The organism is Pseudomonas nitroreducens (assembly GCF_014204515.1).
Lineage (GTDB): Bacteria > Pseudomonadota > Gammaproteobacteria > Pseudomonadales > Pseudomonadaceae > Pseudomonas > Pseudomonas nitritireducens_A.
This window is the reverse complement of record NZ_JACHLI010000039.1, coordinates 1-56,278: the sequence shown is the minus strand read 5'-3', so window position 1 is coordinate 56,278 and position 56,278 is coordinate 1. Positions and strand designations below refer to the sequence as shown.

The following is a 56,278-nucleotide window of genomic DNA, read 5'->3' as shown; positions in this document are numbered from 1 at the left end:
TCGAGGACCGCGACGCGTGCATCCGCATTCCGGAATCTGACGGCAAGAACCTGCGCATCGAACACCGCCTGGCCGGCGCCGACGCCAACCCGTACCTGGTGCTGGCGGCGATCCTCACCGGCATGGAGCACGGCCTGGAAGCCCGCCAGGAACCGATCCCGCCGCTGAACGAAGACCGCGACAGCGGCATCGACTTCCCCCGCGACATGCTCGGCGCCGTCGCCGAGATGGAAGACCACCCGGTGGTGAAGGAAGGCCTGGGCAGCGAGTTCGTCTTCGTCTACTGCGAGAACAAGCGCCACGACCACCTGGACTTCATGAACGAAGTCAGCGCGCGGGAGTACCGCTGGTTCCTCTGAGGCTTCACGGCGGACCTGAAATCTTCGCGGACAGAGTCCGCTCCTACGCATGAGGCGAGCGCCGGTGTCTCCGGGGGCATAGGAGCGGACTCCGTCCGCGATTGTCTGCCCGCCCAAGCCATCGGCACCGGCTTGCGCGTGTTCATCGATGGGGTACTCCGCCAGGCGCCGCCAGATTCTCTGAACCCGCTTCGCTTGCCCGCGGTCAATTCCTTGCACGAGGCAATCTCACAAGGAGCCACCGCATGGACCTCATCCGCATCATCATCGCCATCATCCTGCCGCCGCTGGGCGTGTTCCTCCAGGTCGGTTTCGGCGGCGCGTTCTGGCTCAACATCCTGCTGACGCTGCTCGGCTACATCCCCGGCATCGTCCACGCCGTGTACATCATCGCCAAGCGCTAACCCGCGCGGCTGCCCTCCCAGAAATGCTCCGCCAGCATCCGTAGTTCCGCCGACAGTTCCGCCATCCGCGCAGCGCTGCGCTGACAGGTGCCGACCTGCGCCGCGTTGCTGTCGGCCGAGCCGCGGATGGCGTGCAGGCTGCGCTGCACGTCCTCGCTGGCGGCGCCCTGTTCCTCGATGGCTTCGGCGATCTCCAGGCTCATGCGCTGGATCGCCGAGACCTGCTCGCTGATCTTCTCCAGCGTGCCCGCCGCCTGGCCGGCCTGGGCCAGGCTGGCCACCGCCTGCTCGCAGCACAGCCAGAGCGCCCGTACCGACTCCTCGGCGCCCTGCTGGAGATTGCCGACCAGCGCCTGGATGTCTCGCGCCGAATGCTCGGCACGCGAAGCCAGGGCCCGCACCTCGTCGGCGACCACCGCGAACCCACGTCCGCTTTCCCCGGCGCGCGCTGCCTCGATGGCGGCGTTGAGCGCGAGAAGATTGGTCCGCCCGGCGACATCGCGGATCACCTCCAGCATCCGCGAAATCGCCTCGCTGTGTTCCTTCTGCTGCTCGACCGCCACGCTGGCGGCACGCACGCCGGCCTCCAGTTCCGCCAGTTGCCCGCGAGTGCCGTGGACGTCCTGATGGCCGGACTGGGTAATGCGCTCGCTGCACTGTGCCGCCACCGCGCTGTGCTGCGCATGCCGGGCGACTTCCTGGACGCTCTGCGCCAGCTGCTGCATGGCGCTGGCGACCTGCTCCGTCTCGCGCTGCTGCAGTTGCGTGGCGACGCTGCCACCGGCCATGGCGTCGGCCAGCGCGGCGGCATGTTCGGCCAGTTGCTGCGAGGCGTCGGCCATGCGCCCGACTACCGCGGCGGTCTCCGCTTCCCGCATGCGCAAGGCGAAATCCAGCTCGCCGAATTCATCCGCGCGGCCCGAATAGAGCTGCTGGCTCAGCGGGTTGTCGGCGATCTTCCGCGCCCGCCCGAGCAGCGCGCCGAGTGGCTGCAGGCGCAGCACCAGCCAGGTGCCGGACGCCCCCAGCGCCAGCAGGAAGCCCAGTATGGTCAGCTTGGGTAGCAGTAGCGCCAGCAGCGCACCGCCGGCCTGCGCCAATACAAGCCCGAGCACCAATTGCGCCACCAGCGGCATACGGGGGCGGCGCACAGACAGCCCTTTGCGCATCCGCCCGTAGAGACGCTCCGCCGCCTCGATCTGCGCGGCGCCAGCACGGGTCCGCACGGATTGGTACTCGACCACCTTGCCTCCATGGCGGATCGGCGTGACGAAGGCGCTGACCCAGTAGTGGTCGCCATTGCGGCAGCGGTTCTTCACCAGCCCCATCCAGCTGCGCCCGGCCTGCAGCGTCTGCCAAAGGTGGGCGAAGGCGGCGGGCGGCATGTCCGGGTGGCGTACGCGGTTGTGGTTGAAGCCCAGCAGCTCCTCGGCGGAAAAGCCGCTGATCTGCAGGAAGTCCGGGTTGACGTGGGTGACCGCGCCTTTCAGGTCGGTGGTGGAAAGGATGTTGGCGTTCACCGGGACATCCACCTGGCGCCCGCTGACGGGCAGGTTCAGCTTCATCGCGGGTGCTCCAGGCTGGCGTGGAAGAGTTGCTCGGGTGCCAGCGGTCTGCTGAACAGGAAGCCCTGGGCGTGGCGGCAGCCTTCGGCGCGGAGGAAGTCCAGATGCTCCTGGCGCTCCACGCCCTCGGCCACCACTTCCAGGCCCAGGCTGTGGCCCAGGCCGATGATGGCGCGGCAGATGGCGCTGAGTTCCGGGTCGTCCGGCAGGCGGGTAATGAAGCTGCGGTCGACCTTGAGGATGTGCAGCGGGTAGCGCTTGAGGTAGCCCAGCGAGGAGTAGCCGGTGCCGAAGTCATCCAGCGCCAGGCGTACGCCCTCGGCGGCCAGTTCGCGCAGGCAGGCGAGGGTTTCCGCACCGTCCTGCATCAGCAGGCTCTCGGTGATCTCCAGCACCAGGCTGTGCGGCGCCAGGCCGCTCTCGGCGAGAATCTGCTGGACCCGCGCGGCGAAGCCCGGCTGCTGCAGCTGGCGGCTCGACAGGTTCACCGAGCAGTACAGCTCGCGGTGTCCCTGGCGCTGCCACTGGGCCGTCTGCCGGCAGGCCTGGCGCAGTACCCAGTCGCCGACGCGGACGATCTCACCGGACTCTTCCAGCGCCGGAATGAAATCCAGCGGCGACACCGTGCGGCCCTCGTGCTTCCAGCGCAGCAGCACCTCCACCGCCTCCCAGCGCGGCGGATCGCAGTCCAGCTGCACGATGGGCTGGTAGTGCAGGCTGAATTCCTCGCGGCGCAGCGCCTGGGCCAGTGCGCTTTCCAGCTCCAGGCGGCGCTGCGCCTGCTCCTGCAGCTCGCGGCTGAAGCGCGCGTATTGCGCCTTGCCGGCCTCCTTGGCGCGGTACAGCGCCAGGTCCGCGGCCTGCAGGGTGTCGATGGCCTGGCCGTCGCCGATCAGCCCGGTGATGCCGATGCTGGCGCTGACCACCAGGGTGCGGCCGTCCACATGCAGCGGTTGGCGCAGGCAGTCGAGCATGCGCTGGGCGACCTGTTCGGCATCGACCAGGCTGGCCAGATCGTCCAGCAGCACGACGAACTCGTCGCCGCCGAAACGTGCCAGGTGATCGCCTGGGCGCAGGCAGCGCAACAGACGTTGCGCAACCTCCACCAGCACCCGGTCGCCCACCCCGTGGCCGAGGCTGTCGTTGATCAGCTTGAAGCGGTCCAGGTCGATGAACAACAGGCCGGACTCCCGCGCGCCGGGGCGGCTCTGGCGCAGCAGCGCCTGCTGCAGCAGCTCGTCCAGGCGCAGGCGATTGCCCAGCCCGGTGAGCGGATCGTGCCGCGCCGCGTGGCTGAGCTGGTGCTCGCTGGCCTTGTGCTGGCTGATGTCGGTCTGCGAGCCGGCCATGCGCCCGTCGGTGACGATGCCGCGCGCCAGCACCCAGAGGTAATTGCCGTCGCGCTGGCGGATGCGGTACTCGTGGCTGAGCAGGGCGCTGCTGCCGCGCAGGTGCGCGTCGATGGCCTTGCGCAGGCCGGGCAGATCGTCCGGGTGCACGCGGGCGAACCAGCTGGTGCTGCCTTCACCGAGGTTGTCGCGGGACAGCCCGAGCATGCGTGCCCAGCGGTCGGAGACATACAGTCGGTCGTTGCCCAGGTCCCAGTCCCAGATGCCGTCGTTGGCGCCGCGCAGGGCGCGCGCGTAGCGCGCCTCGCTGTCTTCCAGCGCCTGGCGCTGGGCGGCGCCGTAGGTATCGATGGCCAGCGACATGTCGAAGAACACCCGCTTGAGCAGGCTGGCATAGGTGTTCGCCTCGGGCGCATCGCCCAGCAGGTCGGCGAGCATCTGGTCCAGGTACAGGCGATAGGCGCCCAGGTACCACTTCAGCTCGACGCCGACCTGCTGGTGCACCAGCCCGATACGCAGGCGATCGCGCACATAGTCGGCGTCCTGCGGGGCGTCCCACAGCTGGCGGTAGTAGTCGAGCTGGCTGCATTTGAGCCGCGCCAGCGTTGCCGGTTCGGCGAGGATCGACGCCAGCGGCGGGTACTCGCGCAGGTGATCGTAGAGCTGCTCGACGAAGCGCTGGTGGCAGCGCTCCAGTTCGCCGGCGCGGCCATGCAGGTGCCGCCCATCCTCGTCGCGCCACTCCAGGTAGTTCAGGCGCTGATCGACTTCCATCGTCGACAGGCCGATGCGCTCGAGCACGCTATCGAGCTTCGGTCCCAGGCCCATGTTCGGCTCCTTGCGGGTCTGCTGTTTTTGTCGGGCATGAAAAAAGCGCCGGTTCGGCGCCAGTCGAAATCGACGGCGACGCACTCGGCGCTTTGTCTTGCAGGCCCACAGGTCCTGCCCGGCAAAGCCAGCTTCCGCAACGGCGGAACGCGGGTGGAAGTCTTTTACACCAGCGGCGCCGGCCCCGACAACTCCGCCAGCGCGCCGCTCAGGCGCTGGCGCAACTCGCCCAGCTCGCGGGAGCGGAAGGCGTGGCGGGTACGCTCCAGCACACCGATGGCATCGGCCAGCAGCGCCAGCACCCGCGCCGAATCACTCAGCGGTGCATCCTTGAACCAGCGGCACAGCGGCGCCTGTTCGCAGTTGCGCGGCCCTTCCAGCACCGCGCAGGGCAATTCGTAGGCCGCCAGCAACGCCCGGACCTGGCGGGCCATCTGCGGGTCCTGGGAAGTGACCAGCAACTGGACCGGATAGCGGTGGAGAGTCATGAGGGGATCGCATCATATCAGGGAGATGCCAATTTAATGGCTAATGGCTATCTGATATTGACGCCTGTCATGTCGGCGTGGCGATTGTGCCGGAAAGCCGGCAGCGAGCGAGGCCTGTTCACCCGGCAAGCACAAACGAAAAAGCCGCGCTACTGCGCGGCTTTTTGCTGAAAGGGTGGTGGGCCCACACGGACTTGAACCGTGGACCAAAGGATTATGAGTCCTCTGCTCTAACCAACTGAGCTATAGGCCCCCAGAAGGCGGGCGGATTATACCGGCGCGTTGTGGGTTGCGCCAACCGGGTGCAGTGGGACCAGGAACCGGTTGGCAAAGGCGTCGGCCGGTAGCGGGGCGCTGAGGGCGTAGCCTTGGATCTGGTCGCAGCCTTCGGCTTCGAGGAAGCGCTCCTGGGCTTCGTGTTCCACGCCTTCGGCGATCACCGTGAGGTTCATGCTGCGGCCCAGGGCGATGATGGCGCGGGCGATGGCGGCATCGTGGGGGTCGTCCGGCAGGCCGTGGACGAAGGACTGGTCGATCTTCAGGGTGTCCAGCGGCAGCTGCTTGAGGTAGCTGAGCGAGGAATAGCCGGTGCCGAAGTCGTCGATGGCCAGTTGCACGCCCAGGTGCTTGAGGCTGTGCAGGATCGCCAGGGCTTCCTCGGTCTGGTGCATGAGGAAGCTTTCGGTGATCTCCAGCTGCAGGCGCGAGGGTTGCAGGTCGTAGTGAGCGAGCAGTTCGCGGATGCGTTCGACCAGGTTGGTCTGGCGCAGCTGGGCGCCGGCGAGGTTGACCGAGAGCGGGCCGAAGGCGGCGTGGCTGTCCTGCCAGCGGCTCATCTGGCGGCAGGCTTCGCGCAGCACCCAGTCGCCCAGCGGCAGGATCAGGCCGTTTTCCTCGGCCAGGGGAATGAAGCGATCCGGAGAAATCGCGCCGAATTGCGGATGTTTCCAGCGGATCAGTGCTTCGGCTCCGACAAGTTTGCCGGTGCCGAGGGACAGCTTGGGCTGGTAGTAGAGCTGCAGCTGGTCGCTCTCCAGGGCGCGGCGCAGTTCGTGTTCCAGGGCCATGCGCTCGGTGGCCTGGAAGGTCAGCTCGCGGGTGTAGAACTCGACGCGGTTGCGGCCCTGGGACTTGGCCCGGTACATGGCGGCGTCGGCGTTCTTCACCAGGGTGGCGACATCGGCGCCGTCGCCGGGGTAGAGGCAGATGCCGATGCTGGCGCTGACGAAGAACTCCTGCTCGCCGGCGATGAACGGCTTGTCGAAGCACTGCAGCAGCTTGTTGGCCACGTGTTCGGCGTCCAGCGCGTGGTGCAGGCCGGGCAGCAGGATGATGAATTCGTCGCCGCCCTGGCGCGCCACGGTATCGACGTCGCGCAGTTGCTCGCGCAGGCGGCTGGCGATGGATTTCAGCAGGAGGTCGCCGACCGGGTGGCCGAGGCTGTCGTTGATGTGCTTGAAGCGGTCGAGGTCGAGGAACAGCACGGCGCCCTGGTGATCGTCCTCCTGGGCTTCCTTGAGCGAGGCGTTGAGGCGGCTCTCGAACAGCAGGCGATTCGGCAGGCCGGTCAGCGGGTCGTGGTGGGCCTGGTAGTCGAGCTTGGCTTGGGCGTACTTGAGGGTGGAGATGTCGGCGAATACGCCGACGTAGTGCGTGAGTTCGCCACTGCCATTGCGTACGGCGCTGATGGTCAGCCACTCGGGGTACAGCTCGTGATTCTTGCGCCGGTTCCAGATTTCGCCCTGCCAGTGGCCTTCGTCGTTGAGCTGGTGCCAGAGCGCGACGTAGAAGCTGCTGTCGTGCTGGCCGGAGGCGAGCAGGCGTGGCGAGCTGCCGAGGGCTTCCTGCTCGCTGTAGCCGGTGATTTCGCTGAAGGCGCGGTTGACCGCGACGATCTGCTGGCGGGCGTCGGTGATCATCACGCCTTCGGCGGTGCTCTCGAACACGGTGGCGGCCAGGTGCAGCTTCTCCTGCATCTGCTGGCGCTCGGTGATGTCGCGGGCGATGGTCAGCATGCAGTCATCGCTGCCGATGGTGATGCGGTGGGCGGACAGTTCGCACAGGCGCAGGCTGCCGTCGCGGGTGCGGATCTGCGCGGTGAACTCCGGCGCGCTGGGGGCGTTGCCGAGAATGGTGAGCAGCTTGCTGCGCTCGGTCGGGTTGGCCCACAGGCGCAGGTCCAGCGTCGAGCGTTCGGCGGCTTCCTCGCGGCTGTAGCCGGTGATGCGGGTGAAGCCCTGGTTGACCTCCACCAGCCGGCCGTCGCTGATGCGCGAGATGAGCATGCCGTCGGGGGAGGCGTGGAAGGCCTTGGCGAATTTCTCTTCGGAGACCCGCAGTTGCTCCTGGGTTTCCTTGACCTGGGAGATGTTGCGTACCACCACCACCAGCGCCGGGGTGTCGTCGAGGACGATGTGCTGGGCCGAGAGCAGGGCGGTGAAGCGCGTGCCGTCGCGGCGGTTGAGCGGAATCTCGACGTTGTTCAGCGGTTCGCCCTGCAGGCGCTGGAGCATCGCCGGGCCCATGCCCGGTTCGCCCCAGATGCCCAGGTCGGTGGAGGTCCGGCCGAGGGCTTCGCTGGCGGGGATGCCGATCTGCTGCTCGAAGGTGCTGTTCACCGCCAGCAGTTGGCCGTCGACGCGGCGGGCGAGGACGATGATGTCCGGGCAGTGGTGGAACACCGAGGCGAACTTCTGTTCGGACAGGCGCAGCGCCTGCTCGGTGTGCTTGGCCTCGGTGATGTCGATCATCAGGCCGCGCAGGATCAGGTCGTCGCCGTGGCGGATCAGCGTGACGATGTCGCGGATCCAGACGATCCGCCCATCGGCGGCGAGCATGCGGTAGTCGAAGCTGTGGTTGCGTCCGGCCTGGCTCTCGGAGAGGCAGAAGCTGATGGCGTGCTCGGCGTCCTCCGGGTGCAGGGTGCGCTGCCAGAAGCCGGGCTCCAGCCAGTCCTTGAGCGGGTAGCCGAGCAGCCGCTGGGCGTGGGGCGAGACGTAGGTGAAGCGGTTTTCCGCCAGGCGCATTTCCCAGGCGATGGCGGTCAGGCTTTCCACCAGGCCGCGGTAGTGCTGCTCGCTGTCACGCAGCGCCTGTTCGAGCTTCTCGCGGCGCTGCATCTCGTTGCGCAGCCGGCGGTTCATGGTGAACAGCACCAGCAGGCCGAGGATGGTCAGCAGGGCGATGGGCACGGCGATGCGGATCACCTCGCGCCAGACGGTGCGCCGATCCAGCAGACCGCCGACCCAGGGGGCCTGGAGGGCGTCGATCTGTTCCACGGTGAGGTCGGCCAGCACCTTGTCGATGATGCCAACGAGGATCGCCTGGTCCTTGGGCACGCCCATCGCCAACTGATAGCGATAGGGCGTCTCGCCGCTGATCTGCAGGCCTTCGAGCTTGAGCTGGCGCAGGTTCCAGACGGCGGAGGCGAGGTCGCCGACGAAGGCGTCGATCTGTCCGGTGGCCAGCGCCTGCAGGGCGGCAGGGACGCTGGGGAGCGGCTGCAGGTTGAGGTCGGGGTGCTTGGCCATCAGCAGTTCGTGGGCGGCATAGTCGGCCACCACGCCCACCTTCAGGCCGTACAGCTGTTTGAGATTGGCAGGCTCCGGGCCGGTCTTGCGGGCCAGGATGATGATGGGGAAGTCCAGGTAGGGGCGGGTGAAGGCCAGGTAGTCCAGGCGTCCGGGCGTCGCCATGATGCCGGGCAGCAGGTCGATGCGGTTGTCCCGTGCCTGCTGCAGCACGTCCGCCCAGCTCGCCGGCTCGACGGGTTGCAGCTGGATCTTCAGCTGTTCGCCGATGATCTTCACGTAGTCGGCGGCCAGCCCCTGGTAGCGACCGTCGTTGCCGCGGAACTCGAAGGGCGGCCAGGAGGCGTCGACACCCAGGCGCAGGCTGGGGTGATCCTGCAGCCAGCGCTGCTCCTCGGGCGTGAGGCTCAGGGCGAGCGCCTGCCCTGCCCAGAGTGCCAGGCACCACAGTAGAACTGCCTGCAGACGCGGCATGGAGGGCCTCATTCCAGGGGGACTACGCCGAAGTGTAGACGTGGCACTTTGCCCGATGGAAGACCCAAAGAAAAACCCCCGGTTTTCAGGCCGGGGGTTCTTCGTCACTCGTCGAGGAAGGAGCGCAGATGCTCGCTTCGCGACGGGTGGCGCAGCTTGCGCAGCGCCTTGGCTTCGATCTGGCGGATCCGCTCGCGGGTCACATCGAACTGCTTGCCGACTTCCTCGAGGGTGTGGTCGGTATTCATGTCGATGCCGAAGCGCATGCGCAGGACCTTGGCTTCGCGCGCGGTGAGGCCGGCGAGGACTTCGCGGGTGGCTTCCTTGAGGCTCTCGCTGGTCGCCACTTCGATCGGCGACTGCATGGTGGAGTCCTCGATGAAGTCGCCCAGGTGCGAATCTTCGTCGTCACCGATCGGCGTTTCCATGGAGATCGGTTCCTTGGCGATCTTCAGGACCTTGCGGATCTTGTCTTCCGGCATGTCCATGCGTTCGCCCAGCTCTTCCGGGGTCGGTTCACGGCCCATCTCCTGCAGCATCTGGCGGGAGATACGGTTGAGCTTGTTGATCGTCTCGATCATGTGCACCGGAATACGGATGGTGCGGGCCTGGTCGGCGATCGAACGGGTGATCGCCTGGCGGATCCACCAGGTGGCATAGGTCGAGAACTTGTAGCCGCGACGGTATTCGAACTTGTCCACCGCCTTCATCAGGCCGATGTTGCCTTCCTGGATCAGGTCGAGGAACTGCAGGCCGCGGTTGGTGTACTTCTTGGCGATGGAGATCACCAGACGCAGGTTCGCCTCCACCATCTCCTTCTTCGCACGACGGGCTTTCGCCTCGCCGATGGACATGGCGCGGTTGACGTCCTTGATCTCGGCAACGGTCAGCTGCGAACTGGCTTCCAGGTCGACCAGCTTCTGCTGGTTGCGCTGGATGTCGTCACGCAGGCGCTCGATGGCCTCGGCGTACTTGGGCTTGCCCTTGAGGACGGCATCGACCCAGGCGGTGTCGGTTTCGTGGCCGGGGAACTGGCGCAGGAAGTCGGCACGCGGCATGCGGGCATCCCGCACGCACAGCTGCATGATGGCGCGCTCCTGGCGGCGGACGCTGTCCAGCGCATCGCGGACCTTGGCTACCAGCACGTCGAACTGCTTGGGCACCAGCTTGATCGGCATGAACAGCTCGGCCAGGGCAACCAGCTCCTCGGTGGCCTGCTTGCTGCCACGACCGTGCTTCTTCAGGACCTTCTTGGCCTTTTCCAGCTGTTCGGCAACGGCGCCGAAACGACGGGCGGCTTCTTCCGGGTCCGGACCGCCATCGCCTTCTTCTTCCTCGCTATCGCCGTCGGACTCTTCGTCCTCGTCGTCCTTGTCCTTATCCTTGGCTTCGGCGTCGTCTTTCAGACCGACTGGCTCGACTTCCTCTGCCGGCAGGCTGCCGTCATCCGGGTCGATATAGCCGCTGAGGACGTCCGACAGGCGGCCGCCTTCGGCGACGATGCGGTTGTACTCGTCGAGAATGCCGTCCACCGCGCCCGGGAACTGGGCGATGGCGCTCATGACTTCGCGGATGCCTTCCTCGATGCGCTTGGCGATTTCGATCTCGCCTTCGCGGGTCAGCAGCTCCACGGTACCCATTTCACGCATGTACATGCGCACCGGGTCGGTCGTGCGGCCAACGTCGCTCTCTACCGCGGCAAGGGCGGCAGCGGCTTCTTCGGCGGCAGCTTCGTCGGTATCGGTTTCCGCCAGCAACAGGGCATCCGCATCCGGGGCTGTCTCGAATACGTTGATCCCCATGTCGTTGATCATGCGGATGATGTCTTCTACCTGTTCCGGATCAGAGATATCCTCCGGCAGGTGGTCGTTGACCTCCGCGTAAGTCAGGTAACCCTGCTCACGACCACGGGTGATCAACTCTTTGAGACGAGATTGCTGTTGCGCTTTTCCGGACATAACACCCTATCCACTGAAGGTCTTGGCGGGCTGAAATAAGCCGAGGATTATACCAGATTCGAGGCTTCAGGCGCCAGTTCAGCTCTGGGCGCCTGGTGACGAGGGAGAGCTGATGTGCTCTCGCAGCAGGGCTTTCTCTTCGTCGGTCAATTCACTGGGACTCTTTTGCAGCACGCTACGCAGGCGGGCTTCGCGGCTGCTGTGCAGTTGGTTGTGTGCAAGTGTAGTAATGGTGTCAACGAACTGCTTTTCAAGATTGTCCTGGCCGATCAGCCATTCCTTTTCTGCCAGGACTTGCAGCAGGCGCCCTTGTGGGGTGCCGTGCCAGCGCGCGATCAGGTGCATCGAGCGCTGCTTGGGGTTCTTCTGCAGGGCCTCGACCAGCGCCACCAGCAGTTGCGAGTTGGTCTGCCCTTCGTTGGAGAAGTGGCTGGCGTCCTCGACTTTCTGCGCCATCTGCGGGTAATGCAGCAGCGTGCGCAGGGCGGTCAGGGTCGGCGATTCGACGTGGATTTCGGTGCGCGGCTGGCGCGGAACGAAATCACCTTTCTTGCCTTTGCCGTCCCACTTGCGGTCGCCCTTCCAGGATTTCTTGCCCGGCTTGGCGCCGCCCTGGTGCCCAGCGGAGAAATCTGCTGGTGCCTCGAAGTAGTTCGAAGCATCCTGATAATGGCTGTCGCCGTGCTCGGCGAACTGGCCCATGTCGTAGTCGGCGTACTCGTGCGCGGATGAATCCGCCACTGCCGGCTTGGCGGCGTGGCTGCCCTGGCCGGACAGGCCCGAGCGCGGCGCGCTGATCTGGCTCAGCGCTTCGGCCGACAGCCCGGTGATCTCGCCCAGGCGCTGGCGCATCAGCAGGCGCAGGGTGTTGCCGGGAATCTTCTCCAGCAGCGGCCCGGCCAGGGTCGCCAGGTGCGCCTTGCCCTCCAGCGTGCTGGGGTCGGCTTCCTGGGTCAGTTGCTGGAAGAAATAGTCCGCCAGCGGCTGGGCCTGGTGGGCGAGGCGGGCGCGGAAGGCGTCCGGGCCTTCGGCGCGTACCAGGCTGTCCGGGTCTTCGCCTTCGGGCAGGAACAGGAAGCGCACCTTGCGCCCGTCCTGCAGGTTGCTCAGCGCCGACTCCAGCGCGCGCCAGGCGGCGTTGCGGCCGGCCTGGTCGCCGTCGAAGCAGAAGAGGATGTTCGGCACGATGCGGAACAGCCGCTTGATGTGTTCTTCGCTGGTGGCCGTGCCCAGGGTCGCGACCGCGTTGCGGATGCCCTGCTGCGCCAGTGCGATGACGTCCATGTAGCCTTCGACCACCATGATCTCGTCAAGATCCCGGTTGTTCTTCCGCGCTTCGTACAGGCCGTAGAGCTCCTGGCCTTTATGGAAGACCGGGGTTTCCGGCGAGTTCAGGTATTTCGGCTTGTCGTCGCCCAGCACCCGGCCGCCGAAGGCAATCACCCGCCCGCGGCTGTCGCGGATGGGGAAGATCACCCGGTCGCGGAAGCGGTCGTAGCGCTTGCCGCTGTCGGGGTTTTCCACCAGCAGGCCGGCGTCGAGCATGGCCTTGAGCTGCAGGTTGTCGCCGCCCAGGTTCTTCAGCAGGTTGTCCCAGCCCGGCGGAGCGAAGCCCAGGCCGAAGTCGCGGGCGATCTCGCCGGTCAGGCCGCGGCCCTTGAGGTACTCCACCGCGGCCTTGCGCGCCGGATGGCTCTTGAGTGCCTGGCGATAGAACTCGGCGGAAGCCGCAAGTAGCGGATAGAGCGGCGAGTCCACCGGCTGGCGAGGCTTGTGGCCGCGCCGGCCTTCCTCGCGGGGCACGTCCATGCCGGCGCGCTTGGCCAGGTCCTCGACGGCCTGGACGAAGTCCAGCTGGTCGTGGTCCATGACGAAGCCCAGCGCGTTGCCGCCGGCGCCGCAGCCGAAGCAGTAGTAGAACTGCTTGTCCGGGCTGACGGTGAAGGAGGGAGTCTTCTCCTTGTGGAACGGGCAGCAGGCGCTGTAGTTCTTGCCGGTCTTCTTCAGCTGGATGCGCGAACCCACCACATCGAGAATATCGGTGCGGTTGAGCAGGTCATCGATGAAGGATTGTGGAATCAGGCCGGCCATAGACTCATCGGAACGCAGGGTGGACCCAAGGATAGCCGTGAGTGGCTAATCGTGGGTTTGCAAAAATAAGCATGGGCTGGAAAAGCAAAAACTCCGAAGTCCGCGAATGCGAATCGGAGTGGGGTGCCTGTTTCAGGCACTCGCCCGGCGAGTGGGCCGGGCGATGCGGAAAGCGTGCGACGAAGCGCTGTAACTCAGTACAGGCGCTCGCGGCGGCGCTGCTCGCGCTGCACTTTCTTGGCGTGACGCTTAACAGCGGCAGCGGCCTTGCGCTTACGCTCGGCGGTCGGCTTTTCGTAGAACTCGCGGCTACGGACTTCGGCCAGTACGCCTGCTTTTTCGCAGGAGCGCTTGAAACGACGCAGAGCTACGTCGAAGGGTTCGTTCTCTTTAACTTTGACGGCGGGCATCCAGGTCGTACCTTCAATGATTACCGGAGGATTTATCGCGCTCCTGACGGTTGTTCGGAGTCGGCGGTTTTCAAGGGTTGCGGATATTAAACGTTCGGAAGGAGGAATGCAAAGCCTCCGATCGAAAAGCACTGGTCCGAAGCCCAGCCGGCGATTATGATGCGCGGCTTCAATTTTGCCCAGAGTAAAGGCTCGAACCCATGCTAGTGCTGGGGTTGGAAACCTCCTGCGACGAGACCGGCGTCGCCCTGTACGACAGCGAAAAAGGCCTGCTGGCCGACGCGCTGTTCAGCCAGATCGACCTGCACCGCGTGTACGGCGGCGTGGTTCCCGAGCTGGCCTCCCGTGATCACGTCAAGCGCATGCTGCCGCTGATTCGCCAGGTGCTGGACGAGTCCGGTTGCACTGCGCAGGACATCGACGCCATCGCCTACACCGCCGGCCCCGGCCTGGTGGGCGCGCTGCTGGTCGGCGCGTCCTGCGCCCAGGCCATGGCGTTCGCCTGGGGCATACCGGCCGTCGGCGTGCACCATATGGAAGGCCATCTGCTGGCGCCGATGCTGGAAGAGCAGCCGCCGCAGTTCCCGTTCGTCGCCTTGCTGGTGTCCGGCGGCCACACCCAGCTGGTACGGGTGGATGGCATCGGTCAGTACCAGGTGCTCGGCGAGTCGGTGGACGACGCAGCCGGCGAAGCCTTCGACAAGACTGCCAAACTGCTCGGCCTGGCCTATCCCGGTGGTCCGGAGATCGCCCGCCTGGCCCAGAGCGGCACGGCGGGACGTTTCGTCTTCCCGCGGCCGATGACCGACCGTCCGGGCCTGGATTTCAGCTTCAGCGGCCTCAAGACCTTCGCCTTGAACACCTGGCAGCGCTGCGTGGCTGAAGGTGACGACAGCGAGCAGACCCGCTGCGACATCGCCCTGGCGTTCCAGACCGCGGTGGTCGAGACCCTGACCATCAAGTGCAAGCGCGCGCTCAAGCAGACGCACCTGAAGAGCCTGGTGATCGCCGGTGGCGTCAGCGCCAACCAGGCGCTGCGCCAGCATCTGGAAAAGATGCTCGGCGAGATGAAGGGCCAGGTGTTCTACGCCCGCCCGCGCTTCTGCACCGATAACGGCGCGATGATCGCCTATGCTGGCTGCCAGCGGCTGCTGGCCGGGCAGCAGGACGGCCCGTCGATCGGCGTCCAGGCGCGTTGGCCAATGGAGTCGCTGTCGGCCGTCTGAGGCCAGACGGGAGCTGCAAGCGACAAGCCGCAAGCCATAAGCGGCATGTCCGCGCTTTTTGCTTGAAGCTTGCGGCTTACCGCTTGAAGCTTTACGCCCTAGAAATGGCGTTCGCGACCGGCGATCAGGTCGCGCAGGTTGCTGCGGTGGCGCCAGACGATCAGGCCGGTGAGCACGGTCATCGGCAGCAGGGCCGAAGGTTCCTGCCAGGCCAGCAATGGCAGGGTCAGCGGCGTGGCCACCAGGGAAGCCAGCGAGCTGGTGCGCGACAGCTTGAAGGTGACCAGCCAGGCGATTGCCGCGAGCAGGGCAGCCGGCGGATACAGCGCCAGCAGCATGCCGGCGGCGGTGGCGACACCCTTGCCGCCACGGAAGTTGAAATACAGCGGGTAGAGGTGACCGATCACTGCGGCCAGCCCGATCCAGGCCTGTTCGACGTCGGACAGCCCGAGCAGGCGGGCGACCAGTACCGGCAACAGACCCTTGGCAAGGTCGCCCAGCAGCGTAAGGATGGCGATCTTCCTGCCGGCCAGGCGCAGCATGTTGGTGGCGCCGGGATTGCCCGAGCCGCTGGCGCGCGGGTCGGCCGTGCCGAATAGGCGACTGAGCAGTACCGCGAAGGACAATGATCCGAGCAGGTAGGCGAGGATCGCCAAGAACCAGAACATGGTTTCCACCGGAGACGAGGTCGTTTCCGATTCTAACGGGGTGCCGGCCGCTTGTCGTGTCGCCTTGGAGCATGCAGTCAGTGGACAGAGTTTTCATCGAGGGGCTGGAAGTGGACACCGTGATCGGCGTCTACGACTGGGAGCGGGGTATCCGGCAGTGCCTGCGCCTGGACCTGACGCTGGGCTGGGACAACCGCCCGGCGGCGGCCGACGACGACATCGCCAAGGCCCTGGACTACGCCGTGCTCTCCGAGCGGGTCATGGCCTTTGCCCGTGACGCGCACTTCCAGCTGGTGGAAACCTTTGCCGAACGCCTCGCCGCTTTGCTGATGGCGGAATTCGGCATCCAGTGGCTGCGCCTGAAAGTCACCAAGCCGGGCGCCGTTGCGGCGGCCATCGGCGTGGGCGTGGAGATCGAACGCGGATGCCGCTGACGACGGTCTACCTCGGGCTGGGCAGCAACTTCGAGCGCGAGCGCCATCTGCTCGCCGGGCTGGAGGCGCTGGATGGCTTCCTTGAGGACATCCACTGCTCGCCGGTGTTCGAGAGCGAGCCGGTGGGGATTCGCAGCGGCCCCTTCTACAACTTCGTGATCGTCGCGCGCACCGACCTGCCATTGGCGGAGTTGAGCCTGCGCCTGAAACATATCGAGGCGGACAACGGCCGCTATGCGCCGGAGCGCAAGGGCCTGCCGCTGGATATCGATGTGTTGCTGTATGGCGATCTGCACGGCGAGTTCGACGGCCTGACCCTGCCGCGCGCGGAAGTACTGAAGAATGCCTTCGTGCTCTGGCCGCTCTCCCTGCTGGCTCCCGAGTTGAAGCATCCGGGTGTGCAGCGTTCTTTCGCTGAACTGTGGGCGGATGCCCAGATCGGGCAGAAGCTCTGGCCGGTGCCGTTCCGGTGGCGTGGCGTGGAGCTGACGCCAGCGGCGTTGATCGCGGCGCATCCGGCGGCCTGATCCCGCGTTCGGATCCCTCCCGGGTCAGAGCCCGTAGGAGCGGACTTCGTCCGCGATGCTATCCGGCGCGACGCGGACTCATCGCGGACGGAGTCCGCTCCTACGCAAGTATGGGCAGCGGCGTATAACCGCGAACGGTTATATGCCCTACTTCAGCCAGCGTGGCTTTCCTTGTAGGCCTTCAGGGCGGTCAGGCGCTCACGCTTGAGCGCTTCGCCCAGCTCGGCGCCCTTGAGTCCCTTCTCCAGCAATGGCTGCACCGCCACTGCGCGGGCGGCCTGGGCGGCGCCGCGCAGGTAGTCGGCCTGTGGATAGGCGCGGTCTTCGAGTCCGTGACGGCCACGGGCGTCCATCTCGCTGGCGGCGAGGAACTCCTCGAAGCGCTGCGGCCGGCGGTAGACGTCGAAGGATTGCAGCAGCTCGAGGATGGTGTTCGGCCGCAGCTCCAGCGCGCGGTGGCAGTGGGTGTGGTACTCGCCGACCAGTCGTGCCAGTTCCTGGCAGTCGCGCGGGACCTTGAAGCGGGCGTTGATCGCGTCGATCAGCGGCAGGCCCAAGTGTTCGTGGGCGTGGTGCTTGGGCCACTCTTCCTCGCGGGTTTCGCCCTTGCCTACGTCATGCACCAGGCACGCCCAGCGCACGCTCAGCGGTTGCTCGTGCTTGGCGCACTCGCGCAGCACGGCCAGCACGTGCTCGCCGGTATCCACTTCCGGATGGTGTTGCGGCGGTTGCGGCACGCCGAACAATGCGTCGACTTCCGGCATCAGCACGGCCAACGCGCCACAGTCACGCAGGACCTGGATGAACACATCCGGGCGCGATTCCATCAGGGCGCGGGAGATTTCCTTCCAGCTGCGTTCGGCGGTCAGCGCTTGCAGTTCGCCGGATTCCGACAGCTCCCGCATCAGTGCCAGGGTTTCCGGCGCCACGCTGAAACCCATCGGCGCATAGCGGGCGGCGAAGCGGGCGACGCGCAGTACACGCAGCGGGTCTTCGGCGAAGGCCGGGGAGACGTGGCGCAGCAGGCGGGCTTCGAGGTCTTGCTGGCCGTGATACGGGTCGACGATCTGGCCGTCATCGTCCTCGGCCATGGCGTTGATGGTCAGGTCGCGGCGGATGAGGTCTTCTTCCAGGGTGACGTCGGGGCTGGCGTAGAAGGTGAAGCCACCGTAGCCTCGCCCGCTTTTGCGTTCGGTGCGCGCGAGGGCGTATTCCTCGCCGGTCTTCGGGTGGAGGAATACCGGGAAGTCGGTGCCCACCGGGCGATAGCCCTGGGCGAGCATCTCGTCGGCGCTGGCGCCGACCACCACCCAGTCGGTGTCGCTGAAGGGAATGCCGAGCAGACGATCGCGCACGGCGCCGCCCACCTTGTAGATCTGCATGAAGCTGTCTCCTGTTCTGGGGGATAGCTTCGGGGTTCTCTGCGTTCGCTTCAAGCTGAGAGGTTTGGGCGGTTCGCGAGCAATAACGATGGCGTCCCCCTCGCTCCTACGCACGGGGCGAGGTTTTCGTAGGAGCGGACTCCGTCCGCGATAGGTTCGCATCGCGCCGGATGTTATCGCGGCGGGGGATTACGGCGCGGCGGCGGGGATCTGCTGGACCAGCGCGCCGATGGCGTCCTGCAGCAGCGCGGCGCTGGAGTGCGCGGGACTTAGGCCGGTGCTGACGGTGCCTTCCCACAATGTCTGTTCCTGGGCATCGGTCAGGCGCAGACGCAGGGTGCCGGTCTCATCGCGCAGGCGATGGATGGCGAGGTAGGGGCCGAGCGGGTCCGGCGGCGGTGCATCGACCTTGAATTCCAGCGGTGCGTCCTGCAGCGCCAGCCAGTAGTAGACGCGGACCTGCGGTGCGGCGCTTTCGCGGTAGCCGCGCTCGATCAGGCCCTGGCGCACCTGGGCGTTGATCAGCGGATAGCGGCTGCGATAGGGAAGGGCATCGACGGCGTTTTCCGGCGGCATCAGCTGGAAGTCGCGCAGCCCGGCCAGGCGCGCATCGGCGGGATGCGCGACCTGGGCGTGAGGTACGGGGTTGCTGCAGGTCGCGACAGCGAGGCAGAGCAGGAGAATGGCGAACAGGCGCATGGCGGTCTCCAGCGGGGTTGCCGCCATGCTTGTCGTCCTCTGCTGCACCGGTCAACCGATCAAATGGGCGGGATGATCAGGTCGAGCCGCGGGTAGCCCTCTTCGCTGTCGCGCTCACCCTTTGGGGGCATGTGGAAGGTGTTGACGATGTTCTCGCCCTGCAGGGTCTCCAGGTGGATGTCGAAGCCCCACAGTCGGTGCAGGTGCTTGAGCACGTCGTCGGTGGATTCGCCCAGGGGTTTGCGGTCGTGCTGCTGGTGGCGCAGGGTCAGCGAGCGATCGCCACGGCGGTCGACATCCCAGATCTGGATGTTCGGCTCGCGGTTGCCGAGGTTGTACTGGGCCGCCAGGGTTTCGCGGATCTTGCGGTAGCCGTCGTCGTCGTGGATGGCGTCGACCAGCATGTCGTCCTTCTGGTCGTCGTCGAGGATGCTGAACAGCTTCAGGTCGCGGATCACCTGGGGCGAGAGGAATTGCAGGATGAAGCTCTCGTCCTTGAAGCTCTTCATGGCGAACTTCAGGGTGGCCAGCCAGTCGCTGCCGGCGATGTCCGGGAACCAGCGCTTGTCTTCCTCGGTGGGGTGCTCGCAGATGCGGCGGATGTCGCGGTACATGGCGAAACCCAGCGCATAGGGGTTGATGCCGCTGTAGTAGGGGCTGTCGAAGCCGGGCTGGTAGACCACGCTGGTGTGGTACTGGAGGAACTCCAGGATGAAGCCGTCGCTGACCAGGCCTTCGTCGTAGAGGTCGTTGATCAGGGTGTAGTGCCAGAAGGTGGCCCAGCCTTCGTTCATCACCTGGGTCTGGCGCTGCGGGTAGAAGTACTGCGCCACCTTGCGCACGATGCGCACGACTTCGCGCTGCCAGGGTTCGAGCAGCGGGGCGTTCTTCTCGATGAAGTAGAGGATGTTTTCCTGTGGCTCGCTGGGGTAGCGGGCCAGGCCCTGTTCCTTGTCCTTGCCGGAGACCTTGGGAATGGTCCGCCAGAGGTCGTTGACCTGGCGCTGGATCTGTTCCTCGCGCTCCTTCTGGCGCTGCTTCTCTTCCTCGGCGGAGATCGGGTAGGGCCGCTTGTAGCGGTCCACGCCGTAGTTCATCAGGGCGTGGCAGGAGTCCAGCAGGTCTTCCACGGCGTCGATGCCGTAACGTTCCTCGCACTTGTTGATGTAGGACTTGGCGAACACCAGGTAATCGATGATCGACGTGGCGTCGGTCCAGGTGCGGAACAGGTAGTTGCCCTTGAAGAAGCTGTTGTGCCCGTAGCAGGCGTGGGCAATCACCAGCGCCTGCATGCACTGGGTGTTCTCTTCCATCAGGTAGGCGATGCACGGGTCGGAGTTGATCACGATCTCGTAGGCCAGGCCCATCTGGCCGCGCTTGTAGTTCTTTTCCGTGCTGAGGAAGTGCTTGCCATAGGACCAGTGGCTGTAACCGATGGGCATGCCGACGGAGGCGTAGGCATCCATCATCTGCTCGGCGGTGATCACCTCGATCTGGTTGGGGTAGGTGTCCAGCGCGTAGCGTTCGGCGAGCCGGCTGATCTCGCGGTCGTACTGCTGGATCAGCTCGAAGGTCCACTCCGAGCCGGTGGCGATCGGCTGGCGCTTGCTCATGCGACGAGCCTCCTCTGGAACAGCTCGCGGAATACCGGGTAGATGTCCGAGGCGGAGACGATCTGCTGCTGGGCGAAGCTGTCCTCGAAGCTGTCGCGAATCTTCTCGTACTCGAACCACAGCGCCTGGTGCTCGCGCGGGGTGATCTCGACGTAGGTGTAGTACTGGACGAACGGCATGATCTGCTTCAGCAGGATGTCGCGGCAGACCGGCGAGTCGTCGTTCCAGTTGTCGCCGTCCGAAGCCTGGGCGGCATAGATGTTCCATTCGTTGGTGGGATAGCGCTCGGCCATCACCTCCTGCATCAGCTTCAGGGCGCTGGAGACAATGGTGCCGCCGGTCTCGCGGGAGTAGAAGAATTCTTCCTCGTCCACCTCGCGGGCGCTGGTGTGGTGGCGGATGAACACCACCTCGATCTTCTCGTAGTTCCGCTTGAGGAACAGGTACAGGAGGATGAAGAAGCGCTTGGCGATGTCCTTGGTCGCCTGGGTCATCGAGCCGGAGACGTCCATCAGGCAGAACATCACGGCCTTGGAGGTCGGGTTGGGCTGCTTCACCAGCAGGTTGTACTTGAGGTCGAAGGTGTCGAGGAACGGCACCTTGTCGATGCGCGCGCGCATGCCGGCGATCTTCTGCTCCAGCTCCTGGATATCGCCGAGGTTGTCCGGTTCCTCGCGCTTCAGGCGCTCCAGTTCGGCTACCGCCGCGCGCAGTTTGCCGCGGGTGGAGCCGGACAGCGCGATGCGCCGTGCGTGGGCCGAGCGCAGGGTGCGCACGATGTTGATGCGCGAGGGGTTGCCCTCGTTGCTGATGCCGGCTCGCACGGTCTTGAAGGTGTCGCTGCCGGTGAGGTGGCGCTTGACCAGGTTGGGCAGCTCCAGGTCCTCGAACATGAAGTCGAGGAATTCCTCCTGGGTGATCTGGAAGACGAAGTCGTCCATCCCGTCGCCCTGGTTGCTCGCCTTGCCCGCACCGCGGCCACCGCCGCCGCCCTGGGGCCGCGGGATGTGTTCGCCGGTGGTGAATTCCTTGTTGCCGGGGTGGACGACCGTCTGGCGGCCACCACGGCCATGGTGCAGGACCGGCTCGTCGATATCGCGGCCGGGAATACTGATCTGCTCGCCGTGTTCCATGTCAGTGATGGAGCGGCGGCTGACGGCTTCTTCCACCGCCTTCTTGATGTGCTCACGGTAACGCCGCAGGAAGCGCTGGCGGTTCACCGTGCTCTTGTTCTTGCCGTTCAGACGCCGGTCGATGACGTAGCTCATAGGCCCTCCGGGCGCGTCAGGCTGCAGGCGAAAGGCTGCAGGCGGGCTGCTGTCCAGCTTGCCGCCTGCAGCTTGTAGCCTGTAGCTGTTTTACTGCGACTTGCGAACCCGCAGATACCATTCCGACAGCAGGCGCACCTGCTTCTCGGTGTAGCCGCGCTCGACCATGCGTTTGACGAAGTCGTTGTGCTTCTGCTGATCCTCCTTGCTCGCCTTGGCGTTGAAGCTGATGACCGGCAGCAGGTCCTCGGTGTTGGAGAACATTTTCTTCTCGATCACCACGCGCAGCTTCTCGTACGACAGCCAGCTGGGGTTCTTGCCGTTGTTGCCGGCCCGGGCGCGCAGCACGAAGTTGACGATCTCGTTGCGGAAGTCCTTCGGGTTGCTGATGCCGGCGGGCTTCTCGATCTTCTCCAGCTCCTCGTTCAAGGCAGCGCGGTTGAGGATCTCGCCGGTTTCCGGGTCGCGGTATTCCTGGTCCTGGATCCAGAAGTCGGCGTACAGCACGTAGCGGTCGAAGATGTTCTGACCGTACTCGCTGTAGGACTCCAGATAGGCCGTCTGGATTTCCTTGCCGATGAACTCGACGTAGCGCGGCGCCAGGTATTCCTTGAGGAAACGCAGATAGCGCTCGCGGGTTTCCGGCGGGAACTGCTCTTGCTCGATCTGCTGTTCCAGCACGTAGAGCAGGTGCACCGGGTTGGCGGCGACTTCATGGGGGTCAAAGTTGAACACCTTGGAGAGGATCTTGAAGGCGAAGCGGGTGGAAAGCCCCGCCATGCCCTCGTCGACCCCGGCGGTGTCGCGGTATTCCTGGATCGACTTGGCCTTGGGATCGGTGTCCTTGAGGTTTTCGCCGTCGTAGACGCGCATCTTCGAGTAGATGTTGGAGTTTTCCGGCTCCTTCAGGCGCGACAGCACGGAGAACTGCGAGAGCATCTTCAGGGTGTCCGGCGCGCAGTGGGCGTGCGCCAGGGAGCTGTTGATCAGCAGCTTGTCGTAGATCTTGATCTCATCGGAGACGCGCAGGCAGTACGGCACCTTGACGATGTAGATACGGTCGATGAAGGCCTCGTTGTTCTTGTTGTTGCGGAAACTGTGCCATTCCGATTCGTTGGAGTGGGCGAGGATGATGCCGCTGTAGGGCAGCGAACCGAGGCCTTCGGTGCTGTTGTAGTTGCCTTCCTGGGTAGCGGTGAGCAGGGGGTGGAGCACCTTGATCGGCGCCTTGAACATCTCGACGAATTCCATCAGGCCCTGGTTGGCCCGGCACAGTGCGCCCGAGTAGCTGTAGGCGTCGGCGTCGTTCTGCGGAAATTCCTCCAGCTTGCGGATATCCACCTTGCCGACCAGTGCGGAGATGTCCTGGTTGTTCTCGTCGCCCGGTTCGGTCTTGGCGATGGCGATCTGGTTGAGGATCGAGGGGTGCAGCTTGACCACGCGGAACTGGCTGATGTCGCCGCCGAATTCGTTGAGGCGCTTGGTCGCCCAGGGCGACATCACCGAGCGCAGGTAGCGGCGCGGGATGCCGTAGTCCTCTTCGAGAATGGCGCCGTCTTCATCCGGGTTGAACAGCCCCAGGGGCGACTCGAACACCGGCGAGCCCTTGATCGCGTAGAAGGGCACGTGCTCCATCAGTTGCTTGAGCTTCTCGGCCAGCGACGATTTACCGCCGCCGACGGGCCCCAGGAGGTAAAGGATCTGTTTCTTCTCTTCCAGGCCTTGGGCGGCATGGCGGAAGAACGAGACGATCTGGTCGATGCACTCTTCCATGCCATGGAAGTCGGCAAAGGCCGGATAGCGGCGGATAACCTTGTTGGAGAAGATTCGCGACAGGCGGGAATCGACGGAGGTGTCCGCCAGTTCGGGCTCGCCGATTGCCATCAGCATGCGCTCGGCGGCGGTGGCGTAGGCGATCTTGTCCTGCTTGCAGAGATCCAGGTACTCCTGGAGGGAGTACTCTTCTTGGCGGGTCGCTTCGAAGCGTTCCTGGAAGTGACTGAAAATGCTCATGACGTCTCCTCGCTCGATGCATGGAGCCGGCGCCGGATCGGTCTGTGCGGGTGCGGTCGGGCTGCCAGTGCTTACCGGCGAGAATCCCCCAGAACTCCAACGGAACCTGGCCACTGCCCTGATCCGCCCCAATGGTCACTGCCGATTAACCGGAAGCCGGTGTGCCGGCTCTCCCTTTTTTGGATGGCCTGAGGGAAAGGATAGTTCGTTCTTTGACGTGTAAAGGACGAAAGCGCGAGAAGTTACAGATTTTTTGAAGGGGCTAATCCGCCCCTTTCGTAGGGGCTTTCAGTCAGCGCCGCCAGCGCTGGTATCCGCGGGATAGACGCTGCGCCACAGTTCGAAGCCGCCATCCAGGCTGTAGACCTCGGAGAAGCCCTGCTGGACGAAGTAGGCCGCCGCGCTCTGGCTCGAATTGCCGTGATAGCAGACCACGACCAGCGGTGCGTCCATGTCTGCTTCGCGGATGAAGTCGGCCACCGAGTAGTTGTCGATGTGGCGCGAGCCGCTGATGTGCCCCAGCGCGTAGCTCTGCGGGTCGCGGATATCCACGACCTGGGCGCCGCCGTCGCGCAGTTGCTGGGCCTGGTCGGGGGCGATGCGCTTGAAGTCGCTCATGGTGTTACCTCGCAAGGCGCGGAGCCTTGGGCTCCGCTGCAGTCATTCTGGTTGATCGGCGCAGCTGCAGTGGATGCGCTCGAAGGTGTCGACGTTCAGCAGCGTCATGCTGCCGCCCCATACGCAGCCGGTGTCGAGGGCGAACAGGCCGGGGACGTCGCACTGGCCCTCCAGCGCGGCCCAGTGGCCGAAGATGATCTTGCGCCCGGCGGCCTTGCGCTCGGCGTAGCTGAACCAGGGGGCGTAGCCGGGCGGGGCGGTGTCCAGGCCTTCCTTGGATTTCAGGTCGAGCTTGCCGTCGGGGGTGCAGAAGCGCATGCGCGTGAAGTAATTGGTGATCACCCGCAGGCGGGCGATGCCGCTGAGCTTCTTGTCCCATTTGGCCGGTTCGTTGCCGTACATGCCGTCGAGGAACATCGGCAACTGGCTGTCGTCGCGCAGGGCGGCTTCGACCTCGGCCGACCGTTGCAGGGCCTTGTCGATGTCCCATTGCGGCGGGATGCCGGCGTGCACCAGGGTAATGTCGCGCTGGGCGTCGTGGTGGACCAGCGGCATCTGCCGCAGCCAGTCGATCAGCTGTGCACCGTCCGCCGCCTCGACGATCTCGCGCAGGGTGTCGTTCTTCTTCAGGCGCTCGGCGTTATAGGCCACGGCGATCAGGTGCAGGTCGTGGTTGCCGAGCACGCAGACCAGCGAATCACGCATGCCGTAAAGAAAACGCAGGGTTTCCAGCGAGGCCGGGCCGCGGTTGACCAGGTCGCCCACCAGCCACAGCTTGTCCTGGGCGGGGTCGAACTGCACCTGCTCGAGCAGGCACTTGAGCGGCTCCAGGCAGCCCTGCAGGTCGCCCACGGCGTAGGTGGCCATCAGTGCAGCGCCCCGGGTACGGCGAGGCGGAACGCCGGGATCTCGGCTTCGAAGTGATGACCGTCGGTGGCGACCATCTGGTAGCTGCCGTGCATGCTGCCGACCTTGGTCGCCATCACCGTGCCGCTGGTGTAGGTATGGCTGGCGCCGGGCTCGATCAGCGGTTTCTCGCCGACCACGCCGGCGCCGCGCACTTCCTGCACGTGACCGTCGCCGTCGGTGATGATCCAGTGGCGGGTCAGCAGCTTGGCCGCCAGTTCGCCATGGTTGTGGAGGGTCACGGTGTAGGCGAACACGAAGCGCTGCTGTTCCGGCTGGGACTGCTCGGGCAGGTGGCGGGTGGTGACGCTGACGCTGACGCTGACCTGGTAGCGGGGATCGCTCATGCAGTCGGTCCTTGCTCGGCTTCCGGGTGGGTTTCGCTGTAGCGGTTGGCCAGGCTGACGAAGTCGGCGACGCTCAGTTGTTCCGGGCGCAGGGTCGGGTCGACGCCGGCGGCTTCGATGTCTTCGACGCTCATCAGCGTGCGCAGGGTGTTGCGCAGGGTCTTGCGGCGCTGGTTGAAGGCTTCGCGGACGATGCGTTCCAGCACGCGGTGGTCCTTGGCCGGATGGGGCGGCTCGGCATAGGGCACCAGGCGGACAATGGCCGACTCGACCTTGGGCGGCGGGTTGAACGCGCCGGGGCCGACGGTAAACAGGTAATCCACGCGGCAGAAGTACTGCACCATGATCGACAGGCGGCCCCAGTCGCCATTGCCGGGCTCTGCGGCCAGACGCTCCACCACTTCCTTCTGCAGCATGAAGTGCATGTCCTGGATGAGATGGGCATGGTCCAGGAGGTGGAAGATCAGCGGGGTGGAGATGTTGTAGGGCAGGTTGCCGACCACGCGCAGCTTGTCCTCGGGGGCGGCAACGAGGCTGGAGAAGTCGAACTTCATCGCATCGCCCTGGTGCAGGCTGAAGTTGGGCTTCAGACCGAAGCGCCATTTCAGTTGCGGGATCAGGTCGAGGTCCAGTTCGATCACGTCGAGCTTCGCGCCGCTGTCCACCAGACCCTCGGTGAGGGCGCCCTGGCCCGGGCCGATTTCCAGCAGGTGCTGGCCTTCCTTGGCGGCGATGGCGCGCAGGATCTTGTGGATCACCCCGGCGTCATGCAGGAAGTTCTGCCCGAAGCGTTTACGGGCGCGGTGCTGGAAGAGTTCGGACATGAAAAGCGGCTCCAGGCTTCCAGCTGCAAGCGACAAGCCAGAGCAGAAGCGGTGATCAAAGGGGCAAAGTTTACCAGCTGACACCGCTTGCCGCTTGCCGCTTGCAACTACTGACCGGCGGCGGCCGCCGCCATTTGATAGGCGGTTTCCAGGGCCACCTGCAGGCTGCCGCTGTCGATCCGGCCGCTGCCGGCGAGGTCCAGCGCCGTGCCGTGGTCCACCGAGGTGCGGATGATCGGCAGGCCCAGGGTGACGTTGACCGCCGCGCCGAAACCCTTGTACTTGAGAACCGGCAGGCCCTGGTCGTGGTACATCGCCAGGACGGCGTCGCAGTGTTCCAGGTGCTTGGGGGTGAACAGGGTGTCGGCCGGCAGCGGGCCGATCAGTTGCATGCCTTCGCCGCGCAGGCGCTCCAGGGTGGGCTCGATGATCTCGATTTCCTCGCTGCCCAGGTGGCCGCCCTCGCCAGCGTGGGGGTTCAGGCCGCAGACCAGGATGCGCGGGTTGGCCAGGCCGAACTTGGCCTTCAGGTCGGCGTGGAGGATACGCGTGACGCGCTCCAGGCGTACCGAGGTGATGGCATCGGCAATCTGCCGCAGCGGCAGGTGAGTGGTCACCAGCGCCACGCGCAGGCCGCGGGTGGCCAGCATCATCACCACCTGGACGGTGGAGGTGAGGTCGGCGAGGAATTCGGTATGCCCGGAGAAGGCGATGCCGGCTTCGTTGATCACGCCCTTGTGCACCGGGGCGGTGATCATCCCGGCGAACTGCCCATCCAGGCAGCCTTGGCCGGCGCGGGTCAGGGTTTCCAGCACGTAGGCGGCGTTGGCCGGGTTCAGCTTTCCGGGCTCGACCGGCGCGGCCAGCGGGGTATCCCAGACATACAGGGTGCCGGCCGGGGCGGCGGTCGCCGGCCAGTGGCCGGGGCCGACTTCCTGCAGGCTGATGGACAGGCCGAGCAGGGCGGCGCGTTCGGCCAGCATCTGCCGGTTGGCGATGGCCACCAGCGCCTGCGGCTGCGACTGGCGAGCCAGCAGCAGGCAGAGGTCGGGACCGATGCCGGCGGGCTCGCCGGGGGTGAGCGCGAAAAGTGGGGCAGTACTCATCAGGGATTCTCGAATCAGGCGTTGTAGCGGTTGCACCTACTCTACGACGAAGCCCTCATTCCACGAAGCTTTCGCCGGGCAAAAAGAAACCCGGCCTGGGCCGGGTTTCTGTCGGGCGACTGGCGCCGCTTACTGCTTGATCTCGACGTAGGCTTCGTCGCGGATCTGCCGCAGCCAGGCCTGCAGTTCTTCGTCGTACTTGCGTGCGCGAAGGGTCTGGGCGGCTTGCTGCTCGCGGAACTTGTCGCTGCTGTCGGTGGCGCGACGGCCGAGGACTTCCAGGACGTGCCAGCCGAACGGCGAACGGAACGGCTTGGTGACCTGGCCTTGCGGCGCGTTGTTCATCACCTCGCGGAATTCCGGGACCAGGGATTCCGGGTCGACCCAGTTGAGGTCGCCGCCGTTGAGCTTGGAGCCCGGGTCTTCGGAGAACTTCTTCGCCAGTTCGCTGAAGCTCTCGCCGGCCTGGATGCGCTCGTAGAGCTTCTCGGCCAGACGCTGGGTCTCTTCCTCGCTGCGGATCTCGCTGGGCTTGAGGAGGATGTGGCGGACGTGGACTTCGTCACGCAGCATCTTGCTGCCGCCGCGCTTCTCTTCCAGCTTGATGATGATGAAACCACCGGGGGTGCGCACCGGCTCGGTCACATCGCCCACGGCCAGGGTGCCGACCATGCTGTCGAACGGCGAGGGCAGCTGGGCGGCCTTGCGCCAGCCGATCTCGCCGCCTTCCAGGGCGTTGTCGCCGGCCGAGCGGGATACCGCCAGTTGGCCGAAGTCGGCGCCCTGCTTGAGCTGCTGGTACAGCTCCTGGGCCTGACGGGCTGCGGCCTGTACGGTTTCCGGCGAGGCGCTGTCGGGTACCGGGATCAGGATGTTGGCCAGGCGGTACTCTTCGGAGAGCTGGATCTTGCCCAGGTCGGAGGCGAGGAAGTTCTGCACTTCCTGCTCGCTGACCTGGATGCGCTCGGCCACACGGCGCTGGCGCACGCGGCTGATGATCATCTCGCGACGCACCTGTTCACGGGCTTCGTCATAGGACAGGCCATCGTGTGCGAGGGCAGCGCGGAACTGGTCCAGGCTCATGTTGTTGCGCTGGGCAATGGTGCCCATGGCCTGGTTCAGCTCCTCGTCGGTGATGCGCACGCCGGAGCGGTCGCCGATCTGCAGCTGGATGTTCTCGATGATCAGGCGCTCGAGCACCTGCTGATCGAGCACATGCTCAGGCGGCAGCGGCGCGCCGCGCTTCTGGATGGTTGCACGGACTTCGCGCAGGCGCTGGTCCAGCTGGCTCTGCATCACCACGTCGTTGTCGACGATGGCGACCACACGGTCCAGCGGAACCACTTCGGCGTGCGCGACGGAACTTGCCAACAGCGCGCCCAGCATCAGCGGGCGCAGGGCCTTACATAGCATTGTCTTCACGTTGACGATAACCCTGGATACCTTGGTCGAGGAAGCCTTCCACCTGGTTGCCAACCACGCCGCCAAGGCCTTTCAAGATGATTTGAAGGAACACACCGTGGTCAGCCTTGGTGTTGGTTGCGGTGCCCAGATACTCGTCGTCGTCGTAGTCGACCCAGTAACGATTGATCAGGCGCAGCTTCCAGCAGCAGCTGTCGTATTCGAAGCCACCGAAGGCTTCCAGTGTGCGGCTCTGGTTGTAGTCGAACTGCCAGCGACCGATGGCGGCCCACTGCGGCAGGACCGGCCACATGAACGAGAAATCGTGCTGTTCGATCTTGTACTCGTCGCCGCCGTATTCGAAGGTGCCGCGCGCCGGGTTGAAGCGTTTGCTGTCGGCACGGTAGCGGTAGCCGGCGTTCAGCACCTTGCGCGGATCGGACTCGGGCTGATAGTGGAACATCAGGTTGCCGTTGTCGGTGTGGTGCGTGTTCGGGTTCCAGTTGAAGTCCGAGCTGGCGAACCAGTCATGGTTGAAGCGATAGATACCGGTAAGCGCATAGGGCGAGCGCCAGGTGCTGGCGTCGGCGTTGTCGACCGGACTGTTCGGATGCGCGGCGTTGTAATTGCGCACGTAGGTGTCACTCAGGCCCGGCAGCTGCACGCGGCGATCACTGAAATAGTAGATCTGGCCGGCGGCGATATAGGCGCGCTCGAAACCATCGTCTTCGATGAAGCGCGAGCCCAGCCCGAGGGACAGCTGGTTGGCGTCGCCGATGCGGTCACGACCGGTGAAACGGTTCTCACGCCACAACGAGTCGTAGCTGAAGGTGAACTCGCCGGTGTCGAAGGTCGGCAGGTTGTCCTGGTTCTTGTACGGGACGTACAGGTACATCGCCCGCGGTTCCAGGGTCTGGCGGAACTTGGTGCCGCCGATGCTGGTGTCGCGATCGAAGTACAGGCCGCTGTCCAGCTTGGCCAGCCCCAGGGAACGATCCGGGCTGCTATCGAAACTGACTTTGCCGTAGTTGGTCGGGTCAGCCAACTGAGCCTTGCCCTTGCCGTCCAGGTCCAGGTCGTACTTGGTGTACATGGCCTTGACGGTCGGGGTCAGGAAGCCCCAGCTGCGGTTCATCGGCAGGCTGATACCCGGCTCGGCATGGAAGCGGTCGCCGGTGGCGCGAGCCAGGCCCTGCAGGCTGGTGTCGGGTCGAGCAACCGGTGTCAGGTCGTCAATGCTGCGGTAGTAGAAGCCTTCATCCAGGTCGCGGTCGAAGCGCACAGCTTCGGTGCTGTAGGTGAAGTCCAGGCCGCCCGGGTTGAACGGCAGCCTGCCGTCCAGGGTCAGTTGCGGCAGACGGTCATATGGCGTGATGTCCGTTACGGTCGCCAACTGATAGGACTGCGCGTTCAGGCGCGCGGTGTAGCTGTCGCCGCGGTAGGTCAGGATGCCCTGCTGGTTGACATAGGTCGGCGAGCCGATACCCAGCGAGGTGTCCAGGTCCTGGAAGTAGTAGGGATCGCTGATGCGGGTGTAGTCCACCTGCGCCAGCCAGCGGGAGTCCAGACCGCTGGTGTTCTTCCAGCCGTACAGCCAACGGGTGTCGGTGTAGTGCGGGAAGTCCTTGCGATCGTCGTCCTTGTCATTCAGGTAGGCCGCGTTGAATTGGCCTTCGCTGCTGTGGGTCAAATAGCGGAAGTCGCCTTCCATCAGCAGGCCGCGCTTGACCATGTAGCTCGGGTACAACGTGGCGTCGTAGTTGGGCGCCAGGTTGAAGTAGTACGGCGTGGTCAGCTTGAAGCCGGTGTCGTTCGAGGTGGCGAAGGACGGCGCGAGGAAGCCGGACTGGCGACGGTTGTCGATCGGGAAGTAGATGTACGGGGTGTAGAAGACCGGAATGTCCTTCACCCGCAGGGTCGCGTTGGTCGCGGTGCCGAAACCGGTGGCCGGGTTCAGCTTGATGTTGTTGCCCTTCAGCACCCAGGCGTTGCTGGTCGGTTCGCAACGGGTGTAGGTGCCGTCCTTGAGCTGGATGATCGCGTCTTCCTGGCGCTTGGCGTACAGCGCGCTGCCGCGGATCTGCGCCTGGTGCATGACGTATTCGGCGTTGTCGATCTTCGCCGCGCCATTGTCCAGTTGCAGTTCTGCGTGATCACCGACGATCAGCGCGCCGTTGTCGCGCAGCTTGACGTTGCCGACCAGCTCGCCGCGGTTCTCGGCCTGGTGCAGGTTGGCCTCGTCGGCCTCGACCTGCATGCTGCCCTGGCGCAGAACCACGTTGCCGGCGAGGGTGGCGATCTGTTTTTCCTGCTCGTAGCGCGAGACCTTCGCCGAGACGTAGGTCGGGGCCTCGTCGTTCGGCGTCTTGTCGTCCATGCCCGGGCGGGTCGGCTCGATGTAGGCGCCGCTGCAATACGGGCCCATTTCCGCCTGCTGGGCGGCGGTGAGCTTGTCGCGCGGAATCCAGTCGAGGTGGCTGTAGTCGCTGCTGCGCGACTTCAGGCCACGGCCGCCGGACTCGGTGACCAGTTGCTTGGGCTCTTCGGCCGCGGCGCTGCTGGTGCTGCTCGAGCCGCCGGAGGCCTTGGTGCTGCCGGCGGCACTGCCGCCAGCGCTGACCGAAGACGCGCCATGCTGCGGACGCGGAGCCACGGAGGTGCTGTTCTGCGAGGAACAGTCCCAGGCGCCGGACGCCGAGGGTTGGCAGGCGAACTGCTCACCGGGTGCCGCGGTCACAGAGGCGAGCGGCTGCATAGCCAGCAGGCCACCGGTCACCAGTAAGGGGAATTTTCTACGGAACACGGGGAAATTCACTGCCATCTTGTTAATCCGGGCTTCCTGCGAGCCATTGGCCCAAAGAGGGCCGCACGCCTCTCGATGGGCTCAAAAAGATGCTGGATAATAAAGCATGACCCGCGCAACGGCTAGGGCCGTGGAGAACCCCAAAAGATGTCAGAGGATGCCCGTTACCAGCAGATGATCCGCTGGTTGGACTTGAGTTTGCCCGCTGTGTTCAACGCGCAGGGCTGGGGCCCTGTGCCCGAGGCCGGCCTGACCGCGGCCAGCAGCGATGCCAGTTTCCGCCGTTATTTCCGTTGGCAGGGCGATGGCCGTAGCCTGATCGTAATGGACGCACCGCCGCCCCAGGAGGACTGCCGCCCCTTCATCAAGGTCGCCGGCCTGCTGGCGGAAGCCGGCGTGCATGTGCCGAAAATCCTCGCCGAGGATGTCGAACAGGGCTTCCTGCTGCTCGACGACCTGGGGCGCCAGACCTACCTGGACGTGCTCAGCGCACAAAACGCCGAAGAACTGTTCGAGGATGCCCTCGATGCCCTGGTGGCCTTCCAGCAGGTGGACGTCGCCGAGCGCCTGCCGGCCTACGACGAAGCCCTGCTGCGTCGCGAGCTGCAGCTGTTCCCCGACTGGTACCTGCAGCGCCAGCTGGGTGTGACCCTGGCCGGCGAGCAGCTCGCCCAGTGGCAACGCGCCTGTGACCTGCTGGTGCACAGCGCGCTGGCGCAGCCACGGGTGCTGGTGCACCGCGACTACATGCCGCGCAACCTGATGCTCAGCGAGCCGAACCCCGGCATCCTGGATTTCCAGGACGCGGTCTACGGCCCGGTGACCTACGACGTCACCTGCCTATATAAGGATGCCTTCCTCAGTTGGCCCGAGCCGCGCGTGCACGACGGTCTCTCGCGCTACTGGCGCAAGGCCCAGGCCGCCGGCATCCCGCTGCCGGCCAGCTTCGAGGAGTTCTTCCGCGCCAGCGACCTGATGGGCGCCCAGCGCCACCTGAAGGTGATCGGCATCTTCGCGCGCATCTGCCATCGCGACGGCAAGCCGCGCTACCTGGGCGACGTGCCGCGCTTCTTCCGCTACCTGGAAAGCGTCATCGCGCGCCGGCCGGAACTGGCCGACCTCGCCGCGCTGCTGGCCAGCCTGCCCAAAGACGAGACGCACCCCGCATGAAGGCCATGATCCTTGCGGCGGGCAAGGGCGAACGCCTGCGCCCGCTGACCCTGCACACGCCCAAGCCGCTGGTGCGTGCCGGCGGCGTCGCGCTGATCGAATACCAGCTGCAGGCCCTGCGCCGAGCCGGGTTCGAGCAGTTGGTGATCAACCATGCCTGGCTCGGCCAGCAGATCGAGGACACGCTGGGCGATGGCGCGAAGTTCGGTGTGAGCATCTGCTACTCGCCCGAGGGCGAGCCGCTGGAAACCGGTGGCGGCATCTTCAAGGCGCTGCCGCTGCTGGGCGATGACGCCTTCGTCATCGCCAACGGCGACATCTGGACCGACTTCGACTACGCCAGCCTGCACGGCGCGCTGGCCGAGGACGACCTGGTGCACCTGGTGCTGGTGGACAACCCCGGCCACCACGCGCGCGGCGATTTCTGCCTGCGCGACGGCCGCGTCAGCGATTACCAGGAAGGCCAGCCGAGCCTGACCTACAGCGGCATCGCGATCCTCCGTCCAGAGCTGTTCGACGGTTGCCAGCCCGGTGCCTTCAAGCTGGCGCCGTTGCTGCGCCAGGCCATGGAGGCCGGCCGAGTGAGCGGCGTCCATCATCGTGGACGCTGGATCGACGTCGGCACCCACGAGCGCCTGGCGGAAGTCGAACGCCAGCTGGCGGAGGGCTGAGGTGTTCTGGCCCGGCACCCTGGTGGGAGTCATCGCTGGCTGGGCACTGGCCAGTATTCCGGGGGCCATGCTCGGCGCCTTGCTGGGCCAGGTGCTCGACCGGCGCTTGAAGAAGCGCACTTGGAAGGGCCTGCTGGAGCAGTTGCGTGGCGGGCCGACGGTGAGCGACCAGGAATTGCTGTTCCTGTTGCTCGGCCGGCTGGCCAAGAGCCGCGGTCGGGTGGTCGATGCGCATATCCAGCAGGCGCGGGCGGAAATGCAGCGCCTGCAGCTGGATGACAAGGCACGGCGCCAGGCCATCGATGCCTTCGGCCGCGGCAAGCTGGGCGGCGAACTGCTCGATGCCGGACTGCGCCAGCGCCAGGGCCGGGAGGCGACCGCCGAAGGGCTGATCCAGGCCTGTTGGCGCATGGCCTGGGCCGCCGGCACGCCGAACGCGGCGCAGAAGAACCTGCTGCTGCAATGGGGTGATGTGCTGGAGCTTGCGCGTTCCCGGGTGCTGGCACTGGCCGCGGGCGCCGAGCCGGCGAAACCACCGGCCACGCCGCGCGAATCCTATACCGCGGCGCTGCGCTTGCTGGGCGTGACGGCGGACAGCGAGCCGGATGAGATCAAGCGCGCCTATCGCAAGCTGATCAGCCAGAACCATCCCGACAAGCTCGAAGGCCAGGGCGCCAGCCCCGAGCGTATCGCCGCGGCGACCGGCAAGACCCGCGAAATCCAGGCCGCCTACCTGCTGGTGCGCCAGCGCAAGGGCTTCCGCTAGATCAGGGCTGCTCGATCGGCTCCAGGTGCATCGACAGCCAACCGCGGATGCGCCGGTAGAGCTGATCCTGCTCGGTATCCGGGTCGGCAGGCAGGGCGTTCATGCCGATCTGCACGTAGTTCGGTGCCTTCTGCCGCTTGCTGGCCTGCAGGCGCAGCTTTGCCGCGGCGATATCGGGCGTCTTGTCCTTGTAATAGAAGTCGCCGGTGGCGAGGTTCAGCAGCGGCACGGTCTCGTCGAGCGAGGGTTTGAAGTCGCGCGGCATTTCCGGCGCCACCAGCAGCAGGTTCTTGATCTCGGCCGGCGTGCGCTCGCCCAGGTAGCGGGTCGCCCAGTAGGCACCGGTGCCGTGGCCGAGCAGGACGATGGTCTTCGCCTTGTGCTGCTGGGCCAGCTCGACGCCAGCCTGGATGCGCGCCAGCACGCGCTCGGCGTGAGCCTTGCGCAACTCGACCGGGTCGGTGGGCGGCGGCGGGGTTTCCTCGCTGGCCTGGGCGGGCTCGGCGCTGCCGGTTTCGCCGGTGCTTTCCGGCGTCGGCGTGGCGCTGCCCTGGCTGCCTTTGACCTCCGGCTTGCTGGTGCTGTCGGCGGCGACCGCGTCGGTGTCGGCGCTGGCCTTGTCCGGCGATTCCTTCGGCCTGGGCATCGGCGCGGTGCTCTGCGGATCGGGCAGGCTGATGGCCAGGGTCTGCCAGCCGGCATCCGGCAGCTTGCGTCGCAGCGGGCCGATCGCTACGGGCCAGTCGGGGCTCTCGCCGTCACCGGGGATGATGATCACCGCGCCCTGGGCGTCGGCGCTGTTGGCCGGCAGCCAGAGGGCGAGGAAGGTCTCCTCGCCGGCCTTGAGCGTCTGGCGTTCGCCCTCGGGCAACTGGCGTTCCAGGCCGCTGGCTTCGTCCTGGCTGCGTTCCTTCACCGCCGGCCGCAGCACGGGCGCGGCTGCCGGCTTGTCATTGGCAGCGGGCTTGGCATCTTCGGCCTGGGCCGCGCCCAGCGGAGCGGCGGCAAGTGTCAGGCAGAGGACGAGCAGCGTGGGGCGGAGCGAATGCGGCATCGGTGATATCCCTGTCCTGGCGGGCTGCAAGCGGCGGTTGCGGGTGCGGCCAGCCTAGCGGCTTGTCTTTGCTTTGTCAGGCAGCGGGCCTGCCGGGTTCAACCGGGGTTGCTGTAAGGTATGCCGGCCATTTGCTTTGATCCGGGTGAAATCCATGGTGCCGTGGGCATGAGTCGTCTGTTCTGGAAAGCCTGCCTGGCCTGGCTCTGCTGCCTGCCGCTGGTGGCCATGGCGGAATCCGCCGCGCCGCCACTGGCGCTGGATGAGGCCCAGCGCGCCTGGCTCGCGGAGCACCCGCAGCTGCGCGTCGGCGCGGTGCTGGAAGCGCCCTATGTGCAGCAGGACCGCCGCCTGCAGCAACTGTCCGGGGCCAACGTCGAGCTGCTGGAGTGGCTGGCCAAGGCCATGCAGGTCAGCCTGGAGTGGCGCACCTACCCGGACCAGGCCGCCCTGGAGCGGGCCGTGCGCGCCGGCGAGGTGGACCTCGCTCCCGGCGTCAGCCAGACGCCCTCGACCCTGCGCGACTGGCTGTTCTCCGACCCTTACCTGCGCGTGCCGCGCCTGGTGGTGGGCGATCGCCGCAGCGGCACCTCGGTCGAGCTGGACAGCCTGGGCAGCGCCGAAACCGTGTCGGTTCGCGGGCCCGGCCCGGTGGTGGATTACCTGCGCAGCACCTATTCGGGGCTGAGCCTGCAGATCGTCGACAGCGACCGCGAGGTGCTGCGCAAGGTGCTGGGCCGCGAGGCGAATTACGCGGTGATCGACGAGGCCCAGCTGGCGCGCCTGACCCGTGAGACCGAATTCACCGGCCTGTGGGTAGTCGCCGACATCGGCTACCCGCAACTGCTGCGGGTGGCCACCCGCCGTGGCCTGCCGGAACTGGCCGGGATCATCGACGTGGCGCTGCGCGCGGTGCCGGCCAAGGACCTCGACCAGCTGCATGAGCGCTGGCTGCAACCGACCTACCCACGCCTGGGCTCCTCTCCCGGCTTCTGGCAGAACCTGTGCATCCTGCTCGGCCTGTTGCTGTTGTTCGCTGTGGCCACGCTGTTGCTGCAGCGCCGCCAGCAGCGCAGCCTGGAGTCGCGCCTGCTGGCCGCGCGGCGCGATATCGAGCTGCGCCAGTCGGCGGAGCAGGCCCTGCGCCTGACCCAGTTCGCCATCGACAGCAGCACCGTCGGCATCCTCTGGGTCAACTGGGACAGCCACGTGCGCTACGCCAACCGCGCCGCCGAGGACATGCTCGGCTACGCGCCGGGAGCGGTGGTGGATCGCCCGCTGTCGGACCTCGAACCGAGCCTGAACATGGACCGCTGGCTCAACCTCTGGCGCCGTGCGCGCAACGCCGACGAGGCGCCGCTGAGTTTCGAGACGCAGTGCCTGCGTGCCGACGGCCAATGGCTGCCGGCGGACGTCTCGCTGAGCTTCCTGCGCTTCGGTGATTCGGAATACCTGCTGGTGTTCATCAATGACGTCACCGAGCGCCGCCGCGCCCGCGCCGCGCTGGAAGAGAGCGAGGCGCGCCTGCAGGGCATCGCCGCCAACGTGCCGGGTCTGGTATTCCGCCTGGAGCCCAACGCCCCCGATGACGACTCCGATTTCGCCTACATCAGCTTCATCACCGGTGGCAGCGAGACCTCGCTGGGCTACTCGCCGGGTTACCTGCGCGAGAGCGGCCTGGGCATCATGGGCCTGGTTCATCCGGCCGAGCGCGAGGGCTACCTGGCCAGCCAGCTGGAGGCGGTGGAAGGTCACTGCAACTGGTTGTGGCAGGGGCGCATCCTCACCCGCACCCACGAGCCGCGCTGGGTCGACATCAAGGCCACGGTGCGTACCCTCGACGACGGTCGGCCGGCCTGGGACGGCGTGGTCTGGGACATCACCGAGCACAAGCTGATCGAGCTGGAACTGCAGGATTCCCGTGCGCAGCTGCGCGAGCTGTCGGCGCACCTGGAGAGCGTGCGGGAGGAGGAGAAGGCGCGCATCGCCCGCGAAGTGCACGATGAACTGGGCCAGGTGCTCACCGTGCTCAAGCTGGAAACCTCGATGTGCGAACTGGCCTATGGCGACTCCGACACCGGGCTGCGCGAGCGCTTGGACAACATGAAGCGCCTGATCGCCCAGCTGTTCCAGCTGGTGCGTGATGTGGCCACGGCGCTGCGCCCGCCGATCCTCGATGCCGGCATCGGCTCGGCGGTGGAATGGCAGGCGCGGCGCTTCGAGTCGCGTACGCAGATTCCCTGTCTGGTGCAGGTGCCGGAGAATCCCCCGGAGCTGGCGGACGCCAAGGCCATCGGCCTGTTCCGCATCCTCCAGGAGGCGCTTACCAACGTGATGCGTCACGCCCAGGCGCATACTGTGGAGCTGCAATTGAGCGTCGAGGGCGAGGAATTGTGCCTGCGCATCAGCGACGACGGCCTGGGCTTCGACCCGCATGCTTCACGGCAGAGTGTGTCTTTCGGCCTGGTCGGGATGCGCGAGCGCGTGCTGATGCTCGGCGGCACCCTGCAGATCGACAGCCAGCCCGGGGAGGGCGCCACGCTGACGATCCGCGTGCCGCTGGACGTCGACATACAAGAACCATAAAAGACAACGAACAGGAGTAGGCCGGTGATTCGAGTGCTGGTGGCGGAAGACCATACGATCGTGCGCGAGGGCATCAAGCAGCTGATCGGCATGGCCAAGGACCTGCAGGTGGTGGGCGAGGCCACCAATGGCGAGCAGCTGCTCGAAACCCTGCGCCAGACGCCGTGCGAAGTGGTCCTGCTGGACATCTCGATGCCCGGCGTCAACGGCCTGGAAGCCATCCCGCGGATCCGTGCGCTGAACAATCCGCCGGCCATCCTCATGCTGTCGATGCACGACGAAGTGCAGATGGTCGCCCGCGCGCTGAAGGTCGGCGCCGCCGGCTATGCCACCAAGGACAGCGACCCGGCGCTGCTGCTCACGGCGATCCGCAAGGTCGCCAGCGGCGGGCGCTACATCGACCCCGATCTGGCCGACCGCATGGTCTTCGAAGTCGGCCTGACCGATTCCCGGCCGCCCCACGCGCTGCTCTCCGAGCGCGAGTTCTCGGTGTTCGAGCGCCTGGTGCAGGGCGAGGGCGTCAACGAGATCGCCCAGCACCTGGCGGTCAGCAGCAAGACCATCAGCACCCACAAGGCGCGGCTGATGCAGAAGCTGGGCGCCAACTCGGTGGCGGACCTGGTGCGTTACGCCATGGAGCACAAGCTCGTTTGACGCCCCTGCGCTGGCGGTTTGATCTGCGGCAGATGGCTCGCTGAATTTTCCCTTCACTCTGTGCGACGTGTCCGATTTCTGTAACAGGCCGTCTATCTAGCGGGCGTGGAGCAGGGAATCATTGCCCGCTTCATGCAGTACGTCGTGATAACAAGGAGAAGAAGATGTTGCGAGCGGTAAGGGGAGGGCTGCTGTTCGGCCTGCTGGGGAGCGTCGCGATGCCGGCGCTGGCGGACTACGTCACGGTGATTTCCTTCGGTGGCGCCAACAAGGAAGCCCAGGAGGCAGCCTTCTACAAACCGTTCAAGGAAGTGACCGGCAACGCCGTCGTCCACGGCTCCTACAACGGCGACCTGGCCAAGCTCAAGCGCATGGTGGAAATCAGCCATGTGTCCTGGGACGTGGTGGAAGTCGAGGCCCCCGAACTCGCCCGCGGCTGCGAGGAAGGGCTGTTCATGAAGCTCGATCCCAAGACCCTGGGCAACACCGCCGATTTCGTACCCGGCGCGGTGCAGCCGTGCGGCGTCGGCATCTTCGTCTGGACCACGCTGCTGGCCTACAACCAGAGCAAGCTGCAGGGCACGCCAAGCAGCTGGGCGGACTTCTGGGACACGAAGAAATTCCCCGGCAAGCGCGGCCTGCGCTGGGGCGCCAAGTACAGCCTGGAGTTCGCCCTGATGGCCGACGGCGTCGCGCCCAAGGACGTCTACAAGGTGCTGGCCACCGACGAGGGCGTCGACCGCGCCTTCCGCAAGCTCGACGAGCTGAAGCCGAACATCAACTGGTGGAAGTCCGGCCAGGACCCGGTGCGCGACCTGGCCGACGGCACCGTGGTGATGAGCTCCGCCTACAACGGCCGGATCGCCGCCGCCCAGGCCGAGCAGAAGGGCTTCCGCATGGTCTGGGCCGGCGGTATCTACGACTTCGATTTCTGGGCACTGCCCTCGGGCGTGTTCAAGAAGGAGCTGGCCGAGCAGTTCGTCAATTTCGCCAGCCAGCCGCAGCAGCAGAAGACCTTCGCCGAGCATATCGCCTACGGTCCGACCAACCGCAAGGCGGTGGAACTGCTGGCGCCGGACGTCGCCGCCAACCTGCCCACCGCGCCGCAGAACATCGCCCACGCGGTGGGCATGGACGTGGCGTTCTGGAGCGCGCACGGCGATGCCCTGGAGAAGCGCTTCCAGGCCTGGGCCAAGCGCTGAAGCAGCGTGCCGGGGCCCGCTGCGCCTGCGGCGGGCCCTACATGTCAGTTCGCCACTTTTTGTAGGGCGATCCCTACAAAGCATCCTCTCTAAGCCTTATAGCAATCTCTCATACCGCCCGATTTGCGCGTCGTCCTGGCTTCTCTAGGCTTGAGATCAACGGCATTAACAAAAAAACAAAGGTGCGGTGATGGCCGAGAATCAGGCAAACGATGTGCTGGTGAGTTTCCGTGGCGTGCAGAAGAGCTACGACGGCGAATCCCTCATCGTGAAGGACCTCAATCTGGACATTCGCAAAGGCGAATTCCTGACGCTGCTGGGGCCGTCCGGTTCCGGCAAGACCACCAGCCTGATGATGCTGGCCGGTTTCGAAACCCCCACCGCCGGTGAAATCCAGCTCGCCGGCCGGGCCATCAACAACGTCCCCCCGCACAAGCGCGACATCGGCATGGTGTTCCAGAACTATGCGCTGTTCCCGCACATGACGGTGGCCGAGAACCTGGCCTTCCCGCTCTCCGTGCGCGGCATGAGCAAGACCGACGTGACCGAGCGGGTGAAGCGCGCGCTGTCGATGGTCCAGCTCGACACCTTCGCCGGTCGCTATCCCGCCCAGCTCTCCGGCGGCCAGCAGCAGCGTGTGGCCCTGGCCCGCGCGCTGGTGTTCGAACCGCAACTGGTGCTGATGGACGAACCCCTGGGTGCGCTCGACAAGCAGCTGCGCGAGCACATGCAGATGGAGATCAAGCACATCCACCAGCGCCTGGGCGTGACCGTGGTCTACGTGACCCACGACCAGGGCGAAGCGCTGACCATGTCCGACCGCGTGGCCGTGTTCCACCAGGGCGAGATCCAGCAGATCGCCCCGCCGGCCGAGCTCTACGAGCACCCGCGCAACTCCTTCGTCGCCAACTTCATCGGCGAGAACAACCGCATCGCCGGCCAGCTCCAGGCTCGCGATGGCGAGCGCTGCACCGTGGGCCTGGCCCGTGGCGAGAAGGTCGAGGCGCTGGCGGTCAACGTCGGCAACGTCGGCGACACCGTCAGCCTGTCGATCCGCCCCGAGCGCGTGCGCCTGAACGGCCACAGCGAAAACTGCGTGAACCGCTTCTCCGGCCGCGTCGCCGAGTTCATCTACCTGGGTGACCACGTGCGCATCCGCCTGGAGGTCTGCGGCCGTACCGATTTCTTCGTCAAACAGCCGATTGCCGAGCTCGACCCTGCGCTCAGCGTTGGCGACGTGGTTCCGCTGGGCTGGGAAGTCGAGCACGTCCGCGCGCTCGACCCGCTGTCCGCGGCGTAACAGCGCCCCGGCCACTCCCGGACGCATCCAAGAAAAACAAACCTGCACACTGTGGAGACAACAATAATGTCGAAGTCCTTGAAAGCATCGGGGCTCAAACTCGCGGCGCTGACCCTGGGCGTGGCCTTCGCGGCCCAGTCCATGGCCGCCACCGACCTGACCGTGGTGTCCTTCGGCGGCGCCAACAAGAACGCCCAGGTGAAGGCGTTCTACGGCCCCTACGAAAAGAGCACCGGCAACAAGATCGTCGCCGGCGAATACAACGGCGAGATGGCCAAGGTGAAGGCCATGGTCGACACCAACAGCGTCTCCTGGGACCTGGTGGAAGTCGAGTCGCCGGAACTGGCCCGCGGCTGTGACGAAGGCCTGTTCGAAACCATCGACCCGGCCATCCTCGGCAAGGCTGAAGATTACGTGCCGGGTGCCGTGAGCAACTGCGGCGTCGGCTTCTTCGTCTGGTCCACCGTGTTGGCCTACAACGCCGACAAGCTGAAGACCGCACCGACCAGCTGGGCCGATTTCTGGGACACCAGCAAATTCCCCGGCAAGCGCGGCCTGCGCAAGGGCGCCAAGTACACCCTGGAATTCGCCCTGATGGCCGACGGCGTTGCGCCCAAGGACGTCTACAAGGTGCTGGCCACCAAAGAGGGTCAGGATCGCGCCTTCAAGAAACTCGACCAGATCAAGCCGAACATCCAGTGGTGGGAAGCCGGCGCCCAGCCGCCGCAGTACCTCGCTTCGGGTGACGTGGTCATGAGCTCCGCCTACAACGGCCGCATCGCCGCCGTGCAGAAAGAGAGCAACCTGAAGATCGTCTGGAACGGCGGCATCTACGACTTCGACGCCTGGGCCATCCCCAAGGGCGCCAAGAAGGTCGACGAGAGCCTGAAGTTCATCGCCTTCTCGGTCCAGCCCGAGCAGCAGAAGACCTACTCCGAGAACATCGCCTACGGCCCGGTCAACAAGAACGCCGTACCGCTGCTGAGCAAGGAGCTGCTCAAGGACATGCCGACCACTCCGGAAAACATGGAGAACCAGGTGGGTATGGACGTGACCTTCTGGGCGGACTACGGCGAGCAGCTGGAACAGCGCTTCAACGCCTGGGCTGCCAAGTAAGAGTCGCCGGCAAAACTGTTCTGGCGTTGTTGCCTGGCCTTGCCGTACTGACAGGTACTGTCTGCGGCCAGGCGTCCAGCCAGAAGCGCTTCGCTCAGTTTTGTCGACGACTCTCGCAGTGCCATACCGCCACGGCCTCCCGGACCGTGGCGGACCGGGGCCGCCGCCCCCTCGCGGCGGCTCCTCCTGACACCACACCTTGGCCGCCCTTGGGCGGCCCGTTTTACCGGAGTTCGCTATGGCCACCGCTGTGTCGATGAACGAGGTCGCCGGCCCCACCCTCAAGCAGCGCCTGGCGCGCGCGGAGCGGATGAACCGCCTGAAGTCCCAGGCGCTGGTCCTGCCCCTGCTGGTCTTCCTCCTGCTGACCTTCCTCGTGCCCATCGCGGCACTGCTCTACAAGAGCGTGAACAACCCCGAGGTCGTCGGTGCGATGCCGCTGACCGTCAATGCCATCGCCTCCTGGGACGGCAAGTCGCTGCCCTCGGACGACGTCTATAAAGCGCTGAGCGACGACCTGGTCGCCGCGCGCAAGAACCAGACCATCGGTGACCTCTCCAAGCGCCTGAACATGGAGCTGGCCGGCTACCGCAGCCTGCTCTCCAAGACCGCCCGCGCGCTGCCGTTCAAGGAGCAGCCGGCGTCGTACAAGGACGCCATGGAGGCACTGGACGAGCGCTGGGGCGATCCGGCCTACTGGCAGGCGATCCGCCGCAACGCCAGCTCCATCACGCCGTATTACCTGCTGGCGGCGCTCGATCACCGCATCGATGACCTGGGCGAAATCGCCCGCGCCACGCCCGACCAGTCGATCTACCTGGACATCTTCGCCCGCACCTTCTGGATGGGCGCAGTGATCACCCTGATCTGCCTGGCGCTGGCCTACCCGCTGGCCTACCTGCTGGCGATCCTGCCGACCCGCAAGTCCAACCTGCTGATGATCATGGTGCTGCTGCCGTTCTGGACCTCGATCCTGGTGCGCGTCGCCGCGTGGATCGTGCTGTTGCAGTCGGGCGGCCTGATCAACGGCGCCCTGCTGAAGATGGGCCTGATCGACCAGCCGCTGCAGCTGGTGTTCAACCGCACCGGCGTGTACATCTCGATGGTCCACATCATGCTGCCGTTCATGATCCTGCCGATCTACAGCGTGATGAAGGGCATCTCCCCCAGCTACATGCGCGCCGCGATCTCGCTGGGCTGCCATCCGTTCACCAGCTTCTGGAAGGTCTACTTCCCGCAAACCGTGGCCGGTGTCGGCGCCGGTTGCCTGCTGGTGTTCATCCTGTCGATCGGCTACTACATCACCCCGGCGCTGCTGGGCAGCCCGAACGACCAGATGGTCAGCTACTTCGTCGCCTTCTACACCAACACCACCATCAACTGGGGCATGGCCACGGCCCTGGGCGGCCTGCTGCTGTTCGCCACCCTGGTGCTCTACGTGATCTACGGCTGGCTGGTGGGCGCAAGCCGCCTGCGCCTGGGCTGATGAGGAGAACAAGAAGATGCTGAGCCCGTACATGTCCCCGGTCGAGCGCGTGTGGTTCTACACCCTGCGCATCCTCTGCGGCCTGATCCTGCTGTTCCTGGTGCTGCCGGTACTGGTCATCGTGCCGCTGTCGTTCAACTCCGGCACCTTCCTGGTCTACCCGCTGCAGGGCTTCTCCCTGCGCTGGTACGCCGACTTCTTCAACTCCGCCGAGTGGATGCGCGCGCTGACCAACAGCATCATCGTCGCCCCGGCGGCCACGGTGCTGGCGATGGTCTTCGGCACCCTGGCATCGATCGGCCTGACCCGCGGCGACTTCCGCGGCAAGGCGCTGATCATGAGTCTGGTGATCTCGCCGATGGTGGTGCCGGTGGTGATCATCGGTGTCGCCAGCTACCTGTTCTTCGCGCCGCTGGGCCTGGGCAACAGCTACATCTCGCTGATCATCGTCCACGCGGTGCTCGGTGTGCCCTTCGTTATCATCACCGTGTCGGCGACCCTGCAGGGCTTCAACTACAACCTGGTGCGCGCCGCCGCCAGCCTGGGTGCGCCGCCGGTGCTGACCTTCTTCAAGGTCACCCTGCCGCTGATCGCTCCCGGGGTGATCTCCGGCGCGCTGTTCGCCTTCGCCACGTCGTTTGACGAAGTGGTGGTGACCCTGTTCCTCGCCGGCCCCGAGCAGGCCACCCTGCCGCGCCAGATGTTCAGCGGCATCCGCGAGAACCTCAGCCCGACCATCGCCGCCGCGGCGACCCTGCTGATCGGCTTCTCCGTCCTGCTCCTGCTGACCCTCGAGTGGCTGCGAGGCCGCAGCGAGAAACTGCGTACCGCACCGACTTCCTGATTCACAGTGTTTCGCGGACGGCTCCGTCCCTGTGCTCACCCACAGGGGCGGGACCGAGCCGCGATTTTTTTTGCCCGGCTGTCTGCCTGACCATTCAGCGTTTTTCCGCTCCCTCCTGCACTTTTCGCCTCGGCTATCGGTCGAATCCCCTTCGGGCCGCTCCAGCGGCTACAATGCGCGCCATCCGTGATTTCCGCCCACAGAGGTGCGCCATGCAACCCTACGCCATCGCTCCGTCGATCCTTTCCGCCGACTTCGCCCGCCTGGGCGAGGATGTGGACAAGGTGCTCGCTGCCGGTGCCGACATCGTCCACTTCGATGTGATGGACAACCACTACGTGCCGAACCTGACCATCGGCCCGATGGTCTGCACGGCGCTGCGCAAATACGGCGTCACCGCGCCCATCGACGTGCACCTGATGGTCTCCCCGGTGGACCGCATCATCGGCGACTTCATCGAAGCCGGCGCCACCTACATCACCTTCCACCCGGAAGCCTCGCAGCACATCGACCGCTCCCTGCAACTGATCAAGGACGGCGGCTGCAAGGCCGGCCTGGTGTTCAACCCGGCCACCTCGCTGGACGCGCTCAAGTACGTGATGGACAAGATCGACATGGTCCTGCTGATGAGCGTGAACCCCGGCTTCGGCGGGCAGAAGTTCATCCCCGGCACCCTCGACAAGCTGCGCGAAGCCCGCGCGCTGATCGACGCCTCCGGCCGCGACATCCGCCTGGAGATCGACGGCGGGGTCAACGTGAAGAACATCCGCGAGATCGCCGCAGCGGGCGCCGACACCTTCGTCGCCGGTTCCGCCATCTTCAATGCACCGGACTACTCCGAGGTCATCCGCGCCATGCACGCTGAGCTGGCGCAGGCGCGCAAGTGATGAGTGCTGCACAACTGCCGTTCGCCGGGCTGCCGCGTCTGGTGATGTTCGATCTGGACGGCACCCTGGTGGATTCGGTCCCGGATCTCGCCGCCGCGGTGGACAAGATGCTGCTGGCGCTGGGGCGCCAGCCGGCCGGCCTGGATGCCGTGCGTCACTGGGTCGGCAACGGCGCGCGGGTACTGGTGCGCCGCGCCCTGGCCAATGACATCGAGCACGAAGGCGTCAGCGAGGAAGACACCGAGCGCGCCCTGGAACTGTTCATGGACGCCTACGCCGACAGCCACGAACTCACCGTGGTCTACCCCGGCGTCATCGATACCCTGAAATGGCTGAAGAAGCGCGGCGTCGAGCTGGCGCTGATCACCAACAAGCCCGAGCGCTTCGTCGCACCGCTGCTGGACGAGATGAAGCTGGGCAAGTTCTTCCGCTGGATCATCGGCGGCGACACCCTGCCGCAGCAGAAGCCCGACCCGGCCGCGCTGCTGTTCGTGATGAAGATGGCCGGCGTGTCGGCCGAAGAGGCGCTGTTCGTCGGCGACTCGCGCAACGATATCCTCGCCGCCAAGGCCGCCGGTGTGCGCAGCGTCGGCCTGACCTACGGCTACAACCACGGCCGCCCGATCACCGAGGAAAGCCCGTCGCTGGTGCTGGACAACCTGTACGATCTGCTGCCTTGCTTCGGCCCTGGCAACGCGATAGTGTTGCCCGACTCCCGCTCCAACCCCGCTCAGCGAGACAGCACCGTGGAAACGGCTCCCCACACCCTCTGGATGAAAGTCATCAAGGCCCTGGCCCGCTGGCGCTGGCGCGCCTGACATCCTTTGGCCGGTACGCCCGGCGCGTGTGTGCACCCAAGTCCGTTACCTCCTCATTCCACGAGGCTGATCATGACCCGCGAAGAATTCCAGCGCCTGGCCGCCGAAGGCTACAACCGCATTCCGCTGACCTGCGAAACCCTTGCCGACTTCGACACCCCGCTGTCGATCTACCTGAAGCTCGCCGACGGTGCGAACACCTACCTGCTCGAATCCGTGCAGGGCGGCGAGAAGTGGGGCCGCTACTCGATCATCGGCCTGCCCAGCCGCACCGTGCTGCGCGTGTATGGCCACCAGGCGAGCATCAAGGTCGACGGCGTCGAAACCGAGAGCTTCGAATGCGCCGATCCGCTGGCGTTCGTCGAGGAGTTCAAGGAGCGCTACCGGGTGCCGACCATCGCCGGCCTGCCGCGCTTCAACGGCGGGCTGGTCGGCTACTTCGGCTATGACTGCGTGCGCTACGTCGAGCAGCGCCTGGCGCAGTGCCCGAACCCCGATCCGCTGAACAATCCCGATATCCTGCTGATGGTCTCCGACGCGGTCGTCGTGTTCGACAACCTCGCCGGCAAGATGCATGCGATCGTCCTCGCCGACCCGGCCCAGGCCGACGCCTACGACCAGGGCCTGGCGCAACTGGACGAGCTGCTGGAGCGCCTGCGCCAGCCGATCACTCCGCGCCGCGGTCTGGACTTCAGCGCGGTGAACGCCCCGGAACCGCAGTTCCGCGCCAGCTTCACCCGCGAGGACTACGAGCGCGCCGTCGATACCGTGAAGGAATACATCCTCGCTGGCGATTGCATGCAGGTGGTGCCGTCGCAGCGCATGTCCATCGACTTCGCCGCCGCGCCCATCGACCTGTACCGTGCGCTGCGCTGCTTCAACCCGACGCCCTACATGTACTTCTTCAACTTCGGCGACTTCCACGTTGTCGGCAGTTCGCCGGAAGTGCTGGTGCGCGTCGAGGATGGCGAAGTCACCGTGCGCCCCATCGCCGGCACCCGCCCGCGTGGTGCGACCGAGGAAGCCGACCGCGCGCTGGAAGAAGACCTGCTGTCCGACGCCAAGGAAATCGCCGAGCACCTGATGCTCATCGACCTGGGCCGCAATGACGTCGGCCGCGTGTCCGACACCGGTACGGTGAAGGTTACCGAGCGGATGGTGATCGAGCGCTACTCCAACGTCATGCACATCGTTTCCAACGTGAACGGCCAGCTCAAGCCGGAACTGTCGGCCATGGACGCCCTGCGCGCCATCCTGCCGGCCGGCACCCTCTCCGGTGCGCCGAAGATCCGCGCCATGGAGATCATCGACGAGCTGGAGCCGGTCAAGCGCGGCATCTACGGCGGCGCCGTGGGCTACCTCGCCTGGAACGGCAACATGGACACCGCCATCGCCATCCGCACCGCGGTGATCAAGAACGGCGAACTCCACGTCCAGGCCGGCGGCGGCATCGTCGCCGACTCGTTGCCGGCGGCGGAGTGGGAAGAAACCATCAACAAGCGCCGCGCGATGTTCCGTGCGGTGGCGCTGGCCGAACACACCGCCAAGGTGCATGGCCGTGACTGAGTGGTTTCCTGCTCGATGAAAAAGCCCCGCTTCGGCGGGGCTTTTTATTGGCCGTTATCACCGGGTCCGCTCCTACCAGATCAAAAGCCCTCTGGCTGCGCGCCTCGCTCCTCTGGCGAGGAGGGCACTGTTCGACGCAGGATGAAACCAAAGCATCAGCGGGCACCGATAGCCCCCTCTCCCTCTGGGAGAGGGCTGGGGTGAGGGCAAACCCCGCGCAGAAGTCGCCAGGGGAGACCGCTTTTCGTAGGAGCGAGCTTGCTCGCGAACCCGCCCAGCAACGCAACACCCGGCGAAACTCCGTTCGCGAGCAAGCTCGCTCCTACACGCTCAGCAGTGAAATCACCCCGCCTGCCGCGCCTCCACCACCTGCAGGTTCGCCTTGCGCTTGGCCAAGGCGGCATCCGCCTGTTGCGAGCGCTCTTCCACATAGGCCGCCAGGTGATCCACCGCGACGTACTGCATCGCCTTGTGGCTGTCATCCAGCGTGGTCACCGGCAGGGCGATGCGCCCGCAGGACAGCGCCTTGCTGAAGTTCTCCCGGTTCAGGTTGCGGAACCAGCGCTCGCGCACCTGCTCCAGCGGCACCAGGACATCCCCGAAGATCTGATAGACCAGGCTCACCGTCTCCGGGCGCGGGGCGGGGCGAATATCGATGGTCGACTGCATGGGACTCTCCTGTTCCGATGGTGGTGGCGACAGAAGTAAATATAGCAAAAGTTGTATTTCTCTTCAATCGCCAGGCAAAGAAAACCCCGCCGAAGCGGGGTTTTCCTGCTGCGTAGGATTCAGCGCACCAGGGTAGGCGCCCGGCGATGGCGCACCGTGGACCACCAGAAGACCCAGCCGATCATGCGGATCTGCCCGCTGTCGAACTGCTCCGGCGGGTACTCCTCGTCGGGGTATTCGTCGCGGTTGAAGCTGCGCAGACGGATGCCGCCACCGGGCAGGCGATAGACGAACTTCACCCGCAGCATGCCCTCGTGCTCCAGGGCGTAGATCTCGCCGTCGGTGATGTGCGTGGTGGCCGTGTCGATGCCGATGGTGGAGCCATCCATGATCAGCGGCTCCATGCTGTTGCCGGTGAGCTGGGCGCAGATCGCCGCGGCCGGATCGACCCCCGCGGCGCGCAGTGTGGCGTACGAAAAACGCAGCTTGCGCCCCTCTATCTCGCGCACCGCAGTGCGCCCGGCACCGGCCGCCAGTTCCACTTCCTTGTACAGGCGTAGTTCCACTTCGTCCTCGTCCAGCGGTGTGTCGCTATCCCATGGGTGCAGCGGTTCCAGTCGCAGCGGGCTGCCATCGGCGGGGCGCGGCGCGGGTGCGCTGGCGCCCGGTGTCGGCGTGCCGTCGCCGGTGGCCAGCCAGGTCGGCGAGACCCCCAGCGCGCTGGCGATCTCGATCAGCTTGCGGGTGCTCTGCGCTTTCCCCGAGGTCAGCTTGTGGATGGTGTTCTGCGAAACCCCGGCGGCTTCGGCCAGGGTTTCCTGCTTGAGATTGCGCGAGGCCATCGCCTGTTTCAGACGGTCGGCCAGCGTCGATGAAGGTGATTTGTCCATGCCGGCACTCTACCTCCTGGGTTGTAGGCTGTAAATAGCTTTGGTGTTGATTAAATATAGCTATAGTTGTAATTATAAAAGCCAGCAGCCGACCGGACAGATGAAACCCGGCTCGGCTGAAGGGCGGCGATGGCCTCCCACCCACCGCGGCAAGGAGGCCGCGGGTTGCCTGCACAGCAGGCTGGAGGACGCGGGCGGGCCAGGGAGGCGCCGCTCGCGCACCGGCAAGGGATGCCGCCACACGGCTGGGCATCCGCGACGAACAGATCGCGACTGACCACCAGCAGGCGGCCGAAGGCTCGGCGACCACGGAGGGCAGGTCGCCAGGAGGACTTTCATGAACCAATCCCATTGCTGCAAAGCGCCGCGCTCGATTTCCGCTGACCTGGAGGTGCGCCGTGGCTGATATCGCCGACTACGCCAACGACCTGATGCTGGAGCGCATCGAGGAAATGCTGCACAGCCGCCGCGCTTCGAGGGCGATCAGCTCCGCCGAATTCTGCGAGGACTGCGGCGACGACATTCCGCCAGCGCGCCGCCTGGCCGCGCCAGGCTGCACCCGCTGCATCGATTGCCAGGCCCTGGACGAACTGGAGCGGCGGCACTGAGCCGCCCTGGGAGAAACGCCGTGATCAAACCCATCGACGAGATGCTCAAGCTCTGGGCCGAAGAGATGCACAATCCTGGCAGTGCCGGTGGCGGCTACGCCGGCGGCAACCTGATGGCGATGATGATGGCCAACAAGGGCGAGATGATTCGCGGCACACGGGGCAGCAAGGTGCTGCTCGACCGTGTCGCGGAGCTGGACCTGATCATCAACCACCTGCCCGACGAGCAGAGGGACGTGGTCACCGAGCACTACCTCAACCGCGACAGCGAGGCCTCGCAGAAATACCGGCACTGCCGCTGCAGCCGCAACACCTTCTACCTGCGACTGCATGTGGCGCACCAGAGCATCCAGTCGCGGCTGATGCGCCGCGTCGCCTGATCTTTTCCACTCTGCCTACGAAGCCCGGCCCTGCGCCGGGCTTCGCGCTTTTCGCGGGTGCCGTTGCGCTATGCTCGCGGCCCATGACGACACCACTCCTGATTCGCGACGCCGAACCCGCCGACGCCGATGCCATCCTGCGCATCCTCGGCGAAACCTACGAAGCCACCTGGAAGCCCGCACTGAGCTCCGAGGCCATCGCGCGCTTCGAGTCCTCCGCGCATACCGCCATTTATGTGCGCGAGCGCCTGGCGCATTTCTCGGTTGCCTGCATCGCGGGCGAGGTTGTCGGCCTGCTCGACTGGCGTGACGACTTTATCGATGCGCTGCATGTATCTCCTCGTCATCAACGCCTGGGCATCGGTGCGGCTCTGCTGTGTCACGCCGAAGCTGCCATCGCCGCCGCGGGCCATGTGCGCGTCCGCCTGGAGACCGACACCTTCAACCAGCAGGCCCGCGCCTTCTATGGCAAGCAGGGCTATGTGGAGATCGATTTCTACCCCGATGAGGAGTGGCACAGCGGCTTTACTACCGTGCTGATGAGCAAGCCTCTCTGAAGTTTCCGACATCGGATTTCGGCATTTCGACAGTGCATTGCGGTGTGTCATCTGTGTATTGCAGCGCATTCCTCGAGAAGCCTTGTTCCGGCGGGAATCGAGGGGTAAAAAGTAGTCATTCTTGTAAAGGTGCGTCCCCAGGGAGCACAACGCGAAACACCGAAAAGCCCGGCCATTGAGCCGGGCTTTTTCATGCCCGCGTTTTTTCGATCCGCCCTCGTGGCGGGTGGCTGGCGAGCACGCCGGCAGTCATCCCCGGTTGGCTGATAGCCGCCGGTTTCGCCCGTTCGCGGGCGTCTTTATCCAAGGTGAGCCAATGGGCAACGAACCTCAGACCCTGGCCGATGTGCCTTTATGGGGGCTGATCCTGCTCGCCGTCGCGGGCGGCATCAGCGGTGAAATGTGGCGCGCCGACAAGGCGGGCCTGGGCGGCTGGCGCTTGCTGCGACGGCTGGCGTTGCGCTCCGGCGCCTCCATCGTCTGCGGCATGGCGGTGATGTTCCTCGCCATGTCCTGCAACGCCTCGCTGACCCTGGCCGCGGCCATCGGCAGCCTGACCGCGGCGGCCGGCGCGGAGATCGCCGTCGGCCTTTATGAACGCTGGGCGGCCAAACGCCTGGGTGTCTGCGAACTGCCGCCGAACGAGCGCGGGCAGGAGTGAAGCTGCAAGGAGACGAAATGTCTGAACAACCTTTGACCCTGGCGCTGCTGCTCGATGCGGTGGAGCAAGCGCTGACTGCTCGATTGAGCGATATCGGAACCTTCCTGCGCGGCCCGCTCAAACAGGTCCCGGCGACGCTGCCCGCACTGGCGCTGGAATACGCCGGCCTGCTCCCCGGCAAGGACCCCGGCAACGGCCAGACTGCGCTGATCTGCCGGTTGCAGGCACGCATCCTGGTGGCGCGCGATGACGCCGCAGCGGAAGCGCTGGCGCTGCGCAATGTCGCAGCACTGGCAGTGCTGCTGCGAGCGCAGAACTGGGAGCTGGAACTGGAGCCGGTGAGCTTCATCCAGGCGCAGCCGGAGCTCGACAATCCGGCGCTCGCAGCCTGCCGTGTGTGGTTGGTGGAATGGCAGCAACCGGTGTTGCTGGGCGATACCGAGTGGCCCTGGGAAGACCAGCCATCGGGCAGCCTCATGCTGGGCTTCGACCCGCAGACCGGGCCGGGCCATGAAGACGATTACTTCGATCCGGGAGCCCTGCCATGAACCAGGACTACGTGAGTGCCGAACACGACCGCATGCTCGCCGCCCTGGTCATGCCCTGCGAAGTGGTGGCGGTGGACCTGGCCGCAGCGCGGGTGCGCGTGCGCTCCGGCGAATGGACCAGCGCCTGGGTGCGTTGGCATGCCCAGGCCGCCGGCGTTGCGCGGCACTGGCGGGCGCCGAGCCTGGGCGAGCAGGGCGTGCTGCTCAGCCCGTCCGGCATGGCGGCCATGGGAACCTTCGTGCCGGGGCTGTTCGGTGCCGCCTCGGCGCCGCCGAACAATCGCGGCGAAGTCGAGAGCTGGCATTTTCCTGATGGCGCGGTGCTCAGCTATGACTGGCAGGCGCATCGCTACGACCTGCAGATGCCGGCCGGCACTGCGACGGTGAAGGTCGGCGGCACCCAGGTGGTGATCGACCCCGGCGCGGTCAGCGTCACGGCCGCGAGCATTCAATTGACTGGCCCGGTGAGCATCAAAGGCGCGCTGACGGTGAACGGCAACATCAGCAGCACCGGGTCGATCATGGACACCGCCGGCAACAGCAATCACCACACTCACTGAAGTCACTTCGACTTCCCACCCAGGCCCGCCTCGCGCGGGCCTTTGCATTTCTGGAGACCTGCCATGGGCAATCTATCCCGTGCGCACCCTGAGCGACGGAGGGCGCGGCCATGATCGGCATGGATCGACGCAACGGCCAGCCGCTGAGCGCGCTGGCGCACCTGAAGCAATCCATCGAGGACATCCTCGGCACCCCGCTGGGTAGCCGGCGCATGCGCCCCGAATACGGCAGCCGCCTGCGGCGCATGGTCGACCTGCCGGTGACCGAAGGCTGGAAGGGCGCGGTGCAGGCCGAAGTGGCCCGCGCTATCGGCCGCTGGGAGCCGCGCCTGCGGCTGAGTTCGGTGCAGGTGACGGCGGTGGTCGCCGGCTGCGTTTCGCTGCGCCTGCGCGGTGTTTACCTGGGCGATGAGATCGGACTGGAGGTGGCGGCATGAGCCTGATCGACCTGTCCCAGCTTCCCGCTCCCGAGGTGGTGGAAAACCTCGACTACGAGACGCTCTACGGGGAATTGCTGACGGACTTCCGCAGCGCCATGGGCGAGGGCTGGACTGCGGCGCTGGAGTCCGATCCGGTGGTCAAGCTGCTGGAGCTGGCGGCCTACCGCGAGCTGCTGCTGCGTGCCCGGATCAACGATGCCGCCCGCGCCGTGATGCTCGGCTACGCGACCCAGGGCGACCTCGATCAACTGGCCGCCGGCTACAACGTCAAGCGCCTGGTGATCCAGGAAGCGGACGCGACCACCTCGCCGCCGACTCCCGCCGTGCTGGAGGGCGATGACTCGCTGCGCAACCGCACCCAGCTGGCCTTCGACCAGCTCTCGGTGGCCGGCCCGCGCAACGCCTATGTGGCTTTCGCGCTCGGCGCCGATGGGCGAATCGCCGATGTCTCGGCGATCAGTCCGGCACCGTGCGAAGCACTGGTCAGCGTGCTGTCCTCCGAGGGCAACGGCGCGGCTGCGGCGGACCTGCTGGAGGCGGTACGCAAGGCGCTCAACGATGAAGACGTACGCCCGGTGGGCGATCGCCTCACCGTGCAGTCCGCGGCGATCGTGCCCTACCAGGTCGACGCCGTGCTCTACATCTATCCGGGTCCGGAAGCCGAGCTGATCCAACAGGCCACCGAGGCTTCGCTGCAGAGCTACATCGCCACGCAGCGGCGCATCGGCCGCGACATCCGCCGCAGCGCGCTGTTCGCCGCACTGCATGTGGAAGGCGTGCAGCGCGTCGAACTGGCCAAGCCGGCGGCCGACGTGGTGCTCGATGCCACCCAGGCGGCGTACTGCAGCGGCTATCAGATCCGCGTGGGAGGTTCGGATGAGTAGCCGCCTGCTGCCGCTCAACTCGACGCCGCTGGAGCGCGCGCTGGCGGACGTGCAGGTAGCCGACCTGCCGGTACCGCTGCGTGAGCTGATGGACCCGCAGCGCTGCCCGGTGGCCCTGCTGCCGTACCTCGCCTGGGCCTGGTCGGTGGACCGCTGGGACCCGGCCTGGAGCGAAGGCGTGAAGCGCAAGGCGGTGGCCGCGGCGTTCCGCATCCACCAGCACAAGGGAACCATCGCCGCGCTGCGGCGGGTGATCGAACCGCTGGGCTACCTGATCGAGATCATCGAGTGGTGGCAGGGCTCGCCCATGGGCGAACCGGGCACCTTCCGCCTGCGCATCGGCGTGCTCGACAGCGGCATCAGCGAAGAGATGTACCAGGAGGTGGAGCGTCTGATCGAAGACGCCAAGCCGCTCACACGGCACCTCATCGGGCTGGATATCAGCCTGGAATCCCAGGGGCGGATCACCGTCGGCTCCGGGCAATACGACGGCGACATCGTCACCGTCTACCCCTACCTCCCGGACGTGATCGAAGCGATCGGCAGCCACGGCTTGCCGGGCCGGGAACACACCATCGATAGCTTGAGTGTCTACCCATGGCAGTAACCTACTACGCACTTCTCACCACGATCGGTGCCGGCAAGCTGGCGAATGCCACCGCGCTGGGCACCACCCTGAAAATCACCCAGCTCGCACTCGGCGACGGCGGCGGCAACGTGCCGACCCCCGACGCCAGCCGCACCCAGCTGGTCAACGAAGTCCGCCGCGCGCCGCTCAACCGCCTGAGCATCGACCCGGCGAACAGCGCGCAGATCATCGCCGAACAGGTCATCCCCGAAGACGTGGGCGGCTGGTGGATCCGCGAGATGGGCCTGTACGACGAAGCCGGTGCGTTGATCGCCTACGCCAACTGCGCGCCGTCCTATAAACCGCAACTGGCCGAAGGCAGCGGCCGCACCCAGACCGTGCGCATCGTGCTGATCGTCAGCAATGCCGCGTCGGTGGAGCTGAAGATCGATCCGAGTGTGGTGCTGGCGACCCGCGAGTATGTCGACAGCGCCATCGTCAGTGCGATGAACCGCCTGGACTGCAAGCAGTCGGTGCGGGTTGCCACCACCGCGAGCATCACCCTCAGCGGCCTGCAGACCCTGGACGGGATTGCGCTGCTGGCCGGTGACCGCGTACTGGTGAAGAACCAGAGCAACGCCGCCGACAATGGCATCTATGTCGCCGCGACCAGCGCCTGGAAGCGCTCCGCCGATGCCGACGAGAACAGCGAAGTCACGCCGGGCCTGACGGTGGTGGTGGAAAGCGGCACCTCCCAGGCCGACAGCATCTGGCAACTGGTGACCGATGGCGCGATCGTCCTGGGCACCACGGCGCTGAGCTTCCAGAACATTACCAATGGGCTGGCGCGGCTGCAGTCGCCCGCCTTCACCGGTGTTCCCACGGCGCCAACGCCGGCTGCCGCATCCAGTGACGCGAGCGTTGCAACGACTGCGTTCGTTCGCGCGGCCATGGCTCTGTTCGGCATTGGCAGCACCACTTATCAGCTCAACTGGCCCAATGCATCGCTGGATGACTGCACCAACGTGGCGACGGGTATCTATCGCAGCATTGCGACGACCACTGGCATTCCGGCAGGGTACTCGCCGACCCTGACGGTGCAGTTCTGGATTCGCAGTGGCGAACAGGCGGGAGTGTTCCAGGCGATCCAGTGTGTGCAGGACACCAATAGTGGCCGCAGCGGCTGGCGTAGTTGTACCGGGAGCGCGACGGCAACTGCGCCGATCTGGTCTGCCTGGAAGGATATTGCGGTAACCGACAGCCCAGCGTTCACTGGCGTGCCCACTGCGCCGACGGCGGCGGCTGGAGTGAACTCCACGCAGTTGGCCACCACTGCGTTCGTTCAGGCCGCGATTGCGCCATTGGCTCCCCGGAGCTCTCCTGTGTTGACTGGAAATCCGACGGCGCCCACACCAGCGTTGTTCTCCGCCAACAACAGTGTCGCAACAACTGCATTCGTGAGGGCCAATGGAGCGTCCTTTTCCGATGTTGTAGTCGTCAGCAGCAACACAAGCCTGAATGCTAACCATGCGAACAAGCTGATGGTGTTCCAGATGGTTGCAAGTGACGCGTCTATTCAACTGCCAGCTGGGTCGTCCTGTGTAGCTGGGACTGTTCTGCGGTTCATGAACATCAGCAACTACACAGCGAATATGAGCGTCAGTGCAGGTGATCGGTTTAACGGTGACGGTACCACCATCAAAGTTGGACCAGGTGACAGTCTGGAGCTCACCAAGAGTGTTGTAAGCGACGTATGGCTGGCGTCCGGCGGAACCAGCAGCCAAAGCCAATCGAGAGGGGTGTTCAAGTCTCTATTGGGCGGCTCTGGCTATCAGGTGTTGCCCAGTGGGCTGATTTTGCAATGGGGGGGGGCTGTTACTGCCGCGAATGGCAATGCTGCGGTTACTCTTCCACTTGAGTTTCCCAATGCACACTTCATAACACTTACCGCAGCCCAGACTGCTACCCCGACGAACGCGATAGTAGGTGTCAGTGACCTGACTAAGAAGGTGGTCTGCTCCCCGCATCTGAGTACAGGGACTCACGCTAATTTTGCTGCCTGTTTGCGCCGCCGAAATTCCCTTGGGGATCGGTAGTTCAAG

At 65.6% G+C, this 56,278-nt stretch carries 51 protein-coding genes and 1 tRNA gene (1 of these 52 cut by a window edge); 28 read left to right on the top strand and 24 right to left on the bottom strand.

Features of this window, described 5'->3' with window-relative positions:
• On the top strand, positions 1-359 hold the end of the coding sequence (locus HNP46_RS31150; RefSeq protein ID WP_184596850.1) for a glutamine synthetase family protein. 991 nt of this gene lie to the left of the window's left edge; 359 of the gene's 1,350 nt are visible here — the last part of the coding sequence; its start codon lies off the left edge, out of view; its stop codon occupies positions 357-359.
• A gap of 245 nt (positions 360-604) precedes the next feature.
• Positions 605-763, top strand: coding sequence for a YqaE/Pmp3 family membrane protein (locus HNP46_RS31145; protein WP_184596848.1), 159 nt, complete (start codon positions 605-607; stop codon positions 761-763).
• On the opposite strand, the gene HNP46_RS31140 is transcribed toward HNP46_RS31145, so the two are convergent.
• From HNP46_RS31140 to rpsU, 8 genes are all read right to left on the bottom strand, one after another.
• Positions 760-2,328 (bottom strand): methyl-accepting chemotaxis protein, encoded by a 1,569-nt coding sequence (locus tag HNP46_RS31140; RefSeq protein ID WP_184596846.1) that lies wholly within the window; start codon positions 2,326-2,328, stop codon positions 760-762. The genes HNP46_RS31145 and HNP46_RS31140 overlap by 4 nt on opposite strands.
• Positions 2,325-4,505 carry a putative bifunctional diguanylate cyclase/phosphodiesterase gene (locus HNP46_RS31135; protein ID WP_184596844.1) on the bottom strand — a complete coding sequence of 727 codons (2,181 nt, stop codon included), beginning with the start codon at positions 4,503-4,505 and terminating at the stop codon, positions 2,325-2,327. The genes HNP46_RS31140 and HNP46_RS31135 overlap by 4 nt, the downstream gene beginning before the upstream one ends.
• 164 nt (positions 4,506-4,669) lie before the next feature.
• A complete protein-coding gene (locus HNP46_RS31130; RefSeq protein ID WP_184596842.1) occupies positions 4,670-4,993 on the bottom strand; it encodes a hypothetical protein in 324 nt (107 codons plus the stop codon).
• Positions 4,994-5,169: 176 nt separating this feature from the next.
• Positions 5,170-5,246: transfer RNA gene (locus tag HNP46_RS31125), tRNA-Ile, on the bottom strand.
• Positions 5,247-5,262: 16 nt separating this feature from the next.
• Positions 5,263-8,997: a bifunctional diguanylate cyclase/phosphodiesterase gene (locus HNP46_RS31120; RefSeq protein WP_184596840.1), complete on the bottom strand. Its 3,735-nt coding sequence runs from the start codon at positions 8,995-8,997 to the stop codon at positions 5,263-5,265.
• 104 nt (positions 8,998-9,101) lie between these two features.
• Positions 9,102-10,955, bottom strand: coding sequence for an RNA polymerase sigma factor RpoD (rpoD, locus tag HNP46_RS31115; protein ID WP_184596838.1), 1,854 nt, complete (start codon positions 10,953-10,955; stop codon positions 9,102-9,104).
• Positions 10,956-11,033: 78 nt separating this feature from the next.
• On the bottom strand, positions 11,034-13,046 hold the full coding sequence (gene dnaG / locus HNP46_RS31110) for a DNA primase (protein ID WP_184596836.1): 2,013 nt from the start codon (positions 13,044-13,046) through the stop codon (positions 11,034-11,036).
• Positions 13,047-13,240: 194 nt separating this feature from the next.
• The gene (gene rpsU / locus HNP46_RS31105; RefSeq protein WP_003085057.1) at positions 13,241-13,456 is read right to left on the bottom strand and encodes a 30S ribosomal protein S21; all 216 of its coding nucleotides are present in this window, start codon (positions 13,454-13,456) and stop codon (positions 13,241-13,243) included.
• Between the two features lie 200 nt (positions 13,457-13,656).
• Here rpsU and tsaD point away from each other — a divergent pair, with 200 nt between their 5' ends.
• Positions 13,657-14,682, top strand: a complete 1,026-nt coding sequence (gene tsaD / locus HNP46_RS31100; protein WP_184596834.1) for a tRNA (adenosine(37)-N6)-threonylcarbamoyltransferase complex transferase subunit TsaD — start codon at positions 13,657-13,659, stop codon at positions 14,680-14,682.
• A 98-nt stretch (positions 14,683-14,780) separates the two neighbouring features.
• Here the strand turns inward: tsaD and plsY are convergent, their stop codons facing one another.
• Positions 14,781-15,350, bottom strand: a complete 570-nt coding sequence (plsY, locus tag HNP46_RS31095; RefSeq protein WP_184596832.1) for a glycerol-3-phosphate 1-O-acyltransferase PlsY — start codon at positions 15,348-15,350, stop codon at positions 14,781-14,783.
• 80 nt (positions 15,351-15,430) lie between these two features.
• Here plsY and folB point away from each other — a divergent pair, with 80 nt between their 5' ends.
• Positions 15,431-15,784, top strand: a complete 354-nt coding sequence (gene folB / locus HNP46_RS31090; protein WP_138525588.1) for a dihydroneopterin aldolase — start codon at positions 15,431-15,433, stop codon at positions 15,782-15,784.
• Positions 15,775-16,311, top strand: a complete 537-nt coding sequence (folK, locus tag HNP46_RS31085; protein ID WP_184596831.1) for a 2-amino-4-hydroxy-6-hydroxymethyldihydropteridine diphosphokinase — start codon at positions 15,775-15,777, stop codon at positions 16,309-16,311. The genes folB and folK overlap by 10 nt, the downstream gene beginning before the upstream one ends.
• 152 nt (positions 16,312-16,463) lie before the next feature.
• Here the strand turns inward: folK and HNP46_RS31080 are convergent, their stop codons facing one another.
• The 12 genes from HNP46_RS31080 to HNP46_RS31025 all read right to left on the bottom strand — a co-directional run bounded on the left by HNP46_RS31080 (position 16,464) and on the right by HNP46_RS31025 (position 31,309).
• On the bottom strand, positions 16,464-17,693 hold the full coding sequence (locus tag HNP46_RS31080; protein ID WP_184596829.1) for a multifunctional CCA addition/repair protein: 1,230 nt from the start codon (positions 17,691-17,693) through the stop codon (positions 16,464-16,466).
• Positions 17,694-17,882: 189 nt separating this feature from the next.
• Positions 17,883-18,392 (bottom strand): DUF4136 domain-containing protein, encoded by a 510-nt coding sequence (locus HNP46_RS31075; protein WP_184596860.1) that lies wholly within the window; start codon positions 18,390-18,392, stop codon positions 17,883-17,885.
• A 59-nt stretch (positions 18,393-18,451) separates the two neighbouring features.
• Complete coding sequence (locus HNP46_RS31070; protein WP_184596827.1) at positions 18,452-20,005, bottom strand: SpoVR family protein; 1,554 nt, start codon at positions 20,003-20,005, stop codon at positions 18,452-18,454.
• Positions 20,002-21,273, bottom strand: coding sequence for a YeaH/YhbH family protein (locus HNP46_RS31065; RefSeq protein WP_184596825.1), 1,272 nt, complete (start codon positions 21,271-21,273; stop codon positions 20,002-20,004). Before HNP46_RS31065 ends, HNP46_RS31070 begins: the two co-directional genes overlap by 4 nt.
• A 90-nt stretch (positions 21,274-21,363) precedes the next feature.
• Positions 21,364-23,286 (bottom strand): PrkA family serine protein kinase, encoded by a 1,923-nt coding sequence (locus HNP46_RS31060; protein WP_184596823.1) that lies wholly within the window; start codon positions 23,284-23,286, stop codon positions 21,364-21,366.
• A 288-nt stretch (positions 23,287-23,574) separates the two neighbouring features.
• Positions 23,575-23,904, bottom strand: a complete 330-nt coding sequence (glpE, locus tag HNP46_RS31055) for a thiosulfate sulfurtransferase GlpE (RefSeq protein ID WP_184596821.1) — start codon at positions 23,902-23,904, stop codon at positions 23,575-23,577.
• Positions 23,905-23,946: 42 nt separating this feature from the next.
• Positions 23,947-24,771: a symmetrical bis(5'-nucleosyl)-tetraphosphatase gene (locus HNP46_RS31050; protein ID WP_184596814.1), complete on the bottom strand. Its 825-nt coding sequence runs from the start codon at positions 24,769-24,771 to the stop codon at positions 23,947-23,949.
• Positions 24,771-25,157 (bottom strand): Co2+/Mg2+ efflux protein ApaG, encoded by a 387-nt coding sequence (gene apaG / locus HNP46_RS31045; protein WP_184596807.1) that lies wholly within the window; start codon positions 25,155-25,157, stop codon positions 24,771-24,773. Before apaG ends, HNP46_RS31050 begins: the two co-directional genes overlap by 1 nt.
• Positions 25,154-25,981 carry a 16S rRNA (adenine(1518)-N(6)/adenine(1519)-N(6))-dimethyltransferase RsmA gene (rsmA, locus tag HNP46_RS31040; protein WP_184596805.1) on the bottom strand — a complete coding sequence of 276 codons (828 nt, stop codon included), beginning with the start codon at positions 25,979-25,981 and terminating at the stop codon, positions 25,154-25,156. Before rsmA ends, apaG begins: the two co-directional genes overlap by 4 nt.
• 107 nt (positions 25,982-26,088) lie before the next feature.
• A complete protein-coding gene (gene pdxA, locus HNP46_RS31035; RefSeq protein ID WP_184596803.1) occupies positions 26,089-27,087 on the bottom strand; it encodes a 4-hydroxythreonine-4-phosphate dehydrogenase PdxA in 999 nt (332 codons plus the stop codon).
• A 129-nt stretch (positions 27,088-27,216) separates the two neighbouring features.
• Positions 27,217-28,509: a peptidylprolyl isomerase gene (locus HNP46_RS31030; protein WP_184596801.1), complete on the bottom strand. Its 1,293-nt coding sequence runs from the start codon at positions 28,507-28,509 to the stop codon at positions 27,217-27,219.
• Positions 28,490-31,309, bottom strand: coding sequence for an LPS-assembly protein LptD (locus HNP46_RS31025; RefSeq protein ID WP_184596799.1), 2,820 nt, complete (start codon positions 31,307-31,309; stop codon positions 28,490-28,492). Before HNP46_RS31025 ends, HNP46_RS31030 begins: the two co-directional genes overlap by 20 nt.
• Positions 31,310-31,438: 129 nt before the next feature.
• Here HNP46_RS31025 and HNP46_RS31020 point away from each other — a divergent pair, with 129 nt between their 5' ends.
• Genes HNP46_RS31020 through HNP46_RS31010 form a run of 3 tightly spaced genes read left to right on the top strand, consistent with a single transcriptional unit; the run spans position 31,439 to position 33,898 of the window.
• A complete protein-coding gene (locus HNP46_RS31020; RefSeq protein ID WP_184596797.1) occupies positions 31,439-32,461 on the top strand; it encodes an aminoglycoside phosphotransferase family protein in 1,023 nt (340 codons plus the stop codon).
• On the top strand, positions 32,458-33,132 hold the full coding sequence (gene murU, locus HNP46_RS31015) for an N-acetylmuramate alpha-1-phosphate uridylyltransferase MurU (protein WP_184596795.1): 675 nt from the start codon (positions 32,458-32,460) through the stop codon (positions 33,130-33,132). Before HNP46_RS31020 ends, murU begins: the two co-directional genes overlap by 4 nt.
• Position 33,133: 1 nt before the next feature.
• Positions 33,134-33,898, top strand: a complete 765-nt coding sequence (locus HNP46_RS31010) for a DnaJ domain-containing protein (RefSeq protein WP_184596793.1) — start codon at positions 33,134-33,136, stop codon at positions 33,896-33,898.
• 1 nt (position 33,899) lies between these two features.
• Here HNP46_RS31010 and HNP46_RS31005 read toward each other — a convergent pair whose 3' ends face one another.
• Positions 33,900-34,952 (bottom strand): alpha/beta hydrolase family protein, encoded by a 1,053-nt coding sequence (locus HNP46_RS31005; RefSeq protein ID WP_184596784.1) that lies wholly within the window; start codon positions 34,950-34,952, stop codon positions 33,900-33,902.
• A 168-nt stretch (positions 34,953-35,120) separates the two neighbouring features.
• Between HNP46_RS31005 and HNP46_RS31000 the strand changes: the two genes are divergently transcribed.
• From HNP46_RS31000 to trpE, 10 genes are all read left to right on the top strand, one after another.
• Complete coding sequence (locus HNP46_RS31000; protein ID WP_184596782.1) at positions 35,121-37,538, top strand: PAS domain-containing sensor histidine kinase; 2,418 nt, start codon at positions 35,121-35,123, stop codon at positions 37,536-37,538.
• Between the two features lie 24 nt (positions 37,539-37,562).
• Complete coding sequence (locus tag HNP46_RS30995) at positions 37,563-38,192, top strand: response regulator (RefSeq protein ID WP_184596781.1); 630 nt, start codon at positions 37,563-37,565, stop codon at positions 38,190-38,192.
• A gap of 164 nt (positions 38,193-38,356) precedes the next feature.
• Positions 38,357-39,394 carry an ABC transporter substrate-binding protein gene (locus tag HNP46_RS30990; RefSeq protein WP_184596779.1) on the top strand — a complete coding sequence of 346 codons (1,038 nt, stop codon included), beginning with the start codon at positions 38,357-38,359 and terminating at the stop codon, positions 39,392-39,394.
• 190 nt (positions 39,395-39,584) lie between these two features.
• Positions 39,585-40,694, top strand: coding sequence for an ABC transporter ATP-binding protein (locus HNP46_RS30985; protein WP_184596777.1), 1,110 nt, complete (start codon positions 39,585-39,587; stop codon positions 40,692-40,694).
• 66 nt (positions 40,695-40,760) lie between these two features.
• Entirely contained in the window at positions 40,761-41,810 is a 1,050-nt protein-coding gene (locus HNP46_RS30980; RefSeq protein WP_184596775.1) for an ABC transporter substrate-binding protein, read from the top strand.
• A gap of 238 nt (positions 41,811-42,048) precedes the next feature.
• On the top strand, positions 42,049-43,296 hold the full coding sequence (locus HNP46_RS30975; protein WP_184596773.1) for an ABC transporter permease: 1,248 nt from the start codon (positions 42,049-42,051) through the stop codon (positions 43,294-43,296).
• 16 nt (positions 43,297-43,312) lie between these two features.
• Positions 43,313-44,140 (top strand): ABC transporter permease, encoded by an 828-nt coding sequence (locus tag HNP46_RS30970; RefSeq protein ID WP_054908041.1) that lies wholly within the window; start codon positions 43,313-43,315, stop codon positions 44,138-44,140.
• A 212-nt stretch (positions 44,141-44,352) separates the two neighbouring features.
• Positions 44,353-45,027, top strand: coding sequence for a ribulose-phosphate 3-epimerase (gene rpe / locus HNP46_RS30965; protein ID WP_184596771.1), 675 nt, complete (start codon positions 44,353-44,355; stop codon positions 45,025-45,027).
• On the top strand, positions 45,027-45,845 hold the full coding sequence (locus HNP46_RS30960; protein WP_184596769.1) for a phosphoglycolate phosphatase: 819 nt from the start codon (positions 45,027-45,029) through the stop codon (positions 45,843-45,845). The genes rpe and HNP46_RS30960 overlap by 1 nt, the downstream gene beginning before the upstream one ends.
• A gap of 72 nt (positions 45,846-45,917) precedes the next feature.
• On the top strand, positions 45,918-47,411 hold the full coding sequence (gene trpE, locus HNP46_RS30955; RefSeq protein ID WP_184596768.1) for an anthranilate synthase component I: 1,494 nt from the start codon (positions 45,918-45,920) through the stop codon (positions 47,409-47,411).
• Between the two features lie 342 nt (positions 47,412-47,753).
• Here trpE and HNP46_RS30950 read toward each other — a convergent pair whose 3' ends face one another.
• Together HNP46_RS30950 and HNP46_RS30945 are read right to left on the bottom strand one after the other, a co-directional pair.
• Positions 47,754-48,080 (bottom strand): pyocin activator PrtN family protein, encoded by a 327-nt coding sequence (locus HNP46_RS30950; protein ID WP_184596766.1) that lies wholly within the window; start codon positions 48,078-48,080, stop codon positions 47,754-47,756.
• 119 nt (positions 48,081-48,199) lie between these two features.
• Positions 48,200-48,970: an XRE family transcriptional regulator gene (locus HNP46_RS30945; RefSeq protein ID WP_184596764.1), complete on the bottom strand. Its 771-nt coding sequence runs from the start codon at positions 48,968-48,970 to the stop codon at positions 48,200-48,202.
• Positions 48,971-49,368: 398 nt separating this feature from the next.
• On the opposite strand from HNP46_RS30945, the gene HNP46_RS30940 reads away from it, so the two are divergent.
• From HNP46_RS30940 to HNP46_RS36275, 10 genes are all read left to right on the top strand, one after another.
• The gene (locus HNP46_RS30940) at positions 49,369-49,578 is read left to right on the top strand and encodes a TraR/DksA C4-type zinc finger protein (protein ID WP_184596762.1); all 210 of its coding nucleotides are present in this window, start codon (positions 49,369-49,371) and stop codon (positions 49,576-49,578) included.
• Positions 49,579-49,598: 20 nt separating this feature from the next.
• Complete coding sequence (locus HNP46_RS30935; protein WP_184596759.1) at positions 49,599-49,958, top strand: hypothetical protein; 360 nt, start codon at positions 49,599-49,601, stop codon at positions 49,956-49,958.
• A gap of 83 nt (positions 49,959-50,041) precedes the next feature.
• A complete protein-coding gene (locus HNP46_RS30930; protein ID WP_184596756.1) occupies positions 50,042-50,515 on the top strand; it encodes a GNAT family N-acetyltransferase in 474 nt (157 codons plus the stop codon).
• 316 nt (positions 50,516-50,831) lie between these two features.
• Positions 50,832-51,176, top strand: a complete 345-nt coding sequence (locus HNP46_RS30925; RefSeq protein ID WP_184596754.1) for a phage holin family protein — start codon at positions 50,832-50,834, stop codon at positions 51,174-51,176.
• 17 nt (positions 51,177-51,193) lie between these two features.
• Entirely contained in the window at positions 51,194-51,724 is a 531-nt protein-coding gene (locus HNP46_RS30920) for a hypothetical protein (RefSeq protein ID WP_184596752.1), read from the top strand.
• The gene (locus HNP46_RS30915; protein WP_184596751.1) at positions 51,721-52,284 is read left to right on the top strand and encodes a phage baseplate assembly protein V; all 564 of its coding nucleotides are present in this window, start codon (positions 51,721-51,723) and stop codon (positions 52,282-52,284) included. Before HNP46_RS30920 ends, HNP46_RS30915 begins: the two co-directional genes overlap by 4 nt.
• Before the next feature lie 110 nt (positions 52,285-52,394).
• Positions 52,395-52,721: a GPW/gp25 family protein gene (locus HNP46_RS30910; protein WP_184596749.1), complete on the top strand. Its 327-nt coding sequence runs from the start codon at positions 52,395-52,397 to the stop codon at positions 52,719-52,721.
• Positions 52,718-53,608, top strand: a complete 891-nt coding sequence (locus HNP46_RS30905) for a baseplate assembly protein (protein ID WP_184596747.1) — start codon at positions 52,718-52,720, stop codon at positions 53,606-53,608. The genes HNP46_RS30910 and HNP46_RS30905 overlap by 4 nt, the downstream gene beginning before the upstream one ends.
• On the top strand, positions 53,601-54,215 hold the full coding sequence (locus HNP46_RS30900) for a phage tail protein I (RefSeq protein WP_184596745.1): 615 nt from the start codon (positions 53,601-53,603) through the stop codon (positions 54,213-54,215). The genes HNP46_RS30905 and HNP46_RS30900 overlap by 8 nt, the downstream gene beginning before the upstream one ends.
• On the top strand, positions 54,206-56,272 hold the full coding sequence (locus tag HNP46_RS36275) for a phage tail protein (RefSeq protein WP_184596743.1): 2,067 nt from the start codon (positions 54,206-54,208) through the stop codon (positions 56,270-56,272). Before HNP46_RS30900 ends, HNP46_RS36275 begins: the two co-directional genes overlap by 10 nt.
• The last annotated feature ends 6 nt before the right edge of the window (positions 56,273-56,278 follow it).

What these genes read in the sequence shown, in the direction of transcription:
- HNP46_RS31145 (WP_184596848.1), top strand. Translation starts at nt 605, where the DNA reads ATGGACCTCATCCGCATCATCATCGCCATCATCCTGCCGCCGCTGGGC.
- HNP46_RS31140 (WP_184596846.1), bottom strand. Translation starts at nt 2,328, where the DNA reads ATGAAGCTGAACCTGCCCGTCAGCGGGCGCCAGGTGGATGTCCCGGTG.
- HNP46_RS31135 (WP_184596844.1), bottom strand. Translation starts at nt 4,505, where the DNA reads ATGGGCCTGGGACCGAAGCTCGATAGCGTGCTCGAGCGCATCGGCCTG.
- HNP46_RS31130 (WP_184596842.1), bottom strand. Translation starts at nt 4,993, where the DNA reads ATGACTCTCCACCGCTATCCGGTCCAGTTGCTGGTCACTTCCCAGGAC.
- HNP46_RS31120 (WP_184596840.1), bottom strand. Translation starts at nt 8,997, where the DNA reads ATGCCGCGTCTGCAGGCAGTTCTACTGTGGTGCCTGGCACTCTGGGCA.
- rpoD (WP_184596838.1), bottom strand. Translation starts at nt 10,955, where the DNA reads ATGTCCGGAAAAGCGCAACAGCAATCTCGTCTCAAAGAGTTGATCACC.
- dnaG (WP_184596836.1), bottom strand. Translation starts at nt 13,046, where the DNA reads ATGGCCGGCCTGATTCCACAATCCTTCATCGATGACCTGCTCAACCGC.
- rpsU (WP_003085057.1), bottom strand. Translation starts at nt 13,456, where the DNA reads ATGCCCGCCGTCAAAGTTAAAGAGAACGAACCCTTCGACGTAGCTCTG.
- tsaD (WP_184596834.1), top strand. Translation starts at nt 13,657, where the DNA reads ATGCTAGTGCTGGGGTTGGAAACCTCCTGCGACGAGACCGGCGTCGCC.
- plsY (WP_184596832.1), bottom strand. Translation starts at nt 15,350, where the DNA reads ATGTTCTGGTTCTTGGCGATCCTCGCCTACCTGCTCGGATCATTGTCC.
- folK (WP_184596831.1), top strand. Translation starts at nt 15,775, where the DNA reads ATGCCGCTGACGACGGTCTACCTCGGGCTGGGCAGCAACTTCGAGCGC.
- HNP46_RS31080 (WP_184596829.1), bottom strand. Translation starts at nt 17,693, where the DNA reads ATGCAGATCTACAAGGTGGGCGGCGCCGTGCGCGATCGTCTGCTCGGC.
- HNP46_RS31075 (WP_184596860.1), bottom strand. Translation starts at nt 18,392, where the DNA reads ATGCGCCTGTTCGCCATTCTCCTGCTCTGCCTCGCTGTCGCGACCTGC.
- HNP46_RS31070 (WP_184596827.1), bottom strand. Translation starts at nt 20,005, where the DNA reads ATGAGCAAGCGCCAGCCGATCGCCACCGGCTCGGAGTGGACCTTCGAG.
- HNP46_RS31065 (WP_184596825.1), bottom strand. Translation starts at nt 21,273, where the DNA reads ATGAGCTACGTCATCGACCGGCGTCTGAACGGCAAGAACAAGAGCACG.
- HNP46_RS31060 (WP_184596823.1), bottom strand. Translation starts at nt 23,286, where the DNA reads ATGAGCATTTTCAGTCACTTCCAGGAACGCTTCGAAGCGACCCGCCAA.
- glpE (WP_184596821.1), bottom strand. Translation starts at nt 23,904, where the DNA reads ATGAGCGACTTCAAGCGCATCGCCCCCGACCAGGCCCAGCAACTGCGC.
- HNP46_RS31050 (WP_184596814.1), bottom strand. Translation starts at nt 24,771, where the DNA reads ATGGCCACCTACGCCGTGGGCGACCTGCAGGGCTGCCTGGAGCCGCTC.
- apaG (WP_184596807.1), bottom strand. Translation starts at nt 25,157, where the DNA reads ATGAGCGATCCCCGCTACCAGGTCAGCGTCAGCGTCAGCGTCACCACC.
- rsmA (WP_184596805.1), bottom strand. Translation starts at nt 25,981, where the DNA reads ATGTCCGAACTCTTCCAGCACCGCGCCCGTAAACGCTTCGGGCAGAAC.
- pdxA (WP_184596803.1), bottom strand. Translation starts at nt 27,087, where the DNA reads ATGAGTACTGCCCCACTTTTCGCGCTCACCCCCGGCGAGCCCGCCGGC.
- HNP46_RS31025 (WP_184596799.1), bottom strand. Translation starts at nt 31,309, where the DNA reads ATGGCAGTGAATTTCCCCGTGTTCCGTAGAAAATTCCCCTTACTGGTG.
- HNP46_RS31020 (WP_184596797.1), top strand. Translation starts at nt 31,439, where the DNA reads ATGTCAGAGGATGCCCGTTACCAGCAGATGATCCGCTGGTTGGACTTG.
- murU (WP_184596795.1), top strand. Translation starts at nt 32,458, where the DNA reads ATGAAGGCCATGATCCTTGCGGCGGGCAAGGGCGAACGCCTGCGCCCG.
- HNP46_RS31005 (WP_184596784.1), bottom strand. Translation starts at nt 34,952, where the DNA reads ATGCCGCATTCGCTCCGCCCCACGCTGCTCGTCCTCTGCCTGACACTT.
- HNP46_RS31000 (WP_184596782.1), top strand. Translation starts at nt 35,121, where the DNA reads ATGAGTCGTCTGTTCTGGAAAGCCTGCCTGGCCTGGCTCTGCTGCCTG.
- HNP46_RS30990 (WP_184596779.1), top strand. Translation starts at nt 38,357, where the DNA reads ATGTTGCGAGCGGTAAGGGGAGGGCTGCTGTTCGGCCTGCTGGGGAGC.
- HNP46_RS30985 (WP_184596777.1), top strand. Translation starts at nt 39,585, where the DNA reads ATGGCCGAGAATCAGGCAAACGATGTGCTGGTGAGTTTCCGTGGCGTG.
- HNP46_RS30980 (WP_184596775.1), top strand. Translation starts at nt 40,761, where the DNA reads ATGTCGAAGTCCTTGAAAGCATCGGGGCTCAAACTCGCGGCGCTGACC.
- HNP46_RS30975 (WP_184596773.1), top strand. Translation starts at nt 42,049, where the DNA reads ATGGCCACCGCTGTGTCGATGAACGAGGTCGCCGGCCCCACCCTCAAG.
- HNP46_RS30970 (WP_054908041.1), top strand. Translation starts at nt 43,313, where the DNA reads ATGCTGAGCCCGTACATGTCCCCGGTCGAGCGCGTGTGGTTCTACACC.
- rpe (WP_184596771.1), top strand. Translation starts at nt 44,353, where the DNA reads ATGCAACCCTACGCCATCGCTCCGTCGATCCTTTCCGCCGACTTCGCC.
- HNP46_RS30960 (WP_184596769.1), top strand. Translation starts at nt 45,027, where the DNA reads ATGAGTGCTGCACAACTGCCGTTCGCCGGGCTGCCGCGTCTGGTGATG.
- trpE (WP_184596768.1), top strand. Translation starts at nt 45,918, where the DNA reads ATGACCCGCGAAGAATTCCAGCGCCTGGCCGCCGAAGGCTACAACCGC.
- HNP46_RS30950 (WP_184596766.1), bottom strand. Translation starts at nt 48,080, where the DNA reads ATGCAGTCGACCATCGATATTCGCCCCGCCCCGCGCCCGGAGACGGTG.
- HNP46_RS30945 (WP_184596764.1), bottom strand. Translation starts at nt 48,970, where the DNA reads ATGGACAAATCACCTTCATCGACGCTGGCCGACCGTCTGAAACAGGCG.
- HNP46_RS30930 (WP_184596756.1), top strand. Translation starts at nt 50,042, where the DNA reads ATGACGACACCACTCCTGATTCGCGACGCCGAACCCGCCGACGCCGAT.
- HNP46_RS30925 (WP_184596754.1), top strand. Translation starts at nt 50,832, where the DNA reads ATGGGCAACGAACCTCAGACCCTGGCCGATGTGCCTTTATGGGGGCTG.
- HNP46_RS30920 (WP_184596752.1), top strand. Translation starts at nt 51,194, where the DNA reads ATGTCTGAACAACCTTTGACCCTGGCGCTGCTGCTCGATGCGGTGGAG.
- HNP46_RS30915 (WP_184596751.1), top strand. Translation starts at nt 51,721, where the DNA reads ATGAACCAGGACTACGTGAGTGCCGAACACGACCGCATGCTCGCCGCC.
- HNP46_RS30910 (WP_184596749.1), top strand. Translation starts at nt 52,395, where the DNA reads ATGATCGGCATGGATCGACGCAACGGCCAGCCGCTGAGCGCGCTGGCG.
- HNP46_RS30905 (WP_184596747.1), top strand. Translation starts at nt 52,718, where the DNA reads ATGAGCCTGATCGACCTGTCCCAGCTTCCCGCTCCCGAGGTGGTGGAA.
- HNP46_RS30900 (WP_184596745.1), top strand. Translation starts at nt 53,601, where the DNA reads ATGAGTAGCCGCCTGCTGCCGCTCAACTCGACGCCGCTGGAGCGCGCG.
- HNP46_RS36275 (WP_184596743.1), top strand. Translation starts at nt 54,206, where the DNA reads ATGGCAGTAACCTACTACGCACTTCTCACCACGATCGGTGCCGGCAAG.